This window comes from Enterococcus sp. AZ089 (assembly GCF_050547225.1).
Classification (GTDB): Bacteria; Bacillota; Bacilli; order Lactobacillales; family Enterococcaceae; genus Enterococcus_D; species Enterococcus_D entomosocium.
In genome coordinates this window covers 3,312,722-3,370,392 of record NZ_CP172954.1, presented here as the reverse complement: position 1 = coordinate 3,370,392, position 57,671 = coordinate 3,312,722, and the positions used below count along the sequence as shown (strand labels likewise).

Genomic DNA, 57,671 nt, shown 5'->3' with positions numbered 1-57,671 from the left:
TGGGTACCAGAGCTTGGAACTGTGATCGCCAATGAAGAAGTCATTGACGGCAAGAGCGAACGGGGCGGCTATGATGTGATCCGCAAACCGATGCGCCAATGGATGCTAAAAATCACGGCATATGCTGATCGTTTGTTGGACGATTTAGAAGAAGTTGATTGGCCAGAAAGCATCAAAGAAATGCAACGCAATTGGATCGGACGTTCTGTCGGAGCCAACGTAACGTTTAAAGTGGCAGGGATGGAAAAAGACTTTACCGTCTTTACGACTCGCCCAGATACCTTGTTTGGTGCGACCTACGCTGTATTGGCACCAGAACATGAGCTAGTGGCTCAAATCACTACCCCAGAACAAAAAGCAGCCATTGATGCCTATGTAGAAGAAGCATCGAAAAAATCTGATTTGAACCGAACAGATTTGGCCAAAGAAAAAACCGGTGTCTTCACTGGTGCCTATGCCATCAATCCCGTGAATGGCAAAGAGATCCCGATTTGGATCGCCGATTACGTTTTGGCTTCTTATGGAACAGGTGCGATCATGGCGGTTCCTGCCCATGACGAACGTGACCACGAATTTGCCAAAACATTTGGCTTAGAGATCATTCCTGTATTGGCAGGGGGCAACGTGGAAGAATCTGCCTATACCGAAGATGGACTGCATATCAATTCAGACTTTTTGGATGGGCTAGACAAAGAGACAGCCATTGAAAAAATGGTCGCATGGTTGGAAGAAAACCATGTTGGGAAAAAAGAAGTCAGCTATCGTCTTCGCGATTGGTTGTTCTCTCGCCAACGGTATTGGGGTGAACCAATCCCAATCATCCATTGGGAAGATGGGACGACCACAGCGCTTGCTGAAGATCAGCTGCCATTGCGTTTGCCAAAAACCGACAATATCAAACCAAGCGGTACCGGGGAATCGCCATTAGCTAATGTCACGGATTGGGTCAATGTCACCGATCCAGAAACTGGGAAAAAAGGACGTCGCGAAACCAATACGATGCCACAATGGGCAGGAAGCTCATGGTATTTCTTACGCTTTATCGATCCTCATAATAAGTCTGTTTTGGCAGACTATGATAAATTGAAACGCTGGATGCCAGTCGATATTTATATCGGTGGGGCGGAACACGCTGTCTTGCATTTGCTTTATGCTCGCTTCTGGCATAAATTCTTGTATGATATCGGTGTCGTACCAACGAAAGAACCATTTGAAAAATTGTTCAACCAAGGGATGATCCTTGGGGAAAACAATGAAAAAATGTCGAAATCCCGCGGCAACGTCGTCAATCCAGATGATGTCATCAATCAATACGGTGCAGATACTTTGCGTCTATATGAAATGTTTATGGGACCATTGGATGCATCGATCGCCTGGAATGAGAATGGCCTTGAAGGCAGTCGCAAATTCTTGGATCGCGTGTGGCGCTTGATCGTCGATGAAAATGGCAAAATGCGCGACCGCATCACGACATTCAACGATGGAAAATTGTCGAAGGTGTATAACCAAACGGTTAAAAAAGTGACGGAAGATTATGAACAGCTGCATTTCAATACGGCGATTTCCCAATTGATGGTCTTCGTCAATGAAGCGTATAAAGCTGATGCCTTACCTTACGAGTATGTCGAAGGATTTGTGCAGCTATTGGCTCCAATCGCACCACATATCGGTGAAGAGCTCTGGTCGATCCTCGGAAATGACAATGGGATCTCTTATGTGCCTTGGCCAACCTATGACGAAAGTGCCCTAGTGGAAGATGAGATCGAAGTCGTCTTTCAAGTCAACGGCAAAGTTCGTGCCAAAGCAATGGTTCCAGCGGACGCAGAAAAAGCAGTGCTTGAACAATTGGCCCAAGAAAACGAACTTGTCCAAGAACAGCTCCAAGGAAAAACGATCCGCAAAGTGATCGTCGTACCCAATAAATTGGTCAATATCGTTGCAAACTAAACGCTAAAAAAGTAGCTGCCTAACAGGTCAATGGTCTGTTAGGCAGCTTTTTGGTAGCGACAAAGAAAAAAAGTGTTACTGAGTGGTTCTCAGCAACACTTTTTTGTTATTTTTTGCGAATGATCCCATAGAACAAAGCGGCTGTTGCGACCAATGGAATCAAGATCACTAGTAGAAAGCCGTTTGGATACGTAGCGCGAGTGAAAATTTCTGATGAAGCATCACTTCCGCCAAATAGATGATTGGAAATCATGAACTGAGCCATCATAGCAACGATTGCGACAAAACCAATTGCAGCACCAGTACCGACGAATAATTTTTTCTTTGCGTTGTTCATTACATTTGCCCCTTTTATAGTCTCTATGTATCATTATACAAAATTTGGATACGTGTTCAATCTGATTTTGTCAAATAATTGATTCGTAATACACTTGAAATGTTTCTGACATATTTAAGCGCTAAAAAAGCCAAATTTCCGCTTGTTAGCGATCATATTATTCGCTGATCCTCACAGACTCTCGTATAATAAAGAAAGAGAAAAGAAAGAGGGGACTTACATGGAGTATCAATCATTTGAAGGCCAAACGGCTTTTTTTGAAGATTATGCACGGATTGCCAAACCTGGCTATGAAGAAGAGGCAGTCACTGCCGATGTCTTGGAACAGTTGAATCAACAATTAACAGAAGAAGAGCTGTTTTACCGTTTAGCAGCCGAAGATGCCAAAGAAGGGCAAGTCTTTTTGTTTCCTTTCAGCAAGCGAATGTTTACCGAAGACCTTGACGCTGCCATTTCAACAGAATTCCGTTATGATGGCGCACCCTATGTCTATGAGACTTACGAAGATGAACAACCTTAATCACACAGGAAAAAAGCTTTCAGATGATTTAATGGATCATCTGAAAGCTTTTTTTGTTGAGACAACTTGTTGCTATTGGTGCTTGGCTTGCTGCTGCGCTAAGGTCAAGTCACCGATGTAAGGGACTTTTTTTCCAGCGACTTTCAAGTATTGTTCGGCGCCTTTGCCCGCAATAATCACGATATCACGACCGTCTGCTTCAGCGATCGCCAATTTGACGGCTTGAGCCCGATCCATCTCATGAATGATGGCAACTTCAGGATTGGTGATAGCATCTGCAATTTCTTTTGCGATCGCAGCTGCTTCTTCAAAATCAGGATCATCGCTGGTCAGGTAGACTTTGTCCGCATATTCTCCTAGCGCTCGTCCCATATCTGCTCGGCGAGATTGGGCTTTTCCGCCAGCACTGCCAGTGACAAAAAGCAGGCGGCCATCTGGGCGTAATTGACGGGCAAGTTCACTTAATGATTGGAAGCTCAGGTAATTGTGGGCATAGTCAACGATCATGACTGCACCATTTTCTTTTTCTAAAACGATCATTCGTCCAGGGATGATCACTGTCGGCAGGACTTTCTGAGCGTCCTTACGAGAGGCACCCGCTAAGCAGGCAGCCAAAATCGCCGCTGCGGCGTTCTCATGGTTGAAAGAACCTAAGATCCCCAGTTGATATTCACCAGAGACTTGCAAGACATCAGAAGCAGCTGTCAGGGCGAAACTCTTTAGGTCCATTCCTTCTTGAACGACATAATCGGCATCTGAACGTCCGTAGGTGATATAAGGAACTTGATGGACTTCACAAGTTTCTCGCAGCAAGTGGTAGTGATCGCTTTGACGATTTAAAATCATTTGTTTGCTGTTGCGGATCAGTTCCCGTTTGCAGTAAAGGTAATCATCATAAGTCGGGTGTTCCACCGGTCCAATGTGATCAGGCGAAATATTCAAGAACGCGCCAATATCAAAGGTAATGCCGGCGACCCGTTTGGTTTTATACGCTTGAGAAGAAACTTCCATTACAAGATGGGTCAGGCCGTTTGCAACAGCCTCAGCCATCATTTTATAAAGATCCAGTGTTTCGGGAGTCGTCAACACTGCTTCATTAAAGGTTTTTCCATCGACTGAGTTTTCCTCAGATGAAAAGAATGCTACTTTTTGACCCGTCGATTCTGCTAAAATCGCCCGAGCAAAATAGGCGCAACTGGTTTTGCCTTTGGTGCCAGTGATGCCGATGGTCACTAGCTGTTCTTGCGGGTTGCTATAAAATGCTTGAGCGATCACTGCCATCGTTTCTCGAATGTCCGTAACAATGATCCCGTAGGTTGCGAAGTTGTCATAAGGTGTTTCTGAAATGTAGCACTGAATGCCTTGATCAATGGCGGCGGCTAGGTAGCTTTCTTTAAAAGAAGCCCCTTTACAGAAAAAAAGCGTTGCCGCATCGGCCGTTCGCGAGTCGTAACTTAAGGAGGTAAAGGCAATATCAGTCATTTCTTGCGGCACGGTATAAACCCAATCAGTGGGGGTGATGATTTCTTTTAATAGGTTTTCCTGCAATAAGAGTTTGCGGATCTGTGGCACGGTAATGAGTTCCTTTTGCATCGTTGTTCTCCTTCATTCCTCTAAAGATTTCTCTTATTATAGCATAACTCCTAAAAACCGCCGTTTAGGAGGGAAAAGTTTTCTTTTTTTTCTTCTTATTTTGAAGAAACTTTAAGATGTTGCAAAAATAGATTGCGACCAACTCTTTTTCGAATTAAAATGGAAGGGATATGTTTGTAGAAAGTTGGAGATAATGGCGATGGATAATCACATGCGTTCAGTGTCAAAAGAATTAACTACACAAGAAAAAATGGCTCAAGGATCTGCTTGGATGACAATGGGCAATATCGGTTCACGTTTGCTTGGCGCCATTTACATTTTACCTTGGTATTATTGGATGGGGGCAAATGCCGATAAAGCAAATGCGTTATTTGGGATGGGCTATAATGTTTACGCCTTATTTTTAATGATCTCAACTGCTGGGATCCCATCGGCAATTGCCAAGCAGATTTCTTTTTATAATTCTCGCCAAGAATACCGCACCAGCCAGAAGCTCTTTTTAAGGGCCTTCCAATTGATGGCAGGCTTTGGCGTGGTGACCGCCGGCATCATGTATTTGGCAGCCCCATGGTTGGCAACGGCTTCAGGTGGCGGGGAAGAATTGATTCCTGCAATGCGCTCATTGAGCATTGCACTATTGGTCTTTCCTTGTATGAGTGTTATGCGAGGATACTTCCAAGGAAACCAAGACATGAAACCTTTTGCGATCTCGCAAGTTGTCGAACAAATCGCCCGCGTCTGCTATATGCTTTTGGCGACCTTCATCATTATGCGGGTTATCGAAGGCGAATACACGGCAGCTGTGACGCAATCGACCTTTGCCGCCTTTATCGGTGTCTTAGCCAGTATTTTGGTTTTAGGCTATTACTTCCAAAAGCAACGGGTGCGGATGGACGTCTTAGTCGATATGAGCAAAGAAGAAACCGTGTTGCAAACCAAAGAATTGGTTTTAGCGACCATCAAAGAAGCGATCCCTTTTATTATCGTTGGTTCTGGGATCACGATTTTAAAATTGGTGGATCAATACACCTTTGTGCGGATCATGAGTAGTTTTACTGAATTTTCAAATGATCAGCTCTTAGAATTAATGGCGATTTTCGGTAGCAACCCTGATAAGTTGACGATGGTGGTTATCGGATTAGCTACTTCCATGGCTTCAACAGGCTTGCCTTTGATCAGTGAAGCAGTCGCCAAAAAAGACAAAAAGAACTTAGCTAAATTGATCAGCAACAACTTACAATTGTATTCCTTTGTAATGTTCCCAGCGACCTTTGGGATGATCGTGCTGTCTTATCCCTTATACACCTTGTTTTATCGTCCAGATGCGTTAGGAGCGAGCGTTTTAGTCGCTGCCTGTCTGTCTGGTCTGGTCTTGGGCTTGTTTATGCTTAGTTCTAGTATGCTGCAAGGAATGTACCACAACAAAGAAGCCGTTGTTTTCTTCTTTGTAGGATTGCTGGTGAAGTTGATCCTGCAGTATCCAGCGATTCGGTTGTTCCAAGTTTATGGCCCATTAGTTTCCACGACGATTGCTTTAGGGATCGTCTGCTGGCTGAACATTCGCAAGATGATTCGCAAAGGCCATTTCAATGTAAACTTAACGTTGCGACGGACGTTATTGATTGGCGCGATGACGATCATTATGGTGATCGCAGCGTTGATCGCCCGCCAACTCTTTGGTCTCATCTTTAGCTCGGAAAGAAAAGTCCAAGCCTTTATCTTGAGCTTGCTAGTAGCAGGAGTCGGTGGCAGTGTGTACATCTACATTGCGCTGAAATTGCGTTTAGCTGAAAAACTACTCGGCTCATCAATGGTTCGTTTACGCCAGAAATTACACATCAAATAAAACTAGAAGCAGCCGCTGAGCCTCCTTTGCGAGACCTTGGCGGCTGTTTTATATGAAAGGAAGAAACCGATGCGTTTAGACAAGTTTTTAGCGGATATGGGCTATGGCTCCCGCAAAGAAGTGAAACAGTTGATCAAAAAAGGTCTCGTGACCGTCAATGGACAAGTCATCAAGAGTGACAAAGCGCAAGTACTAGAAACACAAGATACCGTTTGTTTTGAGGGGGAACCCATCGTCTATCAAAGCCAGTTTTATTATTTGCTGAATAAACCCGCTGGAGTGATTTCGGCAACCGTCGATTCCTATGAAGAGACGGTCTTAGATTTGTTTTCTGAAGAAGCGTTTCGCGAAGATTTGTTTCCAGTAGGACGGTTAGATAAAGACACCGAAGGCTTTTTGCTGATTACGAACGATGGCGGATTGGCGCATCAATTATTGTCGCCTAAGAAGCATGTGGAAAAAGAATATTATGCCCAAGTCGAGGGAATCATGACAGCGGAGGATCAAAAAACCTTTGCCAAAGGCATCAAATTAGACGGCGAGTGGACCTTGCCGGCTGAACTGCAGATCCTCAACGTCGATGAAGACGAAACGCGCAGCGAAATCAAACTGATCCTCCATGAAGGCAAGTTTCATCAAGTCAAACGGATGGTCCATGCAGTAGGAAAAGAAGTCGTTTATTTGAAACGGATTCGCATGGGAGGCCTGTCCCTGCCAGATGATTTGGCATTAGGCGAGTATCGGGAATTGACTCCTGAGGAATTGGCGAAGCTGCAAGAGCGAGGATAAGACGATCGGCGAGCTAAAGAAATTCTTATGAAAGTTGTTATTCGGCTGCAATATTTGTAAAAAAAGCCCGTTTTATAGGTGATTTACATGAAAGTTTGCAACAATAGACTTTAAACTGTTGGAAAAACCCTCTTTTTTTTCATGAATAAGCATGTTAAAGTAGCCAAGCTACTAAAAAAAGAAGGAGTTACCTCATTGAAGAAAAAGATTTTTTTATTGCTCGCCCTTACGTTGCCGCTTTTCCAGCCAGCTATCAGTTATGCTGCTGAAACCAAGAGCAGCGAGGAACTGACGGTTTTGACCACAGAACTAGCTTCTTATGAAGACGAAGTCACCACCAGCCAACAGAAAGTCACAGCGTTGGAAAGTCAATTAGCGGATTATCAGGAAGAATTAAGCCAATTGGCAGAAGAGAGCAAGGAAGTTCAAACGCAGATCACTGCACTGAATGATCAAAAAGCCCAGCACCAAGGAAGCCAAGCGCAAAGCAGTCTGGTAGTCGATGGACCGCAAGCCACGATCCAGCAACTACGCAAGTTTAGTGAACAACAAGCGGCTTTACGGGAAGTGAACCAACAATTGGCGGAAAAAGAAGCCGAACAACAACGAATCACTTCGTACCAAACCTTGACGCAAGCCCAATTAGTACATAGCGAAGAACAATTAGCAACAGCCAAAAAAGAATTGCAGTCCCAACAAGAGCAGCTGCAGCAGACGCAAGCCCAAGTGCAAGACCTACAAGAAAAAGTGGAGCAAGAAGCAAAAGCAGCTGAAGAAGCGAAACAAAAAGCCAAAGAAGCAGCGGAGAAAGCGGCAGCCAGTGAATTTTCACTGCCAATCACTGGCTCCGTGTCGATCTCCAGCGGTTTTGGTACTCGAGCAGACCCGACTGGTTTTTCAGGGACGCAGCATGACGGGATCGACTTCACAGGTCAAGCGGGGGAGAAGATCGTCGCCGCTCGTGATGGACAGGTAGAAGATGCTGGCTATGGCCCAAGCACTGGAAATTACGTGATTTTGGCTCACGATAATGGCTTTTACTCGTATTATTTTCATTTAACAGCTGTCAGTGTCTCAAAGGGGGCGACCGTTGCAGTCGGCGACCAAGTCGGTACGATGGGGACGACTGGAAATTCGACAGGCGTCCATCTGCACTTTGGACTGAGTAAGACGATGTGGTCAGATTTCGTTGATCCAGCAGCTTACTTACCGCTATAAACCAAAATACCAAGTAGAAGCATGGAGAAAATCATCTGCAACCAAAAAGCATGACTGACAAGAGGGATTCCTCAAGTCGTCATGCTTTTTGGTTGCTTACCACAAGCCCGGTTGAGCGATGATCACTAACTGTTCTTTGGTAAAAGGATGCTCTAGATGCAATTCGTAGCCATGCAGCAGCAAACGTGGCGCTGATTTGTTTTGGTAAAGCGGGTCGCCAACGACTGGATGACCGATGCTGGCAAGGTGGACGCGAATTTGGTGGGTCCTACCAGTTTCTAACACACAATACACATTGGTTGTCTTTTGTTGGGCGTGGGCGATGGTTACATGGGTGACGGCTGACTGACCGTTGCGGGAGTCAATGATCCGCTTGCGACGATCGTGACGGTCACGACCGATTTTTTTGGCGATCGTTTGATCTTGCGTAAGTTTCCCCCAAACAGTGGCTTGATAGCGACGGAAAATCTGTTTGTTTTCCAGCATTCGGCCCAAGATCGGCAACACCAAAGGATTTTTTGCAAATAAAACCACACCGCTGGTTTCTTTGTCTAGACGATGGACCACATAAGGCTGCTGCTGTTTCGGCGCAAGGTAAGCAGCTGCATCATTCAACAGAGTATCGGCTTCTAATGGCTGATTTGGGTGCGTCTTGACCCCGGCAGGCTTGTTCAGCACTAATAAGTGTTCATCTTCAAAAAGTACGTCGACTTTGTCCGCTTGGCCTAACTGTATCGGCTGGTAGCTGTAATCACTGTCTTCAATGATCAAAGTGATTTGATCACCGCCACGAACTTCTTGATGAAACATCGCGGGCTGCTGATTGACGGCCACATTTTTCCGTGTGCGCAGAAAATGGCGCACTTTTCGTGGAACGAGCCACTCCTGTTCCAACAAATCGCGAAGCGGCATGGGCGGGTGATTTTCGGGTAAAGTCATGGTGTATTCCATAATAACGTCCTTTCTTTGCTATTCGCTACCGACTATTATAGCATCTTTAAGCTTTTCTTATAAAAAAAACAATAAAAAACAGAGTATTCAATGCTAGAATAATAAAGCATTCTTTTCGAATGAAATTACGTCTAGAGCCGTATAACAAAGAAAGTCATTTATGCTACACTTAACCAAAGGAGCGTGAAGTAATGGATTGGAAACACATCCTTCACAAAATAAAGACCGGCTGGCTGACCTTTTGGCGCTGGTTAAAACCGTATTTGCAGCAATTTCATCAATGGCGCAAGCGGGTTTGGAAAAAATACCACGTAAATAAAATTTTTATTTTACTTAGTTTAGTTGCTATCTTAATCATGAGCGGGTATTTATTTTATATCGCCAAAAATACGAAAGTCAGTGAATTAGAGTCAGGTCTGAAAGAATCGACGGTGATTTTTGATGCCAATGGTGATGAAGCAGGGCAGTTGTACTCGCAAAAAGGCACGTACGTTTCTCTTGATGCCATCTCCAGTGATGTGGTCAACGCCTTGATCTCAACTGAAGACCGCAACTTCTATAATCACCACGGGTTTGATATCAAAGGGATCGCTCGGGCAGCCCTACGTATGCTGGTCAACCGCAGTGCCGAAGGCGGTGGAGGAAGTACCATCACCCAGCAGCTTGCTAAAAATGCCTATCTGTCCTTGGATCAAACCTTTAGTCGAAAAGCCAAGGAGCTTTTCTTAGCGATCGAGATCGAGAAGAAATATTCTAAAGATGAGATTTTAGAAATGTATTTGAACAGTTCCTATTTCGGTAACGGGGTTTGGGGCATTCAAGATGCCTCGCTAAAATATTTCGGTGTCAATGCTTCTGAACTAAGCGTGGGAGAAGCTGCGACGTTGGTGGGGATGCTCAAAGGTCCTTCGATCTATAACCCGATCGACAATCTGGAAAACGCCACGAACCGTCGCGACACCGTCTTGAGTTTGATGGTGGATAACGGCAAGTTGGACCAGTCCGTTGCTGACCAAGAATCACAAGTTGCCTTAGCCAATTTACTTTATGATGGATTTGGCAATTCAGAATCTGGCTATAAGTATCCTTATTATTTCGATGCGGTCATCGACGAAGCCGAATCCTATGGGTTGGACGCCGATGATGTCATGAATCGCGGCTACAAGATCTATACAGCCCTGGATCAAAACTACCAAGCACAAATGGAAGCTGCCTATAAAAACGATGCCTTGTTCCCTGAAAATGCCGCTGATGGCACGATGGTGCAATCTGGCTCTGTCGCACTTGATCCGAATACCGGTGGGGTGCAAGCGGTGGTGGGTCGTCGTGGTGAGCACGTCTTTAGAGGATTTAATTTTGCCACGCAAATGAAACGTTCACCAGGTTCCACGATCAAACCGATCAGCGTCTTCGCCCCTGCCCTAGAAGCTGGGTTTGAACCGGACAGTGTCCTGAAAGACGAGCCCCTTGATTTTTATGATGCTCAAAACTTTGACGGGACCTATGCTGGCGAAGCAGTCATGTATCAAGCCCTCGCCCAAAGTTTGAATCTGCCAGCAGTTTGGCTGCTGCATGAGATCGGCTTAGATCGCGGGTATAGCAAAGCACAAGAATTCGGTCTTTCCTTGACCGAATCCGACAAATATTATGGCTTAGCATTAGGTGGTTTGGAAAAAGGGGAATCTCCAATGACGATGGCAGCAGCGTATGGCGTTTTCGCTAATGGCGGGTATTACTACAAACCGCATTTGATCACCAAAATCGTTGATTCAACTGGTGCCGTGATCGTTGACAATACGTCTGTGCAAGGCAAACGCGTGATTTCTAAAGAGACCGCTGATAAAATGACGAGCATGATGCTAGGAACCTTCTCTAACGGGACGGGGGTTAGTGCTAGTCCGTACGGCTTTACGATCGCCGGTAAGACGGGTACGACAGAGACCAACTTTGATGCTTCTAAGGTCAATGACCAATGGATCGTCGGCTATACTCCTGATATGGTTCTGTCAACCTGGCTAGGATTTGAACATGTGAGTGAAGATCATTACTTAACGGGAACTAGCGGACAAGTTGTTGGGAAAATATTTAAAGCAGAGGCCGAAAGCTTACTGCCTTATAGTCAAGGCACCCAATTCCAAGTTGCAGACGCTTATTGGACAGGCGGAAAATTAATGGCAGCCGATGAGGTACCAGATCCTGATAGCAGTACGTCACAAAATAGCAATGATTGGCAACAAACCATCGATGACTTTGCCGAAAGCGCCAAAGAAGGTATGAAGGAATTCGGCAGCAAGATCAAAGAAGGAACGAAAGAATTGTTTGGCGGCTTGTGGAATTCCATTAGTGGAAATTAAAGGAATTAGGCAACTGCTAGTCTAGAACCTGAGAAGAATGGTATACTAGAAAAAAAGAGGAGGCGTCAAAATGGCAAATATTTATGATACAGCAAACCAATTAGAACGTGAATTACGGGAGTCAGAACAATTTCAAGATCTGAAAGGTTCTTTCGACCGTTTGAAAGCAAATGAAGAAGCGTACACGTTATTCAAAGAGTTTCAAGAGTTGCAACAAAGCCTGCAACAAAAAATGATGGCTGGCGAAGAAATGACGGAAGAAGAAGCGCAAAAAGCCCAAGAATTATCGCAAAAAATTCAACAAGACGGCATCGTTTCTGACTTGATGCAAAAAGAGCAAGCCTTCAGTTTAGTGGCCAATGACTTGAACCGCATCATCATGGGTCCTGTAAGAGATCTATACGAAGCGTAATCGCCAACAAACAAAGACCAAAGAAGCAAGTGAAACTTCAGAGAAACCGGCTGCAACTGCAAGAGTCGTTTCCAAAGAAGTTTCAAAAGCGCTTCTTTGGTTTTTTTTATGAAAAAGGCGAACAAATTTTCGTATTTTGCTGACGAAATGACTGATAAATGTTATGATAGAAGCATTAAGGAGGGAGAAAGAAATGCGATTTTTACATAGTGCAGACCTGCATATCGACCGGTCATTTGAAGGGGTCCATCTGTTATCTGAAAAAGTGAAGACCCAACTCCCTGCTATCAATCAAAAAATCATCCGTAATTTGGTGGATGTTGCTTTAGAAAAAGCGGTCGATTTTGTTTTGCTGGCTGGGGATACATTCCATCAAGCACGGCCGAGTCTAAAAGTGCAGCATGACTTTTTTGCCCAACTGCAACGACTGGGAGAAGCAGAGATCCCAGTCTATATGATTTTCGGCAACCATGATTATTATGATCCGCAACGGTATTGGTTTGCTTTTCCAGAAAACGTCATTCTCTTTTCATCGGAAGAAGTTCAAACAGTACAAGGAACAACGAAAAACCGTGAAACCTATGCAATCAGTGGATTTAGCTACCAACATCCTTGGATCGCTGAAAATAAAGTAACAGAATTTCCCGCAAGAGCAGCGGTGGATTACCATATTGGGCTTTACCACGGGGATCAAGCCGGTGAACGGTATGCCCCCTTTTCAATCAGTGAAATGAAGCAAAAAGGCTATGATTATTGGGGCTTGGGGCACATCCATGTACCTAAGACGCTCTCAGAGCAACCACCGATCCTCTATCCCGGTACGCCTCAAGGAAAGACCAAGAAAGAGCAGGCGACTGGGGTGATTTTGGCAGAATTATCGCCACAAGGACCAACAATCGAGCGCTTGGAGATCGCGGAAATCGCTTGGCAAAAGCAAGTGGTCTCCTTAGCGGATGTGACCGCCTCGAATGCCGTATTGCCAGCGATCATCGAGCGCTTAAAAAGTCCTCGTTCGCGCTTGCTGCATCTGGTGTTGACCGATGTGCAGCAGCTGCCGCCAGATTGGTTTCCAGCTGCGGAAAAAAATGAATGGCTGACCTACCTCAATGAACGGTTGGCACAAACAGAGCCGCTGCAAGTAATCTATGCCCTTGAAGTCGAGCAAGCCAATGAAGACAAGATCGCATTGGCGGTACCACAAGACTATATGCTGCAGTTTTTAGCGATGTATGAGTCACCAGAGATCTTTGCGGACCGACTGTCCGATCTATTGCAGCATCCGCTGATCCAGCGGGGGATCACCCATGAATCATTTCAAGAAGAAGTCTTGCAGCAAGCCAAGCAATTGTTGAAAGACGACTTTCAATGGGAGGAGCAGTCATGAGAATTTTAAAAGCAGAGATTACCGGTTTTGGGAAATACCATGAACAAAGCTTTGCCTTTCATCCGCAAAATCAGCTGCTCTTTGGGCACAACGAGATCGGAAAATCGACGTTGTATCAATTTATTGCCGCCATCTTATTTGGCTTTCCGAAAAAGACAGCCAAGAAAAAAGACTATACCCCCAAAAACGGTGCAGCTTACGGTGGCAAGTTATGGTTGGCTCTGGAACCCTTCGGCGAAGTGATTGTGGAACGCTATCGGCATGTAGACCGCGGTCGTGCCAAAGTCCATGTCGCTGGTCAGACGGTCGATGAGCAATGGCTGGCACAACACCTGCAGCCCCTCAATCGAGCATTGTTCTTCGATGTCTTTACCTTTCAGCAAGAGCAATTGACCCAGATCGATAAGCTAGAAGAAAATGAGCTGCACCAAGCGTTGATTTCTCTGGGAATCAGCGGCAGTCAAAAAATGCTGCAGCAAGTGGCACAATATGAAACCATCAATCAGCAGCAATACAAGCCACGGGGGCAAAAGCTGCCTTTGAATCAGGCGTTAAAACAATTAGAAAAACTGCAAAAAACGATTGCGGAAAAAGAAAGCGAAGAAAGCCGCATCCAACAGCAGTATCAGCAGATCGCCCAGTTGCAAGAACAGATCCAAGACTTGCGACACCAGTTTCAAGCATTGAATGAAGCCTATCAGGAAAATCAGCAGCAGCTGAGTCATTGGGGGCTTTATGAAGAGTGGCAGCAAATGGCACCAGCAGATACGTTAGCCGATCCTCAGCAAGTCCAAGCCATCAAACAGTTTTATCAGCAGTATCAGCAGCTGACGGAAGAAATTCGCAAAAAAGAAGCTGAATTAGATCAGTTGGAGCAAGGAAAAGAATCAGATAAGTATTTCTTTTACCTTGATCACGAGCACCAAATCAATCACTTGCTGCAGCAGCAAGTGACGATGGCGCGTTTGGCAGATCGTGAAGCAGCGGCCAATCAACAAGAAGCCGTCGCTATCACGGAGCTGAATCGCTTGATCGAAAAGCGCCAATGGAGCAGAGAATCGCCGCCGTTAGTAACGGCTTCGATCCATGAACAAACCACACGTTTACTACAAGAACGTGTGCAGTTAGAAGAGCTCGAAAAGCGCATGATGCGTTTAGAAGAAAAAGCGCAGCCTTTGCAAGCAACCGCAGCTCGCTTAGAACAGCAGCATCCTCAATTGATTGGCCGCAAGTCGGTTTCTCACCCGCTATGGCCGCTAGGGATCGTCGGTGGGCTACTAGCAGTGATCGGTATCTTTTTGCCGAGTCCGTGGCGCTGGCTTGCTCTAGGTGTGGGGATCGCAGCGATCATTGGCAGTGTTTTGCCGTTGATGAAAGCAGCGCCAAACAAACAGCAAGGCATCAAACAGGAATGGCAGACGGTTCTCATGCAGCTGGATCTGCTGGGCGAAGAGTTGGCGCAGCTGGAAAATGAACAGCAGCAAAAGCAGCAGCAGATCGATCGTGCCCACCAAGCCCTGACACCCTTTTTTGGTAATTTGCCGGTGGAAAGCTGGCAGTCGTATTTATTAGCCTATGATGAAGATGTTGCTAGCTATCAAGCCTACTCACAGCAGCGCAAACAAGCCTATCAAGAACGGCAAGCCGTCGCAGAAGAACTGGCACCCTTTGACGAGCAGTTCCGACCTTATGCTGAGTGGCTGCCGTTGCAAAACAAAACCTTGTTAGAAAAAGCAGCGATCTTGCAGAGGTTTAATGAAGAGATGCAAACAATCAAGCTTTCACGACTGCAACAACCTAGCACGCTGCTGGCCCAACAGTTGACCCGCACCCGCAATGAACGCGACCAGCTGCTTTCCCAGGCCAGTGATCTCTTACAGCAACAAGGCTTAGATCACCCTGCAGAAATCAGCCTCTGGTTGAAGCAATGGGAAGCGGCGCAACGCACGCAGCAGCGAGCAGAAGAATTGGCGGTGATGTTAACACCGATTTATCCTAAACCAGTGACGCAAGCAGAATTGCTGCAGCAAAAAGACCAGATCAAGCAGCAGCAAACACAGCTTCAGGCACAAATACAGCAGTTGACGGAGCAAAAACAGCGTTTGGAATTAGAAGCAGCAGCTAGTCAAAAAAATGGCACCTTGAATCAGCTTTATCAAGAAGAAAGTGAGCTAAAGGCGGTCATTGAAGAACTTGCTGTGGCATGGGGGAGTCGTCAGTTGGCGGCTTCGATTTTAACGGATGTCACGACCGAGTTGTCAGAACAGCAATTGCCGCAGCTATTGTCGGCTGCTTCAACCTATTTTGAACAGCTATCAAACGGACGTTATCAAAAGATTCTTTTGGAAAATGGCTTGTTGGTAGCGGCAAATGCCAGCGAGACGTTTTCGATCATCGACCTGTCCACAGGCACGAAGGATCAGTTAATCATGGCGTTACGCTTCGGTTATCTAGCACTGCAAAAAAATCACCCATTGTGTCCAATCATTATTGATGATGGTTGGCTGCATTATGATAGTGTTCGTAAGGAACGGTTTGCCGCACTGTTAAAAGAGTTTGGGCAAAGTTATCAAGTAATTTGTTTGTCTTCTGACCAAGAAATGGTAAGCTATTATCAGAAGTACCAGCAGCCTATCCAGGATCTGAGTAAAGGAAGTGAAAGATTTGGCTGATCGGCCAAATAAGCCCATGAAAAAAATTCGTGAATTAACTGTTGATGAAACGTTTCAACTTTTCTTGCTGATCAAGAATGCCGATGTGCGGATCGCGAAAAACGGCAAAAAATTTATTGCCTTCACCTTTCAAGATACATCCGGCACGATCGACGGAAAGTTCTGGGATGCATCAGATGAAGAAATCGCCCGTTTTGAACCCGGGAAAGTAGTACTGCTAGATGGAAAACGGGAGGTCTACCAAGGCAATCCGCAAGTCAAAATCATGCATTTGCGTTTAGCGAAACCGGAAGAGCCCCATGAACCAAGCCAATACATGGAAAAAGCACCCTTGCGAAAAGAAGAGATGGAAGAAGAAATCAGTCAAACCTTGTTTGAGATCACGAATCCTCACTGGAATCGAATCGTCCGTTTCTTACTGAACAAGTATAAAAAGGAATTCTTTGACTTTCCAGCTGCGAAGCGCAATCACCATGCCTTCGCCAGTGGATTGGCGTATCATACGACCACTATGCTGCGGTTAGGAAAAGCAATCGTCAAAGAGTACCCTGAATTGAATGCTTCACTACTGTATGCGGGTATCATTTTGCATGATTTAGGAAAAGTGATCGAGTTGACAGGTCCGATGACGACAGAGTATACCTTGGCGGGGAATCTAGTAGGGCATTTGGTCTTAGTGGATGAAGAAATCACGCAAGCCTGTATGGCTTTGAAATTTGATGACAAAGAAGAAGATATCGTTGTTTTGCGGCATATGGTTTTAGCCCACCATGGCTTATTAGAATATGGGTCACCTGTTCGCCCCCGCATAATGGAAGCGGAGATCCTCCATCAAATCGATAATTTGGATGCTTCCATGCAAATGATGCTGACGTCGATTCGTTTAACGGAACCTGGTCAATACACAGACCGAATTTTTGGCATGGACAATCGGAGTTTTTATGTACCGAAAGAAGTGTAGCGGTGACCTTGTAGCACGATCAACCAAAGTGAATGACGGAAAGAACAAAAACCACGCTAGGCTTGCTTAGCGTGGTTTTTCAGATGTTGGAAAAAGTAGCTGAATCGGCAATATTAACCTAATTAGCATAAAAAAAGAAGCGCCGCTACGACGGCACTTCTTTTTTCGTTTATTCAGCAGAAGAATCTGTAGCACTCTCACTCGTTGCAGTAGAATCATCGGTTGCATCAGTAGCAGAAGAATCTGCCACTGAGCTGTCCGTTGCATCGGTAGCAGAAGAGTCAGCAGTTGAATCTTCTGTTTCGGCCGCTGTGATGTAATCAGAAAGCAAGTCTGCTAAGTCAGAGTCTTTCATTTTCACATTAGCTGCTTGCAATTCTTGACCGATCGTTGCTGCCATAAAGGTTGAATCATTCAACAAAGTGTTTTGAGCAATTTCAGTCAATTCATCTTTGTATTTATCCATATCATTGCCTTTGTCTTGGTTTTTCACCATTTTCACGATATAGTATTCCGTCGTGTAAGTTGACGTGTTGGTTGCAGAGATCACTTCAGAGATTTCACCATCTTTTAAATCAAAAGCGGCTGTTTTTACTTCACTTGGTACAGCTGATGAAGTAGAATCGAATTTGATCGTTCCGCCATCTTCTTTTGTTGCCGCATCCGTTGATTTTTCTTTAGCGATTTCGCCAAAGTCTGCATCATCTTTTTTCGCTTCTTCTAAGACGTCTTTGGCATCATCTTCACTTGCTACTTTGATGATTTGTGCTTCTACTTCAGGGTGGAAAGAATCCCAAGCAGTTTTCATGTCTTCATCAGTGATATCCATGTTGGCTTTTAAGCCTTCACGTAACGCAAGTTGTTGTTTCAATTCTGCACGGTAAGATTTCACCGTATAACCAGAGGCAGTCAATGTTGATTCAAAGGAATCACTGCCGCCATATTGTTCAGCCACATTATTGAATTGTTCGTCGATCATTTCTTCTGTTACGTCATCACCGTATTTTTCATCAAACACTTTTAAGACGATCATTTGACGCAACGCTTGTTGATTTTCTGAACTTGTTTTTGCTTGGTCATAAAAATCTTGAACAGTGATTTTACCGCCCTTCATTGTTGCGATTTCCTCACTTGAGTTACCACAAGCCGCTAATGCAAAAAGACTCATTGCACTGACTGCTACTAAAATTAATTTTTTCTTCATTCGTTTAAGCACTCCTAATTCTAAAAAGATTCATAATAATCACTGCACCTACTATACCACTTCTAGAAATGGTTGGAAAGAAAACAGCGGATGTTTCAAACAAAATTCATAAAAACTACAAATTTTCGATTTGTTTGTCATCCTCGGCGCTTTGGGCTTGAATCGTCGTGATGTGCTGATTCAATTGTTCCATTTGGGTTTTTATCCGAGCAAGGCGCGGTTGTGCTTGGAATTTGAAGGCTTCCAAATCTTTCGTGAAAGATTCGGTCACAACTGGGATCGTTTCGTCGATCGTTTTGCGGGTTACCATCACAGCATCTTTGAGCTGTTTGACACTGTCATTGAATTCTAAGGTCGCTTCTGTCGTGTCATCTAAATAGCGAATCAATTCTTCACGGGTTTCATTGCCGCTTTTTGGTGCAAAAAGCAAACCGCCTAAGCCGCCGGCGATGGAACCGAACAAAAGTCCTTTAAGAAAATTACCGATCATTTAGTTCACCTGCTTTCCAATTTTTTCGGCGATTGCCGCCAGCTCTTCCCCCGTGTAATTCTCTGCATGATTGCCAAAATGGATCTTGAAATCATCGTCTTTGCTGTAGCGAGGAATCAAATGGACATGGGAATGGAAGACGGATTGGTACGCCAATTCTTTATTGTTGTTGATGATATTTAAGCCTTCGATCTCAGGGAATGCTTTTTCGATCGCCCGAGCAATCTTAGGGATACGGGCAAAAACCGCTGCTGCCAACGTTTCATCGTACTCGAAAATATCCGTCACATGCGTTTTGGGAATGACCAATGTATGACCAGGGGTGACTTGGGAAATATCTAAAAAGGCATAGACTTGCTCATCCTCGTAGACTTTGTAGCTAGGAATCTCACGATTATTGATTTTACAAAAAATACAATTTTCCATTGTAAAAAACCTCCTTGATCTATTACCTCTACTTTACCATATTTTGCTTTTTTTCGTCTGGTTTCCTCTTTGAAAAAGTCGGAACAAGGCAACTGTTCCTTCAACAAAGGCGCTTTTTTAAAGAAATGCGAAAAGCAAGCGAGAAACGCTTGCATTTAGATTCCAACAACCCTAGACTTAATATCAGAAATCATTTGGAAAGAAGGAACCTATGAAACCGATCATTAAAGAAACCTTACAGAAAAAAACAACGACTTCAGCGAAGCTTCGCTACTTAGCCTATGCCTATAAAGAGTGGTTGATCGCGATCACGCTGTTTGTGGTGTTTGCTGGTTCAATCACTTATTCTCTGACACGTCCGCAAGAAGAAGTAGTCAATGCCGCCATTGTCATTGAAACAGCAATGGACCCTGCGGTGCAAAGTGAATTGGAAGCAGCCGTTGAAGCATGGGCAATAGATCAAGGGTATCAAAAAGAAGAGCTGCGGATCAGCCTGGTTTCTTATGCCGAACCAGCCGCTGTCCAAGCCTTTACCACCCGTCTTGCCGCTGGTGCCATCCAAATGGTCGTTTTTCCAGCCAGCGAAGCACAAACGTGGCAAGAGCGCTTTGGCAGCCAAGAACTAGCACGAGAAATCATTACAGTGGGAGAAAATGAATTTATCCTGCAAGTCACGAATAAAGAAAAATAAACAACTGTTTTGCCAGCTGACTGAATTGAACAAAAAGAGCCTACGTTGACAAAGAGCCATAATCAGGCGAATCGGAGGGAAAAAATGACTTTACAAGTAGCAAACGTGACAGGCGGCTATAATCAGCTGCCAGTCTTAAAAAATATTGATTTTACGATCGGCGATGGGGAGCTCGTTGGCTTGATCGGCTTGAACGGGGCAGGGAAGAGTACGACGATCAAAGAAATCATCGGTTTACTGCAACCTCACAGCGGCACCATCACGATCGACGGCTTGACCCTTAAAGAAAACCCAGAGCAATACCGCAAACAAATCGGGTATATCCCCGAATCCCCTTCTTTATATGAAGAATTGACCTTAAGAGAGCACATTGAAGTGACGGCGATGGCCTACGATCTTCCACAAGAAGAAGCCATGAAGCGAGCAAAACGCCTGCTAAAAACCTTTCGCTTAGAAAACAAACTCGATTGGTTCCCGGCAAACTTTTCAAAAGGGATGAAACAAAAAGTCATGGTACTGTGTGCCTTTTTGATTGAGCCGAGTGTCTACATCATTGATGAACCCTTTCTAGGATTAGATCCTTTAGCGATCAATGCGTTATTGGAACTGATGAATGAGATGAAACAAACCGGGGCATCTATTTTGATGTCCACCCACATTTTAGCAACCGCAGAGAAGTATTGTGACAAATTCATCCTCTTGCATAACGGTGAGATCCGCGCACAAGGGACATTGGCGGAACTAAGAAGCCAATTTCAAGCACCAGAAGCCTCCCTTGATGATCTGTACCTCGCACTGACAAAGGAGAGTCAAGCATGAAGCAGTTTTTCTCGCAACGCTTACAGCGGCATCAAAAACAGATGACACGCTATTTGCGCTATGTCTTCAATGATCATTTTGCTTTGATCAGCACCTTCTTAGTCGGAGGTCTGGGGCTCTACTATTCTGAATTGCTAAAAACATTGCCGCGGCCGTTTCCATTAGGCGGCGTCATCGTGGTCGCTGTTTGGCTCTTTGTTTTACCGCTGGGACGCTTAGTGACACTGACGAAACCGGCAGATTTGATTTTTCTGTTAGCCAAAGAAGGGCAAATGACAAGTTATCTCAGCCAGGCGTTACGTTATTCCCTCTGGCTGCCCTTTGGGGTTTTATTTTTAGCCGTAGGGGCAACGATGCCTTTGGTCGTGGTCACAGCAAACAGCACCTTTGCCTCATTCCCATACTTTTTAGGGATGATGTGGCTCTTAAAACTGGGGGATCTTTCACTACAACGGATTCGTTTGTATCAAGAAACTCAGCAGCAAGTCAAACAGCAGCGAGGCATCTGGTTCGCAAGTGCGTTAGCTGCCACACTTGCCAGTATTTATGTAGCACCTTGGCTAGGGTTGGGGATCAGCATCTTCCAAGCAATCTGGTTCCTCTTTGGACTGAAAGCCAATAGCCAGCTTTTGGATTGGGACTATATGATCCAAGCCGAACAGTCGCGCTTAATGCGTATCTATCGGTTTATCAACTTATTTACAGATGTTCCCCAAATCACGACGGAAGCCAAACGGCGCAAATACCTCGACTGGCTGCTGGCAAAGATCAAACCAGTGCACAGCAATACGTACCTCTATCTTTACTTGCGCCGAGTGATCCGTGGGGGGCAATATGGCGGGCTTTATGTCCGTTTGACTTTGATTGGTGGGTTCGTCTTATTCTTTGTCGATGAGCTTTGGATCAGTCTGCTGATCGGCTGCTTGTTTCTTTATCTGATCGGTTTCCAACTGATTCCTTTGATCAATGAGTTTCAATACATGGTTTTGACACATCTGTATCCCGTGCCAGAAAAACAAAAAGCCGCAGCGATCAAAAAAATTCTTGGGGCACTCTTACTGGTGACCGCAGTTCTTTTCGGCGTGATCTGTTGCTTGCGCTTGCCTTTTGTTTGGCAAGGCGGTATCGCGTTTCTTGGCTTCTTAGGGTTTGCGGGTCTTTTTTTAGGCATCTACTTGCCAGGGCGATTAAAGAAAATGCACGCCTGATCCACAAGTGGCCTCTCTTACAAAAAGCGAACGCATATGCGCTTGACGGCGACCCATTAGGAAGCTAGAATAAGAGGTACTGCGAAATAAGGAGAGAAGCTAGGATGGATATTCGCTTGGATCAAGATTGGCGTATGCGGCCAATCAAAGGCGACACCGGGAAAGCCTATATCGGGCTCAAGGACAACGACAAAGTCTTTATCAAACGAAATACGACCCCGATGCTTGCGGCACTCTCTAAAGAGGGCATTGCACCCAAACTCGTCTGGACGAAACGGACGGGAAATGGGGATACGCTCTCCGCACAAGAATGGCTGGATGGACGGGTCTTAGATCCCGATGAAATCGGCCAAAGAAATGATGTCATTGATGTGTTGTATCACTTGCATCATTCAAAAACGTTGGCACAGATGCTAAGCAAAATCGGCGGACAAGTCAGATCGCCTGAACAGATGCTGATGGATTATCAGGATCAGCTGCCTTCTGCGGTCGCCCAAAACCGTTTTATTCATTTGGTCACCGAGTATTTAAAAACCAATATTCCAGCTTTTGACGAGCAGAAAGCCGCGGTCGTCCATGGCGATGTCAATTATCGAAATTGGCTAGTTTGTCAAAACTATTTGTATTTAGTCGATTGGGATTCCGTGATGTTTGCAGATCCGGCAATCGATATCGGCACTATTTTAGGTCACTATGTGCCATTATCTGGCTGGTCTCATTGGCTCGTGCGCTATGGTATCCACAGCAGCAGCGAAGTGATCGAAAAGATTTATTGGTACGCATTGTTGAGTATGCTGCAAGAGGTCAAAAAATATTATCTGCGAGGCGATTACAAAGCCATGAATGCAGAGATTTTACAATTAAAACGAATTTATAGCGAATGAAGAGAAGATGGAGCGAGGCAATTTGGTTCCATCTTGTTTTTTCGGAAAGGAAGAAACATGAGAGTAAGAAAACGTGCAGGTGCAAAAGAGCTGATTGACGCTCATCCAGAATACGTTGTGGCAGAGCCTACTGAATGGAAAGGGCGTTGGCATGAACGCTTTGGCAATGATCACCCGCTGCATATCGAAATTGGAATGGGAAAAGGCCAATTTATTACGGAAATGGCGAAAGCTCATCCCGAGATCAATTATATTGGTGTGGAAATGCAGATTAGTGTCGTTTCGATCGCATTAGATAAAATGATCGAGCAGGAGATCCCGAACTTGCAACTGCTGCATGTCGATGGTTCCGCATTGACCAACTATTTTGCAGACAATGAAGTAGACCAGATCTATTTGAATTTTTCTGATCCATGGCCTAAGAAGAAGCATGAGAAGCGCCGTTTGACTTCCAAAGCCTTTTTAGCAGTCGACGAGCAGATTTTACGTCCCAACGGCGAGATCCATTTCAAAACGGATAACCAAGGATTGTTTGAGTATTCCTTAGCGAGCTTTTCTCAATACGGCATGATTATCAAACAAGTTTGGTTGGACTTGCATAACAGTTCCTTTGAGAACAATATCATGACTGAATATGAAGAAAAATTCTCAAGCCGCGGGCAGCGGATCTATCGGGTGGAAGCCCAATTTGTGGCAAAAGAACCACAGAAATAAACGAATGATGAAAGATGAAGCAAATTTGCTTCATCTTTTTTTTCTATTCTCAAAGCGTTTGCGTATTTCTTTTTAGGAGGGATAAGTCGTGGATATTCAAGCATTCTCAGACGAGTTGATTCATTATGGGAGACAAGAACACATGCAGGATCTGACCATTTTGCCTAGCGGTACACAGATGGAGGTGATTTTCAGTAAAAGCTATCTCAGAAAGACCTATCAAGTACTGACCAACGAAGAAGCTCAGCAGCTGATCACCCGCTTCAAATTTTTAGGAGGAATGGAGGTGGGAGAACGGCGCAAAGCTCAGTTAGGCGCAGTCAGCTATCTGTTAGGCGATCAGCTACAGCGGTTGCGCGTCTCAACGGTGGGTGATTATCAAGGGCGTGAAAGTCTCGTGATGCGGTTTCTTTATCCTTTGAACAAGGAGCATCTGCGCTATTTTTTTGCAGAAGACGTCCAGCAGATCCAACAGACAACCAAACAAAGAGGCCTATATTTATTTTCTGGTCCCACTGGCTCAGGAAAATCGACCCTCATGTATCAATTAGCACGGGCAACCAAGGGACAAGTCATTACCATCGAAGATCCTGTGGAGATTGAAGAGCCGCATTTTTTGCAGCTACAGACCAATTTGAAAATCGGACAAGACTATGATGAATTGATTCGCTTGTCTTTACGGCATCGTCCGGACCTGCTTTTGATTGGTGAGATCCGTAACAAAGAGACGGCGCAAGCCGCTGTACGAGCCGCTCTGACAGGTCATCGAGTATTTGCCACGATCCATGCACGAGGCGTAGCAGAAACCAAGACACGGCTGCTGGAATTGCTAGGGGCAGACGATCTTCTGGCGCACGCGTTGCAAGGGATCGTTTATCAGCGATTGTTGCCGAATGAAGTCAACGAACCCCATGGATTGCTGGCGTATCACTTTTATGAGGGGCAAGTGGAAAAACAGTGGCAGCACGTATTAAAACGAGTGAAAGAAAGTGGGTGGATCACCGATGAAGTTTATGAAAAAGAAGCCCCAGCTACCACGCCGTGCAACTGAAGCCCTCTTGGTCACCTTCACGGTGTTATTGGAGAGTGGCTTTTCCCTACAAGAAAGCCTCCAAGTGTTGCTGCGCAGTCGCCAGTTTTCTGAACCTGTGATCGAACAGCTGATTGCCCATCTTGCCCAAGGGCAAAGCTTGGCAGCAGCAGTAGCGCCGTTGTCTTTATCGGCTACCGAAAAAAGTCAGCTTTATTTAGCAGAAAGTCATGGGAATCTCACGACGACCTTGCGGCGGATGGTCGACTACCACAAATTGGTCAACAAGCAAAAACAGCTGCTGTACAAAGTAGCGGCCTATCCGCTTTTGCTACTGGTCTTTTTAGTGGCGGCTCTCTTTGGCATGCATCGCTTTTTATTGCCTCAATTGTTAGCCTCTGGCATGATCGACGAAGGTCATTGGGGCATTCGCGCCATCACTTGGGCACCAGCAGTACTTATCCTCTTCTTGTTAGTAAGTGTGCTGCTTTTTGTGATCAGCCGCTGGGTGTTTGCCCGCCGCACTGCCTTGCAAAAAGCTGTATTCTTCAGCCACCTGCCATTGTTCGGAGCATTGTACACGAGTTATCACACGAGTTTTTTCGCATTGGAATGGGGCAAGTTGTTTCAGCAAGGGTTAGATATCCAACAGATCATTGAGTGTATGGAGCACACCAATAAAGCTACCTTGATCCAAGAATTAGCGCGAGAGTTGCGAGTGACCTTGACACTTGGCGGAGAACTCCCAGAAAAACTTCGTCATTTCTCGTTTCTCACACCAGAATTTTCTTTGATCGTCTTTCAAGGAGAAGTACGGGGAAAGTTAGGAGAAGAGCTTTTTTTATACAGTCAATTATTGATGGATCGCTTGTTTCAACGAATCGAAAAAGCTATTCACTGGGTTCAGCCTCTGATTTTTTTGTTGGTTGCTTTAATGATCGTTGGGATCTATGCCGCTATGTTTTTACCAATCTATGGAAATATCCAAGGAGTGATCGAATGATAGAAAAGAAAGTCGCATCTTCTCGCAAGCAGGGGATTTGGCGTGTCAAAAAAGGCTTTACATTGGTTGAAATGTTGGTTGTTTTATTAGTGATCAGTATTTTGGTTTTGTTGTTTGTCCCAAATCTTGCCAAGCAAAGAGGAATCATTGATGAGAAAGGAAACGCGGCCATCGTAAAAGTGGTGGAAACCCAGATCGAACTCTTTCGTCTGAATGAAAATCGGGAGCCCTCGAGAGAAGAATTGATCGCTGAAGGGTATGTATCTGAGGAGCAATATGCGATTTATGAGCAGGGGGACTAAGGTCTGTCGACGGTGTTCTTTTGTTGGTTTTACTTTAATAGAAAGCCTTTTGGTCCTCATGGTCAGTAGTATGTTTCTCTTTTTTCCCGTCGTGGCCATCGAGTACTATCAACGATCTGCTGAAGTCTTAGGCTTTTGTGCACGCTTAGAAAAAGGCCTCTATACCATACAGCAATCGGCCATCATCGATAACACACAAACCCGAGCCGTTTATCAAGCAGCGCCAACGCCAACTGTTTCATTTTATGGCGCTGCAACTGAGCCGGTCACCAAGATCGAAGTCCCTCCTCAACTAGCGATGCAGGCGTTTCCCGATATTCTTTTTAGTAGTCAGTCCGGCAACAATAGTAGTCTGCGAAGGATCGTTTTCTATTGGCAGGAGAAAAAGCAAACCATCAGCTATAAGTTTTTATTTGGGAGCGGACGCTATGAAAAAATCGTTGAATAGCGGGTTCATCTTAGCAGAAAGCCTGATTGGCTTTGGGGTGTTGGCAACCTGTGTGTTATTGTTTTTAGCGATGCAGACCGCTTCACTGACGCAAAGTGCGGCATTGCAGGAAAAAGCCCAAATGCTGCGGGTGCTGTATGAAGAAGTCCAGAACCACTCCTTTGATGCGTCAACCATTACCTACACGACGCAGCGTCAGACGGTCTATCAAGTTCGCTTTTGGCAAGCAGCGCAGCATCAACAGGCACGCATCCAAAGTGGCGAACAGCTCTGGGAGATTGTGTATGAAGAGTAAAGGCTTTACTTTGTTGGAGTGTCTGTTGTCTTTATGGGTATTGGCGATCTGCTTATTGATGATCAGCGGGATCGTCAAGCACCTCGCACCGGTCAATCAGCAGATCATGGCTCGCAAAGATCAAGAATGGCATGTTTTTTTGTTTCAGTTGGAACGGGAATTAAGTACCTGTGTCTATCTATCAGTCAGCGAGAACACGCTATATTTGCGAAGCAGTCAAAACAATTCGGTAACGATCGATCGCATCAACCGCGTGTTGCGGAAACGGGACAACAATGGCTATCAACCGTTGTTGACAGAAGTGGCAGATGTGTCTTTTGAGAAAATTGGCGCAGCGATCCGCTTTACCGTTTCCTTTGAGAATGGAGACCAGAAAATTGGACAATGGAAAATACACTCACAAGAGGCGGCATAAAGGCGGTATTTTACTCACAGCATTGTTGTTTGTGCAGCTGTTGAGCTTGATGTTATTGCTGGTGTTAGAAAACAGCCGCACAATAGCCCTTTTTTATACAAAAACCATTGAAACCTATGAAGCCCGTATTATGAGTGAACTTTTCCATGCGGAATTCTTGCAAAACGAGTTGGAAGATCGAGGGACACGGTTTTATAATGTAGGAAAGTTGACTTATGAACGGCAAGGACAGAGCTTACAGATCGAATGCTATGTCAAAAGTCGGCGATTTACTTTTACCTTTTTGTTGCCTGAAGAGCAGCCTGAAATAGACACAGATGACCAAGAAGAATAGTACAGGAAAAGGATGGTTGTTTCGACCATCCTTTTTCATACAGAAATAGAAAAAGAATGTTTACAGCTTCACAAATTATTCTAAACGAAAGCGATTGATTATTTTGGATGAATCGGCTAAAATTAAACAGGTATATATGTTGTTATAGTTTTGAAAAGAGGTGCAAGATGTCCGCAGAAAAAATGGAAACGTCTTTTCATTTGACCGTTGAAGCGATCCAACTGCTTCAAAACGCATTGGAAACGTCTTTTTTTGATGCTTACGTAGAGACGATCGAAAATTTTGTTGATCAATACCAAGTTCGCGTGATCGATGGGGTACCAGATGAAGCAACTGCTGCTCGTTTAGAAACCATCTATCAAGAAATTCGAGCAATGGAACTATCGGCAGAAGAAAAACGCAAGCTTGCGCAGTTGGTTTTGTTGAAAGGCAGCCAAACGGAGCGCCTACAGGCCAATCACCAACTGACACCAGATAGTCTTGGGTTTTTATTCGTCTATTTGATCGAGCAGTTGAGTAGTGCCGACCAACCAGTGAAACTTCTTGATTTATCGGTAGGCATGGGGAATCTCTTATTGACAGTCTTGCTGAATCTGCAATTAGCGAAGCGTCCAGTAGAAGGAACCGGTGTGGATATTGACGAAACCTTGTTGGCGATCGCAGCTGCGACTGGCGAATGGACCAAAGCGCCCTTGCATTTGTTCCATCAAGATGGCTTGCAAGAGCTTTTGATCGAACCGATGGATCTGGCGATCAGCGATCTACCGGTGGGCTATTACCCACAAGATGACAAAGCCCGCAGCTTCATTACGGCGGCTCCAGAAGGGCACAGTTACGCCCATCATTTGTTGATGGAACAAGCGATGAACTATGTCAAAGCTGGCGGTTACGGTTTGTTCTTAGTACCAAGCAACTTCTTGGAAACGGAACAGAGTGAATTTTTGAAAAAATGGCTGAAAGAAAAGGTTTATTTGCAAGGAATGATTCAGCTTCCTGAAGAACTCTTTAAAAATGAACATTCACGTAAAAGTATTTTGCTTTTACAAAACCATGGAGGGACAAGCAAACAAGCAGACGAAGTCTTGCTGGTCAAGCTAGCCTCACTGAAAGAACCAAAGAACATCACAAAACTTTTTGAACAATTTGCGGCTTGGAAAGCAGCAAATCTGTAATATAATTCGGATAAGGAGATCATCATGTCAAAAACAATCGCAATCAATGCTGGAAGTTCAAGTTTAAAATGGCAATTATATCAAATGCCAGAGGAAACAGTTGTCGCTAAAGGAATCGTTGAACGAATCGGTTTGAAAGATTCTATCTTTACCATCAAATATGGGGAAGATCAAAAATTCGAACAAATCATCGACATCAACGATCACGAAGTAGCTGTAAAAATGTTATTGGATCAACTGATTGAATTAAACATTTTAGGTGCCTATGATGAAATCACTGGCGTCGGTCACCGCGTCGTTCACGGCGGAGAAGATTTCCCTGATTCAGTTGTGATCACAGACGAAGTGATGGAACGCATCCAAGCATTGGCTGAATTTGCGCCATTACACAACCCAGCAAACTTGATGGGGATCACTGCTTTCAAAAAAATCTTGCCAGAAATCATCAGTGTCGCTGTTTTTGATACTTCTTTCCATGCAACGATGCCAAAACACAATTACCTATACAGCTTGCCATTAGAGTACTATAACGAATTTAAAGTACGTAAATACGGCTTCCACGGTACAAGCCACCGTTATGTTTCTGAGCGTGCAGCAGAAATGTTAGGTAAACCAATCGAAGAATTAAAAATCATCACTTGCCATCTAGGGAACGGTGCGTCGATCACTGCGGTTGACGGCGGAAAATCAGTAGATACATCAATGGGCTTCACGCCATTAGCTGGTGTAACGATGGGCACACGTTCAGGTGACATCGATCCTGCTGTTTTGCCTTACTTAATGGAAAAATTAGATTTGAATATCGATGAAATGGTGGATGTTTTAAACAAAAAATCTGGTTTATTAGGCTTAACTGGTATTTCCAGCGACATGCGCGATCTAGAAGCAAACTACGACAAAGAAGAAGTCAAAGTTGCTTATGACGTCTTTACTGACCGCATCCGTAAATACATTGGTGGCTATGTAACGACCATGAACGGTGTTGATGCGATCGTCTTTACTGCCGGTATCGGTGAAAATGATGCCCACGTCCGCAGCGAAGTTATCAAAGGCATGACTTGGTTTGGTTGCGAATTAGATGCCGATCAAAATGCAAAACGCGGCGAAGAATTAGTGATCTCAACTGAAGAGTCAAAAGTCAAAGTACTTTTGATCCCAACAGATGAAGAATTAATGATCGCTCGTGATGTGGAACGTTTACGCGGCTAAGCGAAAACATTTCTTAGAATAGAAGCTGAAACACATGCAAGAGAAATGCTTGCATGTGTTTTTTTATAGGAAAGTCCGCAAAACGGGACTAGAGAGAAAAATTGGTGAAGACCATTTTCTAATTTTTTAAACAGAAAATTTAATAATTATACATATGAAAATTGGCTCATACTGCACCTAGGTGGATGGCTTCTCATTTTGCTTTCATTTGAATTTAAATTTCCTTCCTTTTTTACAAGATGTTCTCAGGGAAATACCCTTGTAAAAGTTGCCAAATGGGAATAAACTGGCATTTGTGAATTTTCAGAAAAATTCCGCTATTTTATTTTCATTAATTTTTATAAGGGGCCATTACATATGGAAAAAGAAAAAACATTTTTAGGTCAGCCGCGAGGGCTGTCGACTTTATTCTTCACGGAAATGTGGGAACGATTCAGTTATTATGGTATGCGGGCGATTTTGGTGTACTTCATGTACGATGCAGTTGCCAACGGCGGCTTAGGGTTGCCAAAAGGAACGGCTGTGGCGATCATGTCGATTTACGGTTCCTTAGTGTATATGTCAAGTATTGTTGGCGGTTGGATCTCGGACCGTCTTTTAGGATCAAATAAATCCGTCTTTTATGGTGGGATCTTGATCATGTTAGGACACATCGTCTTGGCAACACCTTTAGGGATTCCAGCGTTGTTTGTGTCCATGATGCTGATCGTCATCGGAACCGGACTATTGAAATCCAACGTGTCGGGTATGGTGGGGCATTTGTACAGCAAAGACGATATCCGTCGGGATGCTGGTTTCTCAATTTTCTACATGGGGATCAATATCGGTGGCTTGTTAGCACCGATCATCGTCGGGATCTTAGGACAAGAGGTCAACTACCACTTAGGCTTTTCGATTGCTGCTATCGGGATGTTTATCGGTTTGGTGCAGTATTATGTGCAAGGAAAAACCACGTTGAAAAGTGTAGCGATCGCGCCAACGAATCCCTTATCGGCAGCCGAAAAGAAAACCTTCTTCCGAGCAGTCGTTCTGGTTCTTCTCGCATTGGCAGTGTTGTTTGGCGCAGCTGCTGCAACTGGCCATCTGACGGTTGATTTCTTCATCAACTTCATCAGTGTTCTAGGTATTTTCTTGCCGATCTACTACTTTACCAAAATGCTGCGTTCGAAAGATGTCACACCAGATGAAAAGAAAAAAGTGTTGGCCTACATTCCGCTGTTCTTGTCAGCGATCGTCTTTTGGTCCTTAGAAGAACAAGGCTCATCGATCTTGGCATTGTTTGCTGCTGACCGTACGCAATCAACGTTATTCGGCATCAATATTCCAGCAAGTTTGTATCAAACCTTAAATCCACTTTTTGTCGTCTTACTGACACCTGTCTTTGTCTGGTTGTGGACCAAACTAGGTTCTCGCCAACCCCGGACAGAAGTGAAGTTTGCCATTGGTTTGGTCTTAGCCGGTTTGTCCTTTCTATTGCTAATGCTGCCAAGCCTCTTGTTTGGAGTAGAAGAACGGGTCAGCCCATTATGGTTGGTATTGAGCTTCTTCATTATGATCGCGGGGGAAATGTGTCTTTCACCTGTGGGCTTGTCGGTGACGACCAAACTAGCGCCGAAAGCTTTCGAAGCACAAACCTTGGCGATTTGGTTGTTAGCAGACGCTTCTTCACAAGCCATCAATGCGCAAATCGCTCGGTTCTATACACCACAAACAGAAGGGATGTACTATGGCATCGTCGGCGGAGTAGCCGTTGTTGTCGGCATCATCTTGTATTTAGCTAGAAAACCGATCCGCAACTTGATCGGCAACATTCATTGATCAAAAAATAAAAACTTGATTTTCCGCCTATGCATGGATTGAACAACCCATGCTTACTGTAGGAAAATCAAGTTTTTTTGTTGCGAATCAATGTCTTAGTCAATCAATGGGCTTAGTGGCTGGCGTGTGATCTGCTGCTGTGCAATGACCAGGGCTTCTTGGAAGTGCTGCTGCAAAAAGTAGCGGTCATGGCTGACTGCCAGCAGGGTTCCTTGATAATCTTGCAGCATTTCTTCAATTTCTTCTCGGGCATAGCTGTCGAGGTGATTGGTTGGTTCATCCAAAATCAGGACGTTGATTTTTTCTAAAAAGAGTTTCAGTAACGCCAAACGGATTTTTTCACCACCGGATAGATCTTTGATTCGTTTGGCCACATCACCTTGATAAAAACCACTTTTGGCTAATTGCCGACGAGCCGTTTCTTCGTTTCCTGTCAATGTATGGACGTAGGCTAATAGGCGGCTCTCGGGATCGGCAAACTGTAGCTGTTGGGGCAAATAGCCGATTTGTAAGCTGCTGCCGCGCTTGATAGTGCCGCCGCTAGGAAGCTCCTCACCGAGAAGTAATGTGAGTAAGGTTGATTTTCCGGTACCATTGTCGCCGATGATGGCTAGATGCTCCCCACGGTAGATTGCAAAACTGCTGTCTTTGAATAGGAGCTGATCGGCATATTGCTGGTGCAAGTCGCGAACGATGAACACCTCTTTACCTGATTTTCCGCCATTTGCCAAGCCTTGCAGCCGATTTTTCGGGGGCGCTGGCGGTTTGACCAGTGTAAGTTTCGCTAGGCGGCGTTCCAATTCTTTGGCTTTTTTGAAGAAGGATTCATTGTCTCCTTCATGGCCCCACTGACGAAATCGACGAATCATGACTTTCAGTCGCTGGACTTCTTTTTGCTGCAGTTCGTAATTTTTGGTCAGCTCCGCCAAGCGAGCTTCTTTCAAGACACGAAATCGGCTATAGTTCCCAGGATACTCAATCAGGGCGCCTTCTTCCAGTTCCCAGGTCTTGGTGGTGACTTGATCGAGAAAGTGTCGATCGTGAGAAACGACTAGAACCGCTTTTTTCGTATTCTGTAAATAATTTTCCAACCAGCGGATACTTGAAAGATCCAAGTGATTGGTTGGTTCATCCAGTAACAGCAAGTCAGCATCGGTGACTAACACTTTGGCTAAAGCGACTTTGACCCGTTCACCCCCGCTAAGGTCTGTTAACCGTGCGTCCTGCCGATGGGGAATTCCTAACCCTTGTAAGATCGCGGAAATTCGGTCTTCTAATCCATAACCGCCCAGCTCTTCAAAGCGCTGCTGCAGCTCGCCATAACGGATCAGACACTTCTCTAAATCAGTATCGGGTTCTGCCATCAAGGCTTCGTAATGGCTCATTTGCTGTTTGAGTTCTTGAATGTTAGCTGCAGAATGGAGCAGGTAGTGGGTAACGGTTGCTTCAGAAACTGTCAGCTCTTGCTCGACCGTCCCGATCCTCAAGCCTTTTTGGCGGCTGATAACGCCGCTATCGACACCTTCACTGCCAGTCAAGATTTGTAAAAAGGTTGATTTGCCCGTTCCGTTGATGCCGACTAGGGCAATTTTTTCCCCAGCTTCGATTTGGCAGGATAACTCCTCAAATAACGGATTCCCGCCGATGGTTTTTTTAATAGCAATTGCTTGTATGATCATGATCTCTCTCCTTGAGACCACTCAAAAAGGCCATGGATATCCATGGCCAGTGTTATTTAAACTCAGATTTTTTTGAGAAAAATACCTTGAGATGGCCATTGATTTTACGTAAATTTCACTGTTTTGGACAGACTCGTCCCGTCAACAGCAACTGTAAAACCAATTGCATGGCTAAATGCGATATGGTATCGTTGGTAATTTTCATTACTTGTTATTTTAGTCATGCGCATCATGGTCGTTTTCCCTCCTTTGTGTCTTTGTCTTTTCAGTGTACCTGAAAGTATCAGAAAGTTCAACCAGTACTGGCGGTTTCTTAGCGTTCCTCGATGCGTAATTCTGTCAGAGAGCTTTCTTTCATCTGACCGATGACCAAAGGAACGGTCTCATGAACCACATCGCTGTATTCTAAGCCGAACCAGCGTTCAGGTGAAATAGTATGGCGTTTGATAAAAAGCTTCGTCTGCATGACTTGCTTCTGCCATTTGCTTAATGCAGTTGCATTCGACAGCTCTTCTTCGATCATCACGAATTGGAAATCACCCACATTGCGTCCAGGCGTTAAGGAATAGCGTTGCGGCTGCAGCGGCAAGCGACCATCTTTCATCAATTCTTGAATGATTTGGCGAATGTAGAGATTGACTTCTTGCGGCACCCGAAAGCCGAGATAAAGCTTTAGTTTAACGATAAAATCGGTATCTGCCATCGAAACTTCATATTTTTTCGTATAAGGTTCATCGGTGACTTCCACATTGACGAACCAATACACTTTGGCACGCTTCGGCCGTTTGTCTAAAATGGAATAGATGAACTGCTGACCGATCTGATCGTCTTGCAGTTTAGGAACCATGAAGACGACGTTCGTCTGAGATAATGGCAAAGAATCATCTTCCCGCAACTGTTTCAATTGAGGGATGTAGGTAGAAAGTGCAACTTCTTCGGCAGCATTTTCTTGAATACGATTGCCCCATTCCCAAATCAGCATCACACCGATGATCACGCTGGCTAATAAGATGGCAACGTAACCGCCATGGAAAAATTTCGTCGCACTAGAGATAAAGAAAATGCCTTCGATCGCTGCAAAAAAGAGCGTGATGAACGGTGCCAAGAAACGGGTCTTCTTGTTTTGGTGCAAGTAGAAATACAGCAAAATAGTGGTCATCAACATCGTTACCGTAATGGCCAATCCATAAGCGGCTTCCATCCGAGTAGAGGTCTGGAAGAATAAGACTACGCCGGAACAGGCGATCCACAGCAAGGTGTTCAAGGCAGGAATATACATTTGCCCGATAGACGCACCCGGATAGATGATTTGCATCCGCGGCAATAGTTTCAACTTGATGGCTTCAGAAACCAAGGTAAAGGAGCCAGACAGCAGAGCTTGCGAAGCAATGATGGCAGCGAGTGTGGCGAAGCTGACACCAAAGACTGTCCACCCTTGCGGCAACGCTTGGAAAAATGGATTCAAGTTTTCGATTTCTTGATAAGTCGGGTTTTGATAGACTTGCAGCAGCCACGCCGCTTGACCAAAGTAATTCAGCATCAAGCAGATTTTGATATAGGGCCAGCTAGCATAAATGTTTTTCTTACCCACATGACCTAAGTCCGAGTAGAGGGCTTCCGCACCAGTAGTCGCCAAAAAGATATTGCCGAGAATAAAGAGACCAGCGCTGTTATCGGGACTAAAGAGCAAATTGATCGCATACCGGGGATCAAGGGCCCGAATCACCGAAAGGTCACCGGCAAAGTTCATCACACCGACGATGCCCAAGAAGGTGAACCAGCCTAGCATGATCGGTCCGAAGGCTTTGCCGACAAACTCAGTCCCAAAGCGCTGCAGGGCAAAGAGGACCAATAAGATTGCTAAGGTGATGCCGACGATGATCGATTGGTCATTGCCGAAGCGATCAAAAAAGGCTGGAATCCCCCGTAATCCTTCGATGGCAGTGGTTACGGTCACGGCTGGCGTCAATACCCCATCTGCTAGCAGGGCTGCGCCCCCGATGATCGCTGGAATAATCAAGTAGCGGCTGTTTTTACGAACTAAGGTATAAAGGGAAAAAATCCCGCCTTCTCCATGGTTATCCGCGTTTAATGCGATCAAGACGTACTTGATCGTCGTTAACAAGGTCAGCGTCCAAAAGACGAGTGAGACGCTGCCTAAGATAAAATCGGGCGTTAAGGTGCGGAGTCCGCCATTATCCTCCACCAGGGCTTTCATTACGTAAAGTGGGCTCGTACCGATATCACCGTAGACCACCCCCATGGCGACTAAAAGTCCGCCGGCGGTCACTTTTTTCATTTTACTTGAACTCATTGACTGTTTTCCCTCCATTTTAAACTGCAAAAAGACCTAAGCGGCCCCTTGCCACTTAGGTCTTGCAAGAAACATCTTAAACCAGCGGATTCCCGCTTGCTGTTGATCTAAGATCATGGAACGATCCATGTGCTACTCCCCTAAAGTGTTCTTATTATCTTTGTTTTTGCAGCTCCTGTCAATTGATTTGATAAAAATGGCAATAAACATTTTTCTTTTACTACGTTTCAGCGTAAGATAACAATAGGTATGGAATAAGGAGGCAGGAAAATGATTGAGATCAAGAATCTGACGAAACAATATGGACCCAAAAAAGCATTGTCTGATCTTTCCCTGACGATTCGTCAAGGGGAGATCTTTGGCTTTCTGGGACACAACGGGGCAGGGAAGTCGACAACGATCAAAAGCTTAGTTAGTATTTTACAACCGACGAGTGGGGAAATCTTTTTTGACGGTCAATCCCTCGTGGAACATCGGGAAGCGATAAAAAAACAAATTGCCTATGTGCCGGACACGCCAGATTTGTTTTTACAGCTGACGGCTGGGGAATATTGGGACTTGATTGCAGCAGCGTATGAAGTACCGACAGCTGAAAAGGCCGAGCGTTTGCAAAAATTAGGGCGCTTGTTTGATATGCTGTCTCATGAAGAAGAGACCATCGCTAGCTTTTCCCATGGAATGCGGCAAAAAACGCTGCTGATTGGGGCATTGATCCCCGATCCGGACATTTGGATCTTGGACGAACCATTGCAAGGCTTAGATCCCCAAGCAGCGTATGATTTAAAAGAAATGATGAAACAGCATGCTGCCAAGGGCAAGACCGTGATTTTTTCTACCCACGTCTTAGACACCGCCCAGCAGTTGTGTGATCAATTAGCGATTTTGAAAAAAGGTGAGCTGCTGTACAATGGCTCAGTGGCAGATTTGCTGGCACAGCATCCGTCGCTTTCTTTGGAAACAATCTATCTGCAAATGACTGGGAGAAGTCAAGAAGAAGCGATTCTTGCAGAAGCGGAGGAAGCGTAGATGCGAAAACAACAATTTCTGACGCTGACCTCCGTTAATTTGCGGTATGCCAATCCCCAACTAACAGACAAAGCCCGCAAAAAAGGCAAGGCTGGTTCGACCTTGACCAGTTATTTGTTGTTTCAATATGCGCTTTCTGGAGTGGTGTTTCTGCTAGTCTATGGTTTGACGATGATCACATTGGATTTTAGTCAGATGCCGGGCTTTTTTACCTATTATGTCGCTTTGTTCGGGATTTTAGGCTTTTCCCAAGGGATTTCGTCTATTTACAATGTCTTTTTCGAGAGTCAAGACCTGCCAGCGTATTTGCCGCTGCCCTTTCGACAGAGTGAAATTTTTCTGGCAAAGATCGTGGTGGTGTTTCTCACCGTTGCGCCGTTTATTTTTCCCCTGCTGGTCTTATTTCTCCTGACAGGGATTCGGGCAAACGTCTTTTTCTTACTGACGATTTTATGGGCGTTCTTGCTGTTCGGCTTGTTTTTAGTCTTGATCTTCAGCATTTGCAGCTTGATCGTCTTCAGCCTGACGCGCACCAAGTTTTTCTTGAAGCATAAAAAATTGGTCACTAGTTTATTGCTAGGCGTGACGATGCTGGTTGTTGTGATCGGGGTCTTAATGATGAATCAGGTGAATACTTATGAGACAGACGTGGTAGACCGGGGAGCGATCACCTTTTTATTGCCCTTTTATTATGTGATGGTGGCGCCGTTTCAATCCACCGGTTTGCTTAGCTTGCTAGGGATCATCGCCACAGCAGGCGTGTTGCTTTTTGCCCTCTATCGGTTGATCTTGCCGAAGTTTTATGAGCAAGTGGCAGCCGCGGCGCCTAACCAAGGGAGTGTTCGTCGGAAACATAAACCCAATCAAGGCTTGGGCCAGCTGTTGTTTAATTACAATTCGCAGTTGATCCGTGATCCGAATTTGATCATGCAAGTCTTTTCTTCTTCGTTGCTGATGCCCATCATTTTCTTAGTGTCTTTTGTGTTTACTGGGGTGGTTCAGTTAAGTGAATTGGATGAGCGATTTATCGGTGTTGTTTTCGTGGCGGGGATCGCCTTGGCGGCACTGATGGTCAACCCGACTTCTTTTATCAGTAATTTGATTTCATTGGATCAGGAGAATTTCTTGTTTGTCCGCTCCTTGCCGCTATCGATGAAGCGCTACTTGCGGGAAAAATTCCGCTTTGGCGTCGTTTTGCAGCTGAGCTTAACAGCAGTCATCGTGCTGGCAGCAGTGCTTTTATTCAAAATGCCGCTGATTTTGGCTGTCTCTTTTCTAGTCGGGGCACTTTGGAGCAGTTTTCTTTTGTGCTTGAAATATTTTGCTCGGGATTATCGATTGCTGCTTTTGGATTGGACCAATATCAGTCAATTGTTTACGAGAGGGGCGGGGAGTCTTGGGTTAGCCATTGGAACAGTCGCAACGCTATTTCTTTCCGTCATTGTTATCATCCTTTATGGCTTTGCTGCGACTTCGATTGATTTTTGGTTATTGAATGGTCCGGTTTTCTTTGTGATCCTCTTGACCAGCGTCCTTTGGATAGCCCATTATGACCATAGATTTTGGCGTCGTTTTTCCTAAGGGAAGCGACGCTTTGCTTTTTCTATTTAAGGATGGATAAATTAACTATTTATTCAGAAAATTCAGAAAAACTATTTACAATCAAAAGGAAACATGGTTAGATAGGAGTACCTATTACTTTGCTTTCATTTTTTGCTGTACAAGTTTGGATAACCGACTTGTCAAAGAGCTGTGACCAAAGGCAAAAAGACCAATGAGACCTAAGTGCTCGTTGACTCTTTTGCTTTTGTCACGGTTTTTTTTGCACAAAAAAACCTGCCGTTCGTCGGCAGGTCGTCTAGCTATCAAGCTTTGGTGTGGTCTTTTTCTGGGATTTTGTTTTCTAGATCTGTCCGCACAACTAACACATCACAGCCAGCATGGCGAATGACATACTCAGACACGGAACCGATAAAGATTCGTTCCACGGCATTTAAACCAGTGGCACCGATCATAATCAAATCGATGTTGTGATCTTCGGGCAATTGTTTGGCAATGATTGGTTTTGGCGAGCCGTATTCAATCACTGTTTTGACTGCAGTTACTTGGTGTTTGCGGGCATAATCCTCATAGTCTTTCAAAGTTTGTTTGGCCATTTCGGTTGCTTGCTCAGCAAGCATGCCGTCAAAAGAAGAAACGGTTTGAAAGGCCCGAGTGTCGATCACATGTGCTAAAACTAATTCAGAATCATTCCGCTGTGCCACATTCACGGCTTTTTTGAAGGCTAATTCTGACTCGCTAGACCCATCGACGGCTACCATGATTCGTTGATATTGTTGTAACATAAGAAACACTCCCATCTGTTATCTTCTACTTTTATTGTAATGCTTTTTTCTGGAAAAAGAAAACCTAATCTTCCTTTTTTTTCATTTTTTGTGCCAGCAAGATGCTGAACGAAGCGGAAGAGAGCAGCAACAACGCCAAATAAAACAAGGCAATCAGCTCTCTATCGACAAAGCCCACAACCAATGCCACTACTCCTAAAAGGAAATGAATGAGGCTATAGGTTTTTAAGAAGACTTTATTCGCCTCAGTAGTAGGGATCAAAGTGAAAAAAATCGCTTGTTTGGCATAAAGCAAATAACTGGTGCCGAATAATACGAGTGCCACGATCGTAAATAATAGAAGAATCATAAACATACGCCATCCTATTCTAAGTTGATAGGTTTAGTATAGCGAACCCTAGAAAGAATAGCAAAAGCCACCCTTACTTTGATATCAGATGGAGGACGTTGCACGGTTTCTAACGGCTAGAAAACGCAAAAAAGCCATCTGTTAAAAACAGATGGCACATTCTAAAAAGAATGGGTAATATCCGTTGATGCCGTTCTTTTTCCCATAGTATTGATCCCGCAAATTCTAGCAGGTGGGTTCCACGGTCTAAGCTTCGAACTACCAAAGGAAAAGGCATGTTACCAGCATTGACACAAGACGGATCCCAAGATATCAATAAAAATGTTCGGTCAACACACAAAAGGGACAACTCGTACATCACAGAATTCCCACCCTTATAGTAGCATAGGAATGACGAAGGTGCAATAAAGTTGTTTGAAAACGATACCAAAAAGTCACTATTTTTTCTAAGCACCTAGTTTTTTTTCTTTCGTTGCTGCAATTGTTGGTACCGTTGGCCCAACGCTTGCTCATATTTACCGGTGGCTTTCGGTTGATAATAGTGGGTACCTTTTAGCTTATCAGGTAAATATTGCTGATCGACCCATGCATCATCAAAATTATGTGGGTATTGATAGCCAACTCCTCGATTCAAGCTTTCGGCGCCTTTGTAATGACTGTCTCGTAAATGATCCGGGACATCTCCAGCTTTACCGCTACGAATATCTGCGATCGCTGCATCCAATGCCATGTAGGCCGAGTTGGATTTTGGTGACAAACATAGATCGACCACCGTATCGGCCAAAGGGATCCGAGCTTCCGGCAAGCCCAAACGTTCAGCGGCTAACACAGCATTGACGGTTCGAGCAGCGGCTGCTGGGTTAGCTAAACCGATGTCTTCATAACCGATGACCATCAAGCGCCGACAAATGATCGCCAAATCGCCTGCCTCTACTAAACGACCTAAGTAATGCAGCGCACCATCCACATCGCTGCCGCGAATCGATTTTTGAAAAGCAGAGATCACATCATAGTGCGCATCCCCATCTTTATCATGGGTCAATGCTTTGCGCTGTACGCACTCTTCGATGATCGCTAAGGTCAAATGAATAATGCCGTCTGGTCCTTTTGGTGTGGAACGGGCAGCGAGTTCTAAGCCATTGAGGGCGCTTCGTAAATCACCGTTGGTCGCTCGCGAAAGATGCAAGCGGGCATCATCGGTCAATACGATGGTTTCTGATCCAAGTCCGCGAGTTTCATCTGCTAAAGCTTGATCAATGGCGGTCAAAATATCTTCTTCTTGGAGCGGTTTGACTTCAAAAATCTGTGTCCGACTGCGAATCGCTGGATTGATCGTAATGTAGGGATTTTCCGTCGTGGCACCGATCATAATAATCTTGCCGCTTTCTAAATGGGGCAGTAAAAAGTCTTGTTTTGTCTTGTCTAGTCGATGGACTTCATCAAGCAATAAAATGACAGTACCGCTCATTTTGGCTTCCTCTGCCACGATTTGCAGGTCTTTTTTTGTATCTGTGGCGGCGTTCAGCATGCGAAACGCATAGCGTGTCGAGCCGGCGATCGCACTGGCAATGCTGGTTTTTCCGGTTCCCGGCGGTCCGTATAGAATCATCGAAGAAAGCATTTTGGCTTCGACCATTCGGCGAATGATTTTCCCCGGGCCAACCAAATGCTGCTGTCCGACGACTTCATCTAAGTTCCGTGGCCGCATTCGATAAGCAAGTGGCTGCTGCATAAAACGATCCTCTCCTTTTCCTGTAAGTATAACATAAGAACGTACATTCTCATAAACAAGCTGATTTGCGTCCTTACGAAAACAAAAGGGCGCGTATTTTCCACTCAGTCAGCAAAAAACAGGTTCGTTGAAAAGAAATCGTTGAGATCACCGCAACTCTGTAGTCAAAGATAGTAAGTTGACCGAGAATTGTGTAGAATAAAGAGGGTGATGAGAATGGATGAATTAATGGCACTATTTGCGACACAGCCGACAACGACCATCGCACGTGCCTTATTAGGAATGTATTTGGCACATGAGACCCCAGAAGGAACATTAGGTGGGTATATCGTGGATTGTGAAGCGTATCTAGGTCCCGATGATCTGGCGGCTCATAGTGTGGGCATGCGAAACACACCAAGGGTTCGGGCGATGTATCAGGAACCCGGCACGATTTATTTATATACGATGCATACGCATCGAATTGTCAACTTTATTACGCAACCAAAAGGCATCCCACAAGGAATCATGATTCGCGGGCTAGAACCGGTGGATGGGATTGACTTGATGGAACAACAGCGACAAAAAACGGGACCGGATGTAGCCAATGGCCCCGGGAAACTAGTACAGGCACTACAGATTCCAGCTGAGCTTTACGGCGAATCGATTTTTACGAGTCCGCTGCATTTGGTTCCTGAGCGCCGACGTACCCCAAAAGAAATTTTGGCATTGCCTCGAATTGGTATCCCGAACAAAGGGGAGTGGACTCAGATGCCGCTTCGATTTGCGGTAGCTGGTAATCCTTATTTAACAAATATACGAAAAGCCGCTGTTCAGCAAGATCATGGCTGGCTAGAAAGAAGGAATAGTGATGGCGAAAGAAACGATATTGACTTACTTAGATCAGCGATTAACGAAAAAAATCTCCGATTATGATGTGGCGATCGATTGGGATGCCAAAAATCATACCATCGAATTGGTGTTGCGCTTGTTTGCCGAAAATCCTCAACAAGTCCAAATCGACGACGCGCAAGGTGTGGCATCAGAGGAAGCGATCATTGAATTTGAAGATGGGATTTTGTTGTATGATCCACAAAAATCAACGTTTGATGAAGAAGATTATTTAGCGACGATTCCTTATGCAGGAAAAAAAGGGGTCCAAAAAGCGTTGTTAGACGGATTGGTTGATTACATTCAAGAAATCTTAGAAGAAGGCCAAAGCGATCTGCTCGATTTCTTGAACGATGACAGTGAAGAAGCGATCTTTGAATTGCGATTCAACGAAGAAGCATTTGTGGAGAAAATGACGAACTATCAAGCCGGGGCTGGGGAAACCATGATCCCGTACCCTAGTTACTAAGGAGAACGAACATGAAATGGAATGAAGTAACCGTAGCGACAGCTAGCGAAGCAGTGGAAGCAGTCGCCAATATTTTAATGGAACACGGAGCAAGTGGGGTAGCGATCGAGGACGTTTTAGATATCGAAAATTTTAAAAGCGATGCGTATGGCGAAATTTTGGATAAAGAAACCTATACGACCTTAGAAGAAGGCGCGCAAGTCAGTGCCTATTTCCCAGAGACGATTTTTTTGCCAGAAGTGCTGCCGACGATCAAAGCAGCCATCGACCGTCTGCCGGAGTATGGTTTGGCGATCGGCAAAAACACCATCACAACGAGCGAGGTCGTGGAAGAAGCATGGGCGACGGCCTGGAAAAAATATTACCATCCAGTCCGTATCTCCCGCTATCTGACGATCGTGCCGAGCTGGGAAAACTATCAACCGCTGCAAGAAGATGAAAAGATCATCACCCTTGATCCGGGAATGGCTTTTGGGACCGGCACGCATCCTACGACACGCTTGACATTACAAGCCCTAGAAGTCTACTTGCGGGGCGGTGAAACCGTCTTAGATGTCGGGACGGGCTCAGGGGTGTTAAGTATCGCCAGCAAATATTTAGGTGCCAAAGACGTGTTTGCTTATGATCTAGATGAAGTCGCTGTGAGGTCCGCCCAAGAAAATATGGCGATGAACCCCATTGCTCACGATGTGACCGTGCAAGCCAATGACCTTTTGCAAGGGGTGACGGTCCCTGCTGATCTTATCGTTGCCAATATTTTAGCGGATATCATTTTATTGATGATCCCTGATGCATGGCGTTTATTGAAGCAAGAGGGTACCTTGATCGTTTCTGGGATCATTGAGACGAAAAAACAATTAGTGATCGATGCCATGATCGCACAAGGCTTTGAGATCGATCAATTGTTCAATCAAAAAGACTGGTATGCGATCGCCTTTAAAAAACCAGAGGTAGAGTAAGATGCAGCGATATTTTTTACAGGAGCCTTATGAAGCAAAAGCGGTGTTTGCCGTTTCGGGAGAACCCTTCCACCATATGATCCGAGTGATGCGCATGACTCCCGGCACGAAAGTCGGTTTAGTTTTTGAGGATCATTTGGCGATCATCGCCAAGATCAAAGAGGCCGATGAAGAAACGGTTTACTTAGAGGAAGTCGAAAAAGAACAGCAGGACAAGGAATTGCCGCTGCAGGTCACGATCGCTAGCGGCTACCCGAAAGGTGACAAGCTGGACTTGATCGTTCAAAAAGGCACGGAACTTGGGGCGGCAGCCTTTATCGGTTTTCCTGCGCAAACTTCGGTCGTGAAATGGGATCAAAAGAAGTTACAGAAAAAGCAGCAGCGGCTGCAAAAAATCGCCCAAGAAGCGGCGGAGCAATCCCAACGGCAGATCGCACCAGCCATCACACTGCTGGATAACGCCAAAGCATTTTGGCAAAGCCTCAGTCAGTACGATGCGGTCCTAGTGGCTTATGAAGAATCAGCCAAGCAAGGAGAAGCAGCGATGCTGCTGCAAGTGATCACCGAATTGCCCGTTGGTAGCAAAGTTTTAGCGATCTTTGGCCCAGAAGGCGGTCTGACCCCCTCCGAAATCGAAGGAGCCCAGGAAAACAACGCTAAATTATGCGGGTTAGGCCCTCGGATTTTACGAACAGAAACAGCACCGTTTTATTTTTTAAGTGCTGTCAGTGTGCTAACGGAATTAAAGAGGATGTGAGTTGATGAATAAGAACCAAGAAGCAATCAGTGTCCGTTTGTTGACGGCCGATCTGACCGACTGGGTCTTGAAGGATTTTATCAATCAATATAAAACGGCTTTAAAGGAAGTCGTCGTTTTGCCTAGTGCCATTCGGCGGGCGAAAATCTTGGCACAAGGCTCTTCCTTACAAATCGGCGCAGTGATCGATTACCCCCTTGCCCAAGGAACACTGGCAAAGGTAGCGTTTGAAATCGGTCGGGCGTTTATGGAAGGTGCCGATTTTTTGGAAGTCTGGCTACCGGCTTCTTCCTTCATGGAAAATGATCGTGGCTTTGCGGAGTTGACCGAAACGATCCGCTCCTTGACCTTGACAGGAGGGGAGATCCGCTTAGCTGTGCAAACCGAGATCATGAATGAATTGACGAAGATCCAAGTGGCACAACGCTTGAAAGAAGAAGCATGGCCAAAGATCGTGTTAGGACAAAAACAACCACTAGCAGAAGCATTGCACGACGTGAGCTTGTTTTCCTTAGATGGTGGCAGTCAACTGTCGATCCAGATCAATCCTGACACAATAGATGAACAAGCTATGCAATCACTACAGGCTGCCGGCGCCGAGAAAATCGGGCTCTCGTATCATGTTTTTGAAGAAATGCTTAAGGACAAGCCGGCACCCGATGTGCTTTGAACAACAGCGATTGAAAAATAGCTGAAAAATTTGTATAATAATACTACTAAATAAGAACTGCAGGTTAGACAGGAGTCCCATGCTTAGAACGTTTGTCCGCAAGGCTTTGGGTGCGTGACGAAACGTTAACAGCGACTTCTGTCTGCCTTTTTGATAGCACAAAAAAGAAAAGCAGGAGGCGGAATGAATGGCAAAAGAAGTTATATTGACCGGGCCCAACGTCATCAAATTGGTCGCTCATTATATGAGTGAAGAACACGTTGCCTTTGTCCAAAAAGCATTAGACTACGCGACAGAAGCCCACAAAGAACAATTCCGTAAATCCGGCGAGCCTTACATTATTCATCCAATCCAAGTTGCGGGGATCTTGGCAGAATTGCAGATGGACCCTCATACCGTTGCAACAGGTTTTTTGCATGATGTCGTCGAAGATACCGATGTGACGTTAGCCGATCTGAAAGAAGAATTCGGTGCCGATGTAGCGATGCTAGTGGATGGCGTGACCAAGCTGGGTAAGATCAAGTACAAATCTCATGAAGAACAATTAGCAGAAAATCATCGGAAAATGTTGATCGCCATGGCGCAAGATTTACGGGTCATCATGGTCAAACTGGCTGACCGTTTACATAATATGCGTACGTTGAAACATCTGCGGGAAGACAAACAACGCCGCATCGCCCAAGAAACGATGGAAATCTATGCCCCATTGGCTCATCGTTTAGGGATCAGCCGAATCAAATGGGAACTAGAAGATATTTCTTTGCGTTACTTGAATCCACAGCAATATTACCGAATCGTGCATTTGATGCAGACCAAACGAGAAGAACGGGAATCCTACGTTTCCGAAACCGTGGAAGAGATTCGGATCGCTACGGAGGAACTAGATATCTATGCTGAGATCTATGGTCGACCAAAGCATATTTACTCGATCTATCGCAAAATGAAAGACCAAAAGAAACAGTTCAATGAAATTTATGATTTGTTGGCGATCCGAGTGATCGTTGACTCCATCAAAGATTGTTACGCGGTTTTGGGAACGATCCATACAAAATGGAAACCAATGCCTGGGCGGTTCAAGGACTATATCGCGATGCCAAAAGCCAACATGTACCAATCGCTGCATACGACGGTCATTGGTCCCAAAGGCAATCCTGTCGAGATCCAAATTCGGACCCATGAAATGCATGAGATCGCTGAATTTGGGGTTGCTGCGCACTGGGCCTATAAAGAAGGCAAGACCGAAAAAGTCCGAGCCGACAAGATGACCCAACAAGTTGGCTGGTTCCGTGAAATCTTGGAACTGCAAGATGAAAGCTATGATGCTTCTGAATTTATGGAAGGTGTCAAAGGCGATATTTTCAGCGACAAAGTCTATGTATTTACGCCAAAAGGTGATGTGACGGAGTTGCCTCAAGGCTCCAGTCCACTGGATTTTGCCTATAGCATCCATACCGACATCGGCAACAAAACTACTGGTGCCAAGGTCAACGGCAAAATGGTCCAATTAGACTATAAGCTGAAAAATGGCGACATTATTGAGATTCTGACATCACCGAATTCCTTTGGGCCAAGCCGCGACTGGGTCAAACTAGTTGCTACCAGCAAAGCGAAGAACAAAATCAAACGATTTTTTAAAGCCCAAGATCGTGATGAGAATATCATCAAAGGACATGAGGCAGTGGTTCGTACCTTACAAGATATGGGCTTTGTGCCAAAAGAATTCTTGACGAAAAGCAAAATGGCGGAAGCTTGCGAACGATTCAATTATCAAACAGAAGATGACCTGTTTGCCTCTGTCGGCTATGGGGAAGTCAGTCCCACGACCTTAGCCAACCGTTTGACCGAAGAAGAACGGCGCGAGAAACAAATCGAGAAGCAAAAGCAGCAAGTCCAAGAGATGATCAATCAACCGGCGAAAAAAGAACCAGAAAAAATGAAGGTTCGTCACGAAGGCGGCATTGTCATTGAAGGGGTCGATAACTTGTTGATCCGCATCTCCCGCTGCTGCAATCCGGTTCCTGGGGATTCGATCGTCGGCTATATTACTAAAGGGCGGGGAATCTCGATCCACCGCAGCGATTGCCCCAATGTTCAAAACAAAGAGGCAGCGAACCGTTTGATCGATGTTGAGTGGGAAGATGCTACCGACATCAACAAAGAATACGATGCCGATCTTGAGATCTATGGCTATGATCGTTCTGGGTTGCTCAACGATGTCTTACAGACAGTCAACACTGTCACCAAGCGTTTGGTAAGTGTCGAAGCCAAAACCAATAAAGACAAAATGGCAACGATCCGTATCACGGTGGCGATTCAGAATTTGACTCATTTGAAATCGATCGTTGATAAAATCAAGCAGATTCCAGATGTTTACAGCGTCAGACGTACGAAGGGGTGAGAAAGAATGCGGGCAGTGATCCAGCGAGTCAGTCAAGCAAGCGTGTCGATTGAGGACAATATCGTCGGTGCGATCCAACAAGGGTTCATGGTTTTGTTGGGGATCACCCATGAGGATACAGGCGACGATGTGGCTTATCTCGTAAGAAAAATCAAAAATCTGCGGGTTTTTGAAGACGAAGAGGGCAAAATGAATCGGTCACTGGAAAGCATAAACGGCGCCGTCTTGAGTATTTCACAGTTCACCCTTTATGGGGAGACCAAGAAAGGCAATCGCCCTAGTTTCATTCAAGCGGCACCGCCAAGTATTGCGATCCCGCTTTACGAAGCCTTTAATGAAGGTTTACAAGCCGAAGGCATCACTGTTGCTACTGGAAAATTTGGCGCAGATATGCAAGTCGCCTTGGTCAATGATGGCCCGGTGACGATCGTGATCGATACGAAAGAAAAATAGGGAATACAAAACGAAGGATTTTCTCGCTGGAAAAGAGTGGGAGAATTCCTTCGTTTTTTTTATACTCTCGAAAGCGCTAAGCATTTTTGATGGAATCCAAGTGAAATCTAAGTTGAAATCGGGAAATCTTACAAAACTGTTAGCAAAAATTCCATTCTTTTATTTGTTATTTAACATCTTTTTCTTGTTCTTTTATAAGGGTTATTAAATGGAAATATCTTTTTCACCCGTTTTTTAATATTTTAAATTCGAAAAACGATCCTTTATTGCGATTGTTCTTGAGGGAGAAGTATGGAATAATTGTTAAAAAATAATGTCACTGGAGGAAATAACAATGAACTTTTGGCAGCGTGCATTAAAGAGTATCACCAGAAGAAAAGGGAAATCATTTATTTTATTTTTAGTTCTATTTATTTTAGGCAATGTGATCGCTGGTGCTGTAGCAATTCAACAATCCACTGCCAACGTTGAGCGAGAGACGAAACGCAAAATGGGGAACGTAGCTACGGTGGAAATGGATTGGGAAGGTTTTGAAAAAGACCATGCGGATGCTTCGGAGGAAGAGCAGTCACAAGAAGATTTTTATCCGAAACCACCAGCGCTGGATCTTTATGAGCAAATCGGTCAATTAAGCTATGTGAAATATTTTGATTACCAAAATCAAGCGTGGTTAGAAACAACAAAATTGAAAGCCTATACGCCAGAGGATGGATCGGTCGGCATGGGTGGCAACTACTTCTCTTTGAAGGGCGGAAATTTGGTTGAGCCATTAGACATGCAAGAAGGCTTGATTCGCTTGGAGGAAGGCGAGGGATTGACAGAAAAAGATGTCAGTGAATTGACGAACGCGGTATTGATCAGTAAAGAGATCGCAGAATTGAATAACCTGAGTGTCGGTGATCAATTGGTATGGGATACACGGGCAGAAGTCATGATGGAAGGTGGTTCAAGTGAGGGAGTAAGTGATGATAGTGAGGATGTGACGGACGAAACGGCTGAGAGTGGCAATCGTGTCGCGACCTTTGATTATCCCGTGACCATTGCAGGGATCTTTTCTGTAATTAAAAAGGATCAAAGCAATCAAAGTAGTTCATCAGATCAAAGTGATTCACAAAATAGTGATCAGGTATGGCAAGTGATGGAACAAATCAATACCTTTTATGCTAGCAATAATTTAGTGCAAGATTTTAACAAATTGCAGTCTGAAAAACTTTGGGGTCAAGAAGTGATCGAAGAAGAGTCAGACGCCTATTATCAACCGATCTTTGTCCTAAATTCAACGGATGACGTCGAAGCCTTTAAACAAGAAGCCGGTGCGTTATTGCCCCAATATTATCGTGTCATTGCTAATACGGATCAATACGAGCAGATCGCCGGTGGCTTTACTCGGTTAGGGGTGATCGCAAATTACATCGTGATCATTGCGTCGATCGCAACCATCTTTATTATTTCCTTAGTGGTCTTGCTTTTCTTACGAGATCGGAAACAAGAATTGGGCATCTATCTCTCCTTAGGGGAAAGCCGTGGGAAAGTCATTGGACAGATCGTGATTGAAGTCTTGCTGGTTAGTTTAGCCGCACTGCTATTGTCCTTAGTGACCGGGAACTTATTAGGTGGTGCCGTTTCAAATACCTTGATGCAAAACGATTGGATGAGCAATCAAAATGATATGGGCGGTGTTTATTCTGGCGGTTTGATGGCAGCTGATATTGATTACATGGATATCAAGAATGCCTATCAAGTGTCCTTCTCAGCAGGCTACATCATTACGTATCTGCTGTTAGGTTTAGGAACCGTCTTGTTCTCAGCTATTTTACCGCTGTTGTATATTTTACGCTTGAATCCAAAGAAAATCATGATGTAGGAGGAACCAACGATGACTTTATTAGAAACCAAAGCAGTCGATTACTATTACCAAGACGGCGATCAGCGCCGCTATATACTGAAAGAGACCTCTGTTTCTTTTGAAAAAGGGACTTTCTATGCCATCTTAGGGCAATCTGGTTCAGGAAAAACGACGTTTTTATCCTTGATCAGTGCGTTGGATAGTCCGAAAAGCGGTCAAGTACTTTATGAAGGCACCGATATCGAAAAAATTGGGCATGAAAATTATCGCCGCGACGACATCAGTATCATTTTCCAAAGCTATAATCTGATTCCCTATTTGAGTGCAGTTGAAAATGTCTTAGTGCCGATGGCGATCACGAAAAATCAGCTGCCAGACAATCAGCGAGAAGTGGCATACAATTTGCTGGATTATATAGGCATCACCAAAGAAAAAGCCGATCGGCTCGTCAATCAATTATCTGGTGGAGAACAACAGCGGGTAGCGATCGCCCGGGCGTTAGCCACCAATGTCGATATCATTTTAGCGGACGAACCAACCGGGAATTTGGATGAAGAAATGGAACAAGAGATCATCGATATCTTTAAGGAGCTGGCACACGTCCACAACAAATGTGTGATCGTCGTGACCCACGCTAACGAGATCGCTCAACAAGCGGATGAAGTCTTGTATTTACGTAAAGGTGTGTTGAGTAAACATGAGTGATTTTTTATCAAATTTTAGCCCGGACAACTATGATGGCAAAAAGAAATCCGCTGGCAATAGCGAGAAAAAAACTAGCGAACCTGTCGGAGATCAAAATGCAAGAGGCGCGGAGCAAGCGAGCAAACCAGCGGAGCCAACGACGGTTCACCAATCAGAAGAGCCCACAGCTAGTGAGCCGATGAGTCGCTCGGCAGCCCGTCAACAAACACAGACGACTGAAGCAAAAGCGGCGAGTTCTGCGACTGAGAAGGTAGCATCAAAGGAACCAGTCAGCCGTTTTGGTAAAGAAGAAACGGAATTTGATCCGACCTACAAAAAGCGTCAGCAGAAAAAAATCTTGCTGATTGCTTTACTGACCGCCTTGGCGGTTGCCGTGATCGGGATCGTCTATTATCAGATGACCCATGTGAAGGTGCCGGATTTCACTGCCCAAGATCTGTCAGAAGCGCGGACGTGGGGCATGGAAGAAGGCGTCGCTATCAAAGTGGAGCAAGAATATGACTTTGACAAAGACGTCAACCAAGTAATCGACCAAAGTGTCGACCCTGAGAAAAAAATCAAGAAGGGTGCCACACTGACACTGACGGCGAGTCTCGGGCCTGATCCTGAAGAACGCTTAGAGCTACCGGATTTTTCAGCGATGCAAGTGACCGAAGCAAAAGATTGGATCGCTAGCAATAAAGCCGAAAACCTCTCTTTGATCGAACAATTTGACGACAATGTAGCAGCAGAAGCTTTTATCAAACAAGAGGCGGCCAACAAAGAGCTTGATTTAGCCGAATACAAACGCAAAGACCGTTTGAGTGTCTACTATTCAAAGGGCAAAGAAGTCTTTGAAAAAAATATTGAAGTACCTGATTTTACAGGCAAAGCCAAAAGTGAAGCTTCTGAATGGGCGAAAAAGAATGACTTGAAATACAAAGAAGAAACCGTCTTTTCTGACAGTGTCGCCCTGGATCTGGTCGTTTCACAAGAACCAGTCAAAGGCAGCAAACTTGCGAAAAAAGAAGAATTTGTGGTGAAGGTCTCAAAAGGCCAAGCTTTGACCGTTCCAGATTTTTCACAATACACGATCGAAGAAGCCCAAGGACTAGAATCAAAAATCCCGCTGCAAGTCAGCACGGTCTATTCCGATCAAGTGGCGTATGGTAGTTTCTTGAGTCAGTCGGAGGAAGCGGGCAAAGAGTACAGCGAAAGCGATACTTTGCCAACTGTCAAAGTCGTCTACTCATTAGGCAGACCGTATTTGAAAGACATCCGTTTCCAAGCAACGGAAGGCGACTTGCCAAAACTATTCTTTGATGAATACAAATCAAAAGGCGCCAATGTCTATTACGAAATCTACTATGTCGATTCGGCGGAACCAAAAGGAACCGTCGTTGAAATGAGCCGCTACGGCGAGTTCATTCCCCTAGAAACGTGGATCACCATCGGTATCAGCCGCGGCAATCTGCAAGGCAGTACCCAAACACCGCCGGCAGAGGATGGCGGGGAGGCGGATGAACCGGTCAGTACCGCTAGTTCATCTGCTGCCGAATAATCTCGCAACCGACACTTTTTCACACAGCATCAAAAGGTAAGCACCCTTCCTTGGAAGGGTGTTTTTACTTACTAATTGTAAAAAAAACACGAGCGAGCCGCTTGAAATCGCTGGATCGATAAAGTAAACTTGATGGTAACGAGAAAAAATGGCTCCGCAGTGCCATCTATAGAAGGGACGAAACAAATGATAAAAAAATTACTCGCGAATGTTGGCAGCTATAAGAAGGACAGCTTGCTGACCCCTGTGTATGTAGCAGGAGAGGTTGCCTTAGATGTCATTATGCCCCTGATCATGGCCATGATGATCGACCAAGGGATCGAAAAAGGAGACGCCGGTGTGATTCTAAGAGATGGCGGCTTGCTTTTTTTATGTTCCTTGATCGCATTACTTTTAGGAACGCTTGGCGGACGAACGGCAGCGATCGCTTCGGCTGGTTTTGCCCGCAACCTGCGGCACAATCTGTTTCGCCGAATCCAAGATTTTTCCTTTTCAAACATTGACCGCTTTTCTTCCTCCAGTTTGATCACCCGCTTGACCACTGACGTGACCAACGTCCAAAATGCGTATCAAATGATTATTCGTATTCTGGTCCGCAGTCCGTTAGTTCTGATTTTCTCACTTGCAATGGTTAGCACCATCAGCCCAGAACTTATGACGATCTACTTAGTTGTTTTACCGATTTTAGCGATTGGCCTTGCTTTAGTGATTCGTTTTGCCCACCCGCTGTTTCTAAAAGTATTCCGCATTTATGACCGCTTGAATAATGTGGTGCAAGAGAATCTACAAGGGGTTCGCGTCGTGAAATCGTATGTCCGAGAAGAACAACAAGAAGAACTGTTTGGCGAAGTGTCCACCGATGTTTATCGGAATTTCACGCTTGCGCAACGAATCGTCTCTTTTAACATGCCATTGATGCAATTTGCAGTCTATACATGTATGTTGCTCTTGTCATGGTTTGGTGCCCAGTTGATCGTGGAACAAAGTAGCCTGACGACGGGTGAATTAGTCAGCATGTTCAACTACACGATGCAGATTTTGATGAGCTTGATGATGATGTCGATGGCTTTCGTGCAGATTTTGATCGCACGAACGTCGGCAGAACGGGTCGTGGAAGTATTAGATGAAGAAAGTGACTTGAAAAATCCCGCCGAGCCAGTCAAAGAAATCAAAGACGGCTCCATCATTTTTGAAAATGTCGGCTTTAGTTACGCCAATGACAAAAACAAGTTGGCGCTGACCGATGCGAATCTACGCATCGAATCCGGTGAAGTCATTGGGATCATTGGTGGAACCGGGAGCGGGAAATCCACCCTCGTCCAGCTGATCCCCCGCTTATATGATGTGATTGAAGGGCGTGTCATCGTCGGCGGTCATGATGTTCGCGACTATGATTTAGAAGCATTGCGGGACCAAGTAAGTATGGTCTTGCAAAACAATGTACTCTTTAGCGGCACCATCAACGACAATTTACGTTGGGGCAATGAAGAGGCGTCGGATGAAGAGATCCAGCGCGTGGCGACGATCGCACAAGCCGATCCCTTCATTCAAGAGTTTCCTGATAAATATGAAACGCAGATCTCACAAGGAGGGAACAATGTTTCCGGTGGGCAAAAACAACGGTTGACGATTGCCCGTGCCTTATTAAAGAAACCGAAAATCTTGATTCTCGATGATTCTACTAGTGCCGTCGACACCAAAACCGATCGCAGTATCCGCGAAGGCTTGAAACGAGAAATTCCGGGAACGACGACGATCATTATTTCCCAACGGATCAATTCGATCGAAGACGCCGACCGGATCATCGTAATGGATGATGGCAAAATCAATGGCATCGGTACCCACGAAGAATTGTTGGCAAACAATGCCATCTATCATGAAGTGTACCATTCGCAGCAGAAAGGATTTGGTGAAGGTGAAGAATAGACAAGCAGCAAATCCCAAGCGTACATTAAAACGTTTATTGCGAACGATGTTTGGCGACTACAAAGGACAACTCCTATTCGTCGTTGTTATGATCTTGTTAAGTGCTTTTGCCAACGTTCGTGGTTCGTTGTTTTTACAAGTCGTGATCGACGATCATATCACACCGCTTTTAGGGCAAGCCAATCCTGATTTTGGCGGCTTGTTTCGGGCGATCGTCCAAATGGCGATCATCTACCTGATTGGGATCTTGGCCGCACTGATCTATAACTTTATGATGGTCAAGATCAGTGAGGGCACGCAGAAAAAAATCCGTGACCAAATGTTTACACATATGCAGTCTCTACCAGTCGGCTACTTTGATGCCCGCTCAGATGGCGACATCATGAGTCACTTTACCAACGATACGGACACGTTGCGTCAAATGATCTCCCAAAGTATTCCAAACTTGATGATGGCGGCGGTAACCTTTTGTTCTGTCTTTATCGCCATGTTCTCCATCAGTGTTCCATTGACTCTGTTCGTGATGCTGTCGGTTATTTTGATGCTGAATGTGATCCGCATCATTTCTCGCCGCAGCGGCCGATTCTTTGGCGCGCAGCAACGAGATTTAGGCGCTGTCAACGGGTATATCGAAGAAATGATGCACGGACAAAAAGTCGTCAAAATCTTCAATCATGAAAAAATCGTCATGGAAGAATTTGATGCCTTAAATGATCAACTGCAAGAAAGTGCCACTAAAGCCAATGTCAATGCCAATACCTTGATGCCGATCATGATGAACTTACTAAATGTCCAATATGTCTTGATCGCCATCATTGGTGGCCTGTTTGCCATCAATGGTGTTTCTGGACTGACGGTCGGGATGATCGCTTCTTTCTTGCAACTGAGCCGTTCATTGAATGGCCCTATCAGCCAAGTATCACAACAAATCAACTTTGTGATCATGGCATTAGCCGGTGCTGAGCGAATTTTCAACCTATTAGATGAAACGCCAGAAATCGATCATGGCTACGTCACACTGGTCAATGCCAAATGGTCGCAAGGTCAACTAGTTGAAACCAAAGAACGAACAGGCACGTGGGCGTGGAAACATCCCCACGAGGATGGAACCATTACCTATACGGAAGTGACGGGAGACGTGCGGTTTGAAGATGTTGATTTCGGCTATGTCGATAATCAACTGGTCTTACATGAGATCAATCTGTATGCAGAGCCTGGGCAAAAAGTTGCCTTTGTTGGTGCAACAGGTGCTGGTAAGACAACGATTACCAATCTGATCAATCGGTTCTACAACATCCAAGACGGGAAGATTCGCTATGATGGTATCAATATTGAAAAAATCCATCTGGAATCCCTCCGTCGCTCATTAGGAATCGTTTTGCAAGACACCCATTTGTTTACTGGAACGATTCGCGAGAATATTCGCTTCGGAAAACTGGATGCTAGTGATGAAGAAGTGCTGGCAGCAGCGAAACTAGCCAATGCCGACATGTTTATCAACCATTTGCCAGAAAAATACGACACCGTGATCACGGGCGATGGCGAAGGGCTTTCCCAAGGTCAACGGCAGCTGTTGGCAATTGCTCGCGCAGCGATCGCTGATCCGCCAGTGATGATCTTAGACGAAGCCACCTCAAGCATCGATACCCGTACAGAGCGTATCGTCCAATCAGGGATGGATCGTTTGATGTCTGGACGGACCGTGTTTGTGATCGCCCATCGATTGTCTACAATCCAAAACTCCGATGCCATCATGGTGATGGATCATGGCCGTATCATTGAGCGGGGGACCCATGAAACGCTGTTGGCAGAAAAAGGCACCTATTATCAGCTATATACTGGGAAAATCGAATTGGATTGATTCTGCCATTGCTACGGCTTGAAGCTGCAGCGACTGGCGATCTGCCTATTTTCCCCTTGTTTGCAACGACCGATTGGCAGTAAGCCAGTCGGTTTTTTTGCGCAGCTCGAAAAAATGGTATACTGTCACTGAGACAGCCGTAGAACGGCGGCAGCACGTAAGCAGTTGTGCTGCGGAAAATGGATTCCATGAGGTGAAAATATGAAACTAGCATTGGCAAAGATCGTTTTAGACGAAGAATGGTATGAGGTGGTCCAATCGGAAAAAGGGCTAGTGTATTTTGGTCGGCAGCAGGATCATCATGAATTACTCAAATTCTTTCCATTGGCTGAAATCAGTAGTATAGCTGACCTTGATCCAGTAATTGAAACGCAGCTGCAAGCTTATTTTGCAGGGGAACCAGTGACGTTTACTTTTGCGTTTGATTTTGTAGGGACACCGTTTCAACAAACCGTTTGGCAAGCACTGACCCAAATTCCTTATGGTCAAACCACTACGTACAGTGACTTGGCGCTGCGCATTCAACGTCCGACCGCTGTCCGAGCTGTCGCCAACGCAGTGGGGCGTAACCCAATGATGATCGTGGTTCCTTGTCATCGGGTGTTAGGAAAAAACGGCCGCTTGACGGGGTATCGGGGCGGGTTAGCAACCAAACGCCGACTACTGCAACTGGAAGGGATTCCGTTTAAAGAATAAGGAAAGTAAACTATTTATAGTAAAAAATACTAAAAAACAATTTCATTTCCTTTTTTCTCTGGTATAATAAAATTGATTCCGGTTACAAGAAGGGGTGGAGGAAATGAACATCGTTGATTTGCAAAATGGTTCTGATATTCGAGGGATTGCGATCGCAACAGAAAAAGAACAGGTGACGCTGACGGAGCAAGCGGTTCGGCAAGTTGCTTCGGGCTTGCGCAACTGGTTGGAAACAAAGGGCAGCGGACCTTTTCGCGTGGCAGTCGGTCGTGACAGTCGCTTGAGTGGCGAAGCACTGCAAGAAGTGTTGATGGCACAGCTGCAGCAAGAAGGCGTGGCAGTGATCGATTGTGGCTTGGCAACGACACCAGCCATGTTTATGAGCACACAGTTTGCGGATTTCGACTGTGATGCTGGTGTGATGCTGACAGCGAGTCATTTGCCTTATTACTTTAATGGAATAAAAATTTTCAGCCGCCAAGGCGGTGCCGAAAAAATGGATATCCACTATATTTTGACCCACACTACCGTTCATGAGGCAGCGGAAAAAGGAAGCTATCAGCAAAAAGACCTGCTGACGCCTTATGCCCAAGATCTACTGCAAAAAATTCGCCAAGGGATGGGAACCAATGAGGAAAAACCCTTGGCTGGATTAAAGATCATTGTTGATGCAGGCAATGGTGCCGGCGGCTTTTTTGCTGAAAAAGTGTTGCTGCCGCTAGGGGCAGATACGAATGGCTCGCAATTTTTAGAACCGGATGGGCATTTTCCCAATCATATCCCTAATCCAGACAATAAAGAGGCGATGGCAAGTATTCGTGAAGCCGTCTTACGAGAACAAGCCGATCTAGGCATTATTTTCGATACCGATGTCGACCGCTCGGCTGTCGTGACCAAAAGCGGTGAGCCCTTGAACCGCAACAATATGATTGCTGTATTAAGCAAGATCATCTTAGCGGAACACCCTGGCACGCGTATCGTCACTAATTCACCAACCTCTAATCATTTAAAAACCTTTATCGAAGCACTGGGAGGGCAGCAAGTACGCTATATTTCTGGCTACCGCAATGTGATCAACAAAGCGATTGAATTGAATGAAGCAGGACTGGACACACAGTTAGCCATCGAAACCAGCGGGCATGCCGCGTTTAAAGAAAATTTCTTTTTAGATGACGGGGCGTACGTGATCGCCAAGCTCTTGATGATGCTGCCACAATTGCAACAGCAAGGCACGACACTGGATGAGCTGATCGCGGCGTTGCAACAACCCGCCGAGACCCAAGAATTGCGCTTTGCGATCCAAAAAGCCGACTATCAAGACTATGGTCGCCAAGTGATCGCGGATTTAGCCGATCATTTGCTGCCAGGCTGGCAGATCGATCCAGAAAATGAGGAAGGCATTCGCATCAACTTGACAGCGCCCTATGGCCAAGGCTGGTTCTTGCTGCGAATGAGCTTGCACGAACCACTGCTGGTGCTGCAGATCGAAAATGATGAAGCGGGTCATCTACCGGCAGTCGTTCAAGCAATCGGTCGCTTCCTATCCCAGTATGAAGCCATCGATCAAAGTAAACTGACACAGTTTTTAGCACAGCAACCAAAAATTTGAAGAAAAGCAGGGAACTAAAAT

General features: G+C 45.1%; 54 protein-coding genes and 1 other RNA gene (2 of these 55 running past the window's edge). 42 read left to right on the top strand and 13 right to left on the bottom strand.

What is annotated here, in order from left to right; translation table 11 throughout:
• On the top strand, positions 1-1,947 hold the 3' portion of the coding sequence (leuS, locus tag IGJ01_RS15600; protein WP_061053373.1) for a leucine--tRNA ligase. It extends 468 nt beyond the left edge of the window; the window shows 1,947 of its 2,415 coding nt (coding positions 469-2,415); the start codon falls outside the window, past its left edge; the stop codon is at positions 1,945-1,947.
• Positions 1,948-2,053: 106 nt separating this feature from the next.
• Here leuS and IGJ01_RS15595 read toward each other — a convergent pair whose 3' ends face one another.
• Entirely contained in the window at positions 2,054-2,284 is a 231-nt protein-coding gene (locus IGJ01_RS15595; RefSeq protein ID WP_005233376.1) for a hypothetical protein, read from the bottom strand.
• A gap of 220 nt (positions 2,285-2,504) precedes the next feature.
• Between IGJ01_RS15595 and IGJ01_RS15590 the strand changes: the two genes are divergently transcribed.
• On the top strand, positions 2,505-2,804 hold the full coding sequence (locus tag IGJ01_RS15590; protein ID WP_008382014.1) for a DUF5960 family protein: 300 nt from the start codon (positions 2,505-2,507) through the stop codon (positions 2,802-2,804).
• 72 nt (positions 2,805-2,876) lie between these two features.
• Here IGJ01_RS15590 and murE read toward each other — a convergent pair whose 3' ends face one another.
• Positions 2,877-4,397 carry a UDP-N-acetylmuramyl-tripeptide synthetase gene (murE, locus tag IGJ01_RS15585; protein ID WP_429969655.1) on the bottom strand — a complete coding sequence of 507 codons (1,521 nt, stop codon included), beginning with the start codon at positions 4,395-4,397 and terminating at the stop codon, positions 2,877-2,879.
• A 199-nt stretch (positions 4,398-4,596) separates the two neighbouring features.
• On the opposite strand from murE, the gene IGJ01_RS15580 reads away from it, so the two are divergent.
• The 3 genes from IGJ01_RS15580 (at position 4,597) to IGJ01_RS15570 (ending at position 8,250) form a co-directional block, all read left to right on the top strand.
• Entirely contained in the window at positions 4,597-6,243 is a 1,647-nt protein-coding gene (locus tag IGJ01_RS15580) for a putative polysaccharide biosynthesis protein (RefSeq protein WP_008382016.1), read from the top strand.
• Positions 6,244-6,312: 69 nt separating this feature from the next.
• Positions 6,313-7,032, top strand: a complete 720-nt coding sequence (locus tag IGJ01_RS15575) for a pseudouridine synthase (RefSeq protein WP_008382017.1) — start codon at positions 6,313-6,315, stop codon at positions 7,030-7,032.
• A gap of 141 nt (positions 7,033-7,173) precedes the next feature.
• The gene (locus IGJ01_RS15570) at positions 7,174-8,250 is read left to right on the top strand and encodes a peptidoglycan DD-metalloendopeptidase family protein (RefSeq protein ID WP_086332727.1); all 1,077 of its coding nucleotides are present in this window, start codon (positions 7,174-7,176) and stop codon (positions 8,248-8,250) included.
• Between the two features lie 96 nt (positions 8,251-8,346).
• Here IGJ01_RS15570 and IGJ01_RS15565 read toward each other — a convergent pair whose 3' ends face one another.
• Positions 8,347-9,201: an RluA family pseudouridine synthase gene (locus IGJ01_RS15565; RefSeq protein ID WP_086332726.1), complete on the bottom strand. Its 855-nt coding sequence runs from the start codon at positions 9,199-9,201 to the stop codon at positions 8,347-8,349.
• A gap of 191 nt (positions 9,202-9,392) precedes the next feature.
• Between IGJ01_RS15565 and IGJ01_RS15560 the strand changes: the two genes are divergently transcribed.
• From IGJ01_RS15560 to IGJ01_RS15540, 5 genes are all read left to right on the top strand, one after another.
• Positions 9,393-11,555 (top strand): PBP1A family penicillin-binding protein, encoded by a 2,163-nt coding sequence (locus IGJ01_RS15560; RefSeq protein WP_008382020.1) that lies wholly within the window; start codon positions 9,393-9,395, stop codon positions 11,553-11,555.
• Positions 11,556-11,625: 70 nt separating this feature from the next.
• Positions 11,626-11,967 (top strand): YlbF family regulator, encoded by a 342-nt coding sequence (locus tag IGJ01_RS15555; RefSeq protein ID WP_244732551.1) that lies wholly within the window; start codon positions 11,626-11,628, stop codon positions 11,965-11,967.
• Positions 11,968-12,160: 193 nt separating this feature from the next.
• Positions 12,161-13,351 carry a metallophosphoesterase family protein gene (locus IGJ01_RS15550; protein WP_244732549.1) on the top strand — a complete coding sequence of 397 codons (1,191 nt, stop codon included), beginning with the start codon at positions 12,161-12,163 and terminating at the stop codon, positions 13,349-13,351.
• Positions 13,348-16,023 (top strand): AAA family ATPase, encoded by a 2,676-nt coding sequence (locus tag IGJ01_RS15545; protein ID WP_244732546.1) that lies wholly within the window; start codon positions 13,348-13,350, stop codon positions 16,021-16,023. The genes IGJ01_RS15550 and IGJ01_RS15545 overlap by 4 nt, the downstream gene beginning before the upstream one ends.
• 16 nt (positions 16,024-16,039) lie before the next feature.
• Positions 16,040-16,984 carry a 3'-5' exoribonuclease YhaM family protein gene (locus IGJ01_RS15540; RefSeq protein ID WP_034872173.1) on the top strand — a complete coding sequence of 315 codons (945 nt, stop codon included), beginning with the start codon at positions 16,040-16,042 and terminating at the stop codon, positions 16,982-16,984.
• Between the two features lie 169 nt (positions 16,985-17,153).
• On the opposite strand, the gene IGJ01_RS15535 is transcribed toward IGJ01_RS15540, so the two are convergent.
• From IGJ01_RS15535 to IGJ01_RS15525, 3 genes are all read right to left on the bottom strand, one after another.
• Positions 17,154-18,188, bottom strand: coding sequence for a peptidylprolyl isomerase (locus IGJ01_RS15535; RefSeq protein WP_244732543.1), 1,035 nt, complete (start codon positions 18,186-18,188; stop codon positions 17,154-17,156).
• Positions 18,189-18,303: 115 nt separating this feature from the next.
• Positions 18,304-18,678 (bottom strand): YtxH domain-containing protein, encoded by a 375-nt coding sequence (locus tag IGJ01_RS15530; protein ID WP_005227717.1) that lies wholly within the window; start codon positions 18,676-18,678, stop codon positions 18,304-18,306.
• On the bottom strand, positions 18,679-19,104 hold the full coding sequence (locus IGJ01_RS15525; protein ID WP_005233401.1) for an HIT family protein: 426 nt from the start codon (positions 19,102-19,104) through the stop codon (positions 18,679-18,681).
• 211 nt (positions 19,105-19,315) lie between these two features.
• Between IGJ01_RS15525 and IGJ01_RS15520 the strand changes: the two genes are divergently transcribed.
• The 15 genes from IGJ01_RS15520 to IGJ01_RS15450 all read left to right on the top strand — a co-directional run bounded on the left by IGJ01_RS15520 (position 19,316) and on the right by IGJ01_RS15450 (position 31,446).
• Entirely contained in the window at positions 19,316-19,795 is a 480-nt protein-coding gene (locus IGJ01_RS15520) for a hypothetical protein (protein WP_244732540.1), read from the top strand.
• An 84-nt stretch (positions 19,796-19,879) separates the two neighbouring features.
• Positions 19,880-20,614, top strand: a complete 735-nt coding sequence (locus IGJ01_RS15515; RefSeq protein WP_430601246.1) for an ABC transporter ATP-binding protein — start codon at positions 19,880-19,882, stop codon at positions 20,612-20,614.
• The gene (locus IGJ01_RS15510; RefSeq protein ID WP_430601245.1) at positions 20,611-21,822 is read left to right on the top strand and encodes an ABC transporter permease; all 1,212 of its coding nucleotides are present in this window, start codon (positions 20,611-20,613) and stop codon (positions 21,820-21,822) included. Before IGJ01_RS15515 ends, IGJ01_RS15510 begins: the two co-directional genes overlap by 4 nt.
• A 104-nt stretch (positions 21,823-21,926) precedes the next feature.
• Positions 21,927-22,706 (top strand): phosphotransferase family protein, encoded by a 780-nt coding sequence (locus IGJ01_RS15505; RefSeq protein ID WP_005233409.1) that lies wholly within the window; start codon positions 21,927-21,929, stop codon positions 22,704-22,706.
• A gap of 57 nt (positions 22,707-22,763) precedes the next feature.
• The gene (trmB, locus tag IGJ01_RS15500) at positions 22,764-23,420 is read left to right on the top strand and encodes a tRNA (guanosine(46)-N7)-methyltransferase TrmB (RefSeq protein ID WP_005233410.1); all 657 of its coding nucleotides are present in this window, start codon (positions 22,764-22,766) and stop codon (positions 23,418-23,420) included.
• A gap of 88 nt (positions 23,421-23,508) precedes the next feature.
• The gene (gene comGA, locus IGJ01_RS15495; protein ID WP_244732532.1) at positions 23,509-24,471 is read left to right on the top strand and encodes a competence type IV pilus ATPase ComGA; all 963 of its coding nucleotides are present in this window, start codon (positions 23,509-23,511) and stop codon (positions 24,469-24,471) included.
• Positions 24,425-25,453: a competence type IV pilus assembly protein ComGB gene (gene comGB / locus IGJ01_RS15490; protein ID WP_244732529.1), complete on the top strand. Its 1,029-nt coding sequence runs from the start codon at positions 24,425-24,427 to the stop codon at positions 25,451-25,453. Before comGA ends, comGB begins: the two co-directional genes overlap by 47 nt.
• Complete coding sequence (gene comGC, locus IGJ01_RS15485; protein ID WP_005233413.1) at positions 25,450-25,755, top strand: competence type IV pilus major pilin ComGC; 306 nt, start codon at positions 25,450-25,452, stop codon at positions 25,753-25,755. Before comGB ends, comGC begins: the two co-directional genes overlap by 4 nt.
• Complete coding sequence (gene comGD, locus IGJ01_RS15480) at positions 25,730-26,203, top strand: competence type IV pilus minor pilin ComGD (protein WP_429969657.1); 474 nt, start codon at positions 25,730-25,732, stop codon at positions 26,201-26,203. The genes comGC and comGD overlap by 26 nt, the downstream gene beginning before the upstream one ends.
• Positions 26,184-26,498 carry a hypothetical protein gene (locus IGJ01_RS15475; protein WP_005233415.1) on the top strand — a complete coding sequence of 105 codons (315 nt, stop codon included), beginning with the start codon at positions 26,184-26,186 and terminating at the stop codon, positions 26,496-26,498. Before comGD ends, IGJ01_RS15475 begins: the two co-directional genes overlap by 20 nt.
• Positions 26,488-26,913, top strand: coding sequence for a competence type IV pilus minor pilin ComGF (gene comGF / locus IGJ01_RS15470; protein WP_005233416.1), 426 nt, complete (start codon positions 26,488-26,490; stop codon positions 26,911-26,913). Before IGJ01_RS15475 ends, comGF begins: the two co-directional genes overlap by 11 nt.
• Entirely contained in the window at positions 26,876-27,247 is a 372-nt protein-coding gene (comGG, locus tag IGJ01_RS15465; protein ID WP_244732527.1) for a competence type IV pilus minor pilin ComGG, read from the top strand. Before comGF ends, comGG begins: the two co-directional genes overlap by 38 nt.
• A 167-nt stretch (positions 27,248-27,414) precedes the next feature.
• Positions 27,415-28,419: a class I SAM-dependent methyltransferase gene (locus tag IGJ01_RS15460; RefSeq protein WP_008382040.1), complete on the top strand. Its 1,005-nt coding sequence runs from the start codon at positions 27,415-27,417 to the stop codon at positions 28,417-28,419.
• A 24-nt stretch (positions 28,420-28,443) separates the two neighbouring features.
• Positions 28,444-29,628, top strand: coding sequence for an acetate/propionate family kinase (locus IGJ01_RS15455; RefSeq protein ID WP_005233419.1), 1,185 nt, complete (start codon positions 28,444-28,446; stop codon positions 29,626-29,628).
• Positions 29,629-29,985: 357 nt separating this feature from the next.
• A complete protein-coding gene (locus tag IGJ01_RS15450) occupies positions 29,986-31,446 on the top strand; it encodes a peptide MFS transporter (protein WP_005227746.1) in 1,461 nt (486 codons plus the stop codon).
• Positions 31,447-31,541: 95 nt separating this feature from the next.
• On the opposite strand, the gene abc-f is transcribed toward IGJ01_RS15450, so the two are convergent.
• The 3 genes from abc-f to IGJ01_RS15435 all read right to left on the bottom strand — a co-directional run bounded on the left by abc-f (position 31,542) and on the right by IGJ01_RS15435 (position 35,439).
• The gene (gene abc-f, locus IGJ01_RS15445; protein ID WP_429969658.1) at positions 31,542-33,125 is read right to left on the bottom strand and encodes a ribosomal protection-like ABC-F family protein; all 1,584 of its coding nucleotides are present in this window, start codon (positions 33,123-33,125) and stop codon (positions 31,542-31,544) included.
• A gap of 104 nt (positions 33,126-33,229) precedes the next feature.
• A complete protein-coding gene (locus tag IGJ01_RS15440; RefSeq protein WP_005233423.1) occupies positions 33,230-33,358 on the bottom strand; it encodes a hypothetical protein in 129 nt (42 codons plus the stop codon).
• A gap of 80 nt (positions 33,359-33,438) precedes the next feature.
• On the bottom strand, positions 33,439-35,439 hold the full coding sequence (locus IGJ01_RS15435; RefSeq protein ID WP_008382045.1) for a KUP/HAK/KT family potassium transporter: 2,001 nt from the start codon (positions 35,437-35,439) through the stop codon (positions 33,439-33,441).
• 270 nt (positions 35,440-35,709) lie between these two features.
• Here IGJ01_RS15435 and IGJ01_RS15430 point away from each other — a divergent pair, with 270 nt between their 5' ends.
• Both IGJ01_RS15430 and IGJ01_RS15425 read left to right on the top strand, forming a co-directional pair.
• Positions 35,710-36,465 (top strand): ABC transporter ATP-binding protein, encoded by a 756-nt coding sequence (locus tag IGJ01_RS15430; RefSeq protein WP_005233426.1) that lies wholly within the window; start codon positions 35,710-35,712, stop codon positions 36,463-36,465.
• A complete protein-coding gene (locus tag IGJ01_RS15425) occupies positions 36,466-38,046 on the top strand; it encodes an ABC transporter (protein ID WP_430601244.1) in 1,581 nt (526 codons plus the stop codon).
• A 284-nt stretch (positions 38,047-38,330) separates the two neighbouring features.
• Here IGJ01_RS15425 and IGJ01_RS15420 read toward each other — a convergent pair whose 3' ends face one another.
• The 4 genes from IGJ01_RS15420 to IGJ01_RS15405 form a co-directional block, all read right to left on the bottom strand.
• A complete protein-coding gene (locus IGJ01_RS15420) occupies positions 38,331-38,810 on the bottom strand; it encodes a universal stress protein (RefSeq protein ID WP_008382048.1) in 480 nt (159 codons plus the stop codon).
• Positions 38,811-38,874: 64 nt separating this feature from the next.
• Positions 38,875-39,165, bottom strand: coding sequence for a hypothetical protein (locus IGJ01_RS15415; protein ID WP_005233435.1), 291 nt, complete (start codon positions 39,163-39,165; stop codon positions 38,875-38,877).
• Between the two features lie 168 nt (positions 39,166-39,333).
• Positions 39,334-39,528: non-coding RNA, 6S RNA (gene ssrS, locus IGJ01_RS15410), on the bottom strand.
• A gap of 85 nt (positions 39,529-39,613) precedes the next feature.
• Positions 39,614-40,891, bottom strand: coding sequence for a replication-associated recombination protein A (locus tag IGJ01_RS15405; RefSeq protein WP_008382049.1), 1,278 nt, complete (start codon positions 40,889-40,891; stop codon positions 39,614-39,616).
• Between the two features lie 216 nt (positions 40,892-41,107).
• Here IGJ01_RS15405 and IGJ01_RS15400 point away from each other — a divergent pair, with 216 nt between their 5' ends.
• The 15 genes from IGJ01_RS15400 to IGJ01_RS15330 all read left to right on the top strand — a co-directional run.
• Positions 41,108-41,806 carry a DNA-3-methyladenine glycosylase gene (locus IGJ01_RS15400; RefSeq protein ID WP_430601243.1) on the top strand — a complete coding sequence of 233 codons (699 nt, stop codon included), beginning with the start codon at positions 41,108-41,110 and terminating at the stop codon, positions 41,804-41,806.
• A complete protein-coding gene (locus IGJ01_RS15395; RefSeq protein WP_429969660.1) occupies positions 41,742-42,230 on the top strand; it encodes a DUF3013 family protein in 489 nt (162 codons plus the stop codon). The genes IGJ01_RS15400 and IGJ01_RS15395 overlap by 65 nt, the downstream gene beginning before the upstream one ends.
• 11 nt (positions 42,231-42,241) lie before the next feature.
• Positions 42,242-43,189, top strand: a complete 948-nt coding sequence (prmA, locus tag IGJ01_RS15390) for a 50S ribosomal protein L11 methyltransferase (RefSeq protein ID WP_010749037.1) — start codon at positions 42,242-42,244, stop codon at positions 43,187-43,189.
• Position 43,190: 1 nt separating this feature from the next.
• Positions 43,191-43,946, top strand: coding sequence for a 16S rRNA (uracil(1498)-N(3))-methyltransferase (locus IGJ01_RS15385; RefSeq protein WP_016612975.1), 756 nt, complete (start codon positions 43,191-43,193; stop codon positions 43,944-43,946).
• A gap of 4 nt (positions 43,947-43,950) precedes the next feature.
• Positions 43,951-44,616, top strand: coding sequence for a deoxyribose-phosphate aldolase (locus IGJ01_RS15380; protein ID WP_429969662.1), 666 nt, complete (start codon positions 43,951-43,953; stop codon positions 44,614-44,616).
• Positions 44,617-44,803: 187 nt separating this feature from the next.
• Positions 44,804-47,014 carry a RelA/SpoT family protein gene (locus IGJ01_RS15375; RefSeq protein ID WP_086332721.1) on the top strand — a complete coding sequence of 737 codons (2,211 nt, stop codon included), beginning with the start codon at positions 44,804-44,806 and terminating at the stop codon, positions 47,012-47,014.
• A gap of 6 nt (positions 47,015-47,020) precedes the next feature.
• Complete coding sequence (gene dtd / locus IGJ01_RS15370; RefSeq protein ID WP_005233473.1) at positions 47,021-47,467, top strand: D-aminoacyl-tRNA deacylase; 447 nt, start codon at positions 47,021-47,023, stop codon at positions 47,465-47,467.
• Between the two features lie 313 nt (positions 47,468-47,780).
• Positions 47,781-49,331 carry an ABC transporter permease gene (locus IGJ01_RS15365; protein WP_081487954.1) on the top strand — a complete coding sequence of 517 codons (1,551 nt, stop codon included), beginning with the start codon at positions 47,781-47,783 and terminating at the stop codon, positions 49,329-49,331.
• 12 nt (positions 49,332-49,343) lie between these two features.
• On the top strand, positions 49,344-50,018 hold the full coding sequence (locus tag IGJ01_RS15360; RefSeq protein WP_005227776.1) for an ABC transporter ATP-binding protein: 675 nt from the start codon (positions 49,344-49,346) through the stop codon (positions 50,016-50,018).
• Positions 50,011-51,558, top strand: coding sequence for a PASTA domain-containing protein (locus tag IGJ01_RS15355; protein WP_008382063.1), 1,548 nt, complete (start codon positions 50,011-50,013; stop codon positions 51,556-51,558). The genes IGJ01_RS15360 and IGJ01_RS15355 overlap by 8 nt, the downstream gene beginning before the upstream one ends.
• Before the next feature lie 186 nt (positions 51,559-51,744).
• Entirely contained in the window at positions 51,745-53,484 is a 1,740-nt protein-coding gene (locus IGJ01_RS15350) for an ABC transporter ATP-binding protein (protein ID WP_430601239.1), read from the top strand.
• Positions 53,423-55,345 (top strand): ABC transporter ATP-binding protein, encoded by a 1,923-nt coding sequence (locus IGJ01_RS15345; RefSeq protein ID WP_430601628.1) that lies wholly within the window; start codon positions 53,423-53,425, stop codon positions 55,343-55,345. Before IGJ01_RS15350 ends, IGJ01_RS15345 begins: the two co-directional genes overlap by 62 nt.
• Positions 55,346-55,546: 201 nt before the next feature.
• Entirely contained in the window at positions 55,547-56,041 is a 495-nt protein-coding gene (locus IGJ01_RS15340) for a methylated-DNA--[protein]-cysteine S-methyltransferase (RefSeq protein WP_142437361.1), read from the top strand.
• A gap of 103 nt (positions 56,042-56,144) precedes the next feature.
• Positions 56,145-57,650, top strand: coding sequence for a phosphoglucomutase (locus IGJ01_RS15335; protein WP_005233485.1), 1,506 nt, complete (start codon positions 56,145-56,147; stop codon positions 57,648-57,650).
• 19 nt (positions 57,651-57,669) lie between these two features.
• A protein-coding gene (locus IGJ01_RS15330) for a hypothetical protein (protein WP_005227790.1) crosses the window boundary here: on the top strand, positions 57,670-57,671 show a 2-nt sliver of it. 202 nt of this gene lie beyond the right edge of the window; only 2 of the gene's 204 nt are visible here; only part of the start codon is in view: it crosses the right edge, with 2 bases visible at positions 57,670-57,671; the stop codon falls past the right edge of the window.

Coding starts and splice junctions, on each gene's coding strand:
- comGD (WP_429969657.1), top strand. CDS start 25,730: ATGCGATTTATGAGCAGGGGGACTAAGGTCTGTCGACGGTGTTCTTTT.
- IGJ01_RS15385 (WP_016612975.1), top strand. CDS start 43,191: ATGCAGCGATATTTTTTACAGGAGCCTTATGAAGCAAAAGCGGTGTTT.
- IGJ01_RS15540 (WP_034872173.1), top strand. CDS start 16,040: ATGAAAAAAATTCGTGAATTAACTGTTGATGAAACGTTTCAACTTTTC.
- IGJ01_RS15375 (WP_086332721.1), top strand. CDS start 44,804: ATGGCAAAAGAAGTTATATTGACCGGGCCCAACGTCATCAAATTGGTC.
- IGJ01_RS15420 (WP_008382048.1), bottom strand. CDS start 38,810: ATGTTACAACAATATCAACGAATCATGGTAGCCGTCGATGGGTCTAGC.
- IGJ01_RS15335 (WP_005233485.1), top strand. CDS start 56,145: ATGAACATCGTTGATTTGCAAAATGGTTCTGATATTCGAGGGATTGCG.
- comGB (WP_244732529.1), top strand. CDS start 24,425: ATGAAGTTTATGAAAAAGAAGCCCCAGCTACCACGCCGTGCAACTGAA.
- trmB (WP_005233410.1), top strand. CDS start 22,764: ATGAGAGTAAGAAAACGTGCAGGTGCAAAAGAGCTGATTGACGCTCAT.
- IGJ01_RS15430 (WP_005233426.1), top strand. CDS start 35,710: ATGATTGAGATCAAGAATCTGACGAAACAATATGGACCCAAAAAAGCA.
- IGJ01_RS15450 (WP_005227746.1), top strand. CDS start 29,986: ATGGAAAAAGAAAAAACATTTTTAGGTCAGCCGCGAGGGCTGTCGACT.
- IGJ01_RS15460 (WP_008382040.1), top strand. CDS start 27,415: ATGTCCGCAGAAAAAATGGAAACGTCTTTTCATTTGACCGTTGAAGCG.
- IGJ01_RS15530 (WP_005227717.1), bottom strand. CDS start 18,678: ATGATCGGTAATTTTCTTAAAGGACTTTTGTTCGGTTCCATCGCCGGC.
- IGJ01_RS15380 (WP_429969662.1), top strand. CDS start 43,951: ATGAATAAGAACCAAGAAGCAATCAGTGTCCGTTTGTTGACGGCCGAT.
- IGJ01_RS15525 (WP_005233401.1), bottom strand. CDS start 19,104: ATGGAAAATTGTATTTTTTGTAAAATCAATAATCGTGAGATTCCTAGC.
- IGJ01_RS15505 (WP_005233409.1), top strand. CDS start 21,927: ATGGATATTCGCTTGGATCAAGATTGGCGTATGCGGCCAATCAAAGGC.
- IGJ01_RS15405 (WP_008382049.1), bottom strand. CDS start 40,891: ATGCAGCAGCCACTTGCTTATCGAATGCGGCCACGGAACTTAGATGAA.
- IGJ01_RS15575 (WP_008382017.1), top strand. CDS start 6,313: ATGCGTTTAGACAAGTTTTTAGCGGATATGGGCTATGGCTCCCGCAAA.
- IGJ01_RS15535 (WP_244732543.1), bottom strand. CDS start 18,188: ATGAAGAAAAAATTAATTTTAGTAGCAGTCAGTGCAATGAGTCTTTTT.
- IGJ01_RS15355 (WP_008382063.1), top strand. CDS start 50,011: ATGAGTGATTTTTTATCAAATTTTAGCCCGGACAACTATGATGGCAAA.
- IGJ01_RS15360 (WP_005227776.1), top strand. CDS start 49,344: ATGACTTTATTAGAAACCAAAGCAGTCGATTACTATTACCAAGACGGC.
- IGJ01_RS15555 (WP_244732551.1), top strand. CDS start 11,626: ATGGCAAATATTTATGATACAGCAAACCAATTAGAACGTGAATTACGG.
- IGJ01_RS15350 (WP_430601239.1), top strand. CDS start 51,745: ATGATAAAAAAATTACTCGCGAATGTTGGCAGCTATAAGAAGGACAGC.
- IGJ01_RS15340 (WP_142437361.1), top strand. CDS start 55,547: ATGAAACTAGCATTGGCAAAGATCGTTTTAGACGAAGAATGGTATGAG.
- IGJ01_RS15550 (WP_244732549.1), top strand. CDS start 12,161: ATGCGATTTTTACATAGTGCAGACCTGCATATCGACCGGTCATTTGAA.
- IGJ01_RS15475 (WP_005233415.1), top strand. CDS start 26,184: ATGAAAAAATCGTTGAATAGCGGGTTCATCTTAGCAGAAAGCCTGATT.
- IGJ01_RS15400 (WP_430601243.1), top strand. CDS start 41,108: ATGGATGAATTAATGGCACTATTTGCGACACAGCCGACAACGACCATC.
- IGJ01_RS15415 (WP_005233435.1), bottom strand. CDS start 39,165: ATGTTTATGATTCTTCTATTATTTACGATCGTGGCACTCGTATTATTC.
- comGC (WP_005233413.1), top strand. CDS start 25,450: ATGATAGAAAAGAAAGTCGCATCTTCTCGCAAGCAGGGGATTTGGCGT.
- IGJ01_RS15345 (WP_430601628.1), top strand. CDS start 53,423: ATGCCATCTATCATGAAGTGTACCATTCGCAGCAGAAAGGATTTGGTG.
- IGJ01_RS15545 (WP_244732546.1), top strand. CDS start 13,348: ATGAGAATTTTAAAAGCAGAGATTACCGGTTTTGGGAAATACCATGAA.
- IGJ01_RS15365 (WP_081487954.1), top strand. CDS start 47,781: ATGTCACTGGAGGAAATAACAATGAACTTTTGGCAGCGTGCATTAAAG.
- IGJ01_RS15580 (WP_008382016.1), top strand. CDS start 4,597: ATGGATAATCACATGCGTTCAGTGTCAAAAGAATTAACTACACAAGAA.
- IGJ01_RS15565 (WP_086332726.1), bottom strand. CDS start 9,201: ATGGAATACACCATGACTTTACCCGAAAATCACCCGCCCATGCCGCTT.
- IGJ01_RS15510 (WP_430601245.1), top strand. CDS start 20,611: ATGAAGCAGTTTTTCTCGCAACGCTTACAGCGGCATCAAAAACAGATG.
- IGJ01_RS15395 (WP_429969660.1), top strand. CDS start 41,742: ATGGCGAAAGAAACGATATTGACTTACTTAGATCAGCGATTAACGAAA.
- murE (WP_429969655.1), bottom strand. CDS start 4,397: ATGCAAAAGGAACTCATTACCGTGCCACAGATCCGCAAACTCTTATTG.
- IGJ01_RS15515 (WP_430601246.1), top strand. CDS start 19,880: ATGACTTTACAAGTAGCAAACGTGACAGGCGGCTATAATCAGCTGCCA.
- prmA (WP_010749037.1), top strand. CDS start 42,242: ATGAAATGGAATGAAGTAACCGTAGCGACAGCTAGCGAAGCAGTGGAA.
- IGJ01_RS15570 (WP_086332727.1), top strand. CDS start 7,174: ATGAATAAGCATGTTAAAGTAGCCAAGCTACTAAAAAAAGAAGGAGTT.
- IGJ01_RS15425 (WP_430601244.1), top strand. CDS start 36,466: ATGCGAAAACAACAATTTCTGACGCTGACCTCCGTTAATTTGCGGTAT.
- IGJ01_RS15440 (WP_005233423.1), bottom strand. CDS start 33,358: ATGATGCGCATGACTAAAATAACAAGTAATGAAAATTACCAACGATAC.
- abc-f (WP_429969658.1), bottom strand. CDS start 33,125: ATGATCATACAAGCAATTGCTATTAAAAAAACCATCGGCGGGAATCCG.
- IGJ01_RS15595 (WP_005233376.1), bottom strand. CDS start 2,284: ATGAACAACGCAAAGAAAAAATTATTCGTCGGTACTGGTGCTGCAATT.
- IGJ01_RS15520 (WP_244732540.1), top strand. CDS start 19,316: ATGAAACCGATCATTAAAGAAACCTTACAGAAAAAAACAACGACTTCA.
- IGJ01_RS15435 (WP_008382045.1), bottom strand. CDS start 35,439: ATGAGTTCAAGTAAAATGAAAAAAGTGACCGCCGGCGGACTTTTAGTC.
- dtd (WP_005233473.1), top strand. CDS start 47,021: ATGCGGGCAGTGATCCAGCGAGTCAGTCAAGCAAGCGTGTCGATTGAG.
- IGJ01_RS15560 (WP_008382020.1), top strand. CDS start 9,393: ATGGATTGGAAACACATCCTTCACAAAATAAAGACCGGCTGGCTGACC.
- IGJ01_RS15590 (WP_008382014.1), top strand. CDS start 2,505: ATGGAGTATCAATCATTTGAAGGCCAAACGGCTTTTTTTGAAGATTAT.
- IGJ01_RS15455 (WP_005233419.1), top strand. CDS start 28,444: ATGTCAAAAACAATCGCAATCAATGCTGGAAGTTCAAGTTTAAAATGG.
- comGF (WP_005233416.1), top strand. CDS start 26,488: ATGAAGAGTAAAGGCTTTACTTTGTTGGAGTGTCTGTTGTCTTTATGG.